Source organism: Streptomyces sennicomposti, from assembly GCF_019890635.1.
Classification (GTDB): Bacteria; Actinomycetota; Actinomycetes; order Streptomycetales; family Streptomycetaceae; genus Streptomyces; species Streptomyces sennicomposti.
In genome coordinates, this window is the sequence record NZ_JAIOAB010000046.1 from 1 (window position 1) to 56003 (window position 56003).

The 56003-nt window shown below is 73.1% G+C and carries 46 protein-coding genes and 1 tRNA gene; 25 read left to right on the plus strand and 22 right to left on the minus strand.

Translation table 11 applies throughout. From position 1 onward, the window contains the following. Nucleotides 1-177: 177 nt before the first annotated feature. Nucleotides 178-1011 carry an HAD family hydrolase gene (locus tag K7787_RS22775; RefSeq protein WP_009189832.1) on the plus strand — a complete coding sequence of 278 codons (834 nt, stop codon included), beginning with the start codon at nt 178-180 and terminating at the stop codon, nt 1009-1011. Between the two features lie 451 nt (nt 1012-1462). On the opposite strand, the gene K7787_RS22780 is transcribed toward K7787_RS22775, so the two are convergent. Next, entirely contained in the window at nt 1463-2287 is an 825-nt protein-coding gene (locus K7787_RS22780) for a Fic family protein (protein WP_223002740.1), read from the minus strand. Nucleotides 2288-2387: 100 nt separating this feature from the next. Between K7787_RS22780 and K7787_RS22785 the strand changes: the two genes are divergently transcribed. After that, entirely contained in the window at nt 2388-3368 is a 981-nt protein-coding gene (locus K7787_RS22785; RefSeq protein WP_164387614.1) for an ATP-binding protein, read from the plus strand. Between the two features lie 6 nt (nt 3369-3374). Here K7787_RS22785 and K7787_RS22790 read toward each other — a convergent pair whose 3' ends face one another. Beyond that, nucleotides 3375-4637, minus strand: a complete 1263-nt coding sequence (locus K7787_RS22790; protein WP_169439732.1) for a polysaccharide deacetylase family protein — start codon at nt 4635-4637, stop codon at nt 3375-3377. Nucleotides 4638-4905: 268 nt separating this feature from the next. Between K7787_RS22790 and K7787_RS22795 the strand changes: the two genes are divergently transcribed. From K7787_RS22795 to K7787_RS31900, 6 genes are all read left to right on the plus strand, one after another. After that, nucleotides 4906-7533 carry a SulP family inorganic anion transporter gene (locus K7787_RS22795; RefSeq protein ID WP_223002741.1) on the plus strand — a complete coding sequence of 876 codons (2628 nt, stop codon included), beginning with the start codon at nt 4906-4908 and terminating at the stop codon, nt 7531-7533. Between the two features lie 297 nt (nt 7534-7830). Next, nucleotides 7831-9786, plus strand: a complete 1956-nt coding sequence (gene acs, locus K7787_RS22800) for an acetate--CoA ligase (protein WP_164387612.1) — start codon at nt 7831-7833, stop codon at nt 9784-9786. A 242-nt stretch (nt 9787-10028) separates the two neighbouring features. Further along, a complete protein-coding gene (gene nhaA / locus K7787_RS22805) occupies nt 10029-11480 on the plus strand; it encodes a Na+/H+ antiporter NhaA (RefSeq protein WP_043261110.1) in 1452 nt (483 codons plus the stop codon). Between the two features lie 134 nt (nt 11481-11614). Then, nucleotides 11615-12109 (plus strand): phage holin family protein, encoded by a 495-nt coding sequence (locus tag K7787_RS22810; protein WP_009189824.1) that lies wholly within the window; start codon nt 11615-11617, stop codon nt 12107-12109. After that, nucleotides 12106-13056, plus strand: coding sequence for an alpha/beta fold hydrolase (locus K7787_RS22815; RefSeq protein ID WP_009189823.1), 951 nt, complete (start codon nt 12106-12108; stop codon nt 13054-13056). Before K7787_RS22810 ends, K7787_RS22815 begins: the two co-directional genes overlap by 4 nt. A gap of 237 nt (nt 13057-13293) precedes the next feature. Next, a complete protein-coding gene (locus tag K7787_RS31900; RefSeq protein WP_078512072.1) occupies nt 13294-13473 on the plus strand; it encodes a hypothetical protein in 180 nt (59 codons plus the stop codon). 80 nt (nt 13474-13553) lie between these two features. Here K7787_RS31900 and K7787_RS22820 read toward each other — a convergent pair whose 3' ends face one another. The 3 genes from K7787_RS22820 to nth all read right to left on the minus strand — a co-directional run bounded on the left by K7787_RS22820 (nt 13554) and on the right by nth (nt 16788). Then, complete coding sequence (locus tag K7787_RS22820) at nt 13554-14753, minus strand: MarP family serine protease (RefSeq protein WP_169439728.1); 1200 nt, start codon at nt 14751-14753, stop codon at nt 13554-13556. A 108-nt stretch (nt 14754-14861) separates the two neighbouring features. Beyond that, complete coding sequence (locus K7787_RS22825; RefSeq protein WP_247721183.1) at nt 14862-15713, minus strand: NUDIX hydrolase; 852 nt, start codon at nt 15711-15713, stop codon at nt 14862-14864. Nucleotides 15714-15894: 181 nt separating this feature from the next. After that, complete coding sequence (nth, locus tag K7787_RS22830) at nt 15895-16788, minus strand: endonuclease III (RefSeq protein ID WP_308036438.1); 894 nt, start codon at nt 16786-16788, stop codon at nt 15895-15897. Here nth and K7787_RS22835 point away from each other — a divergent pair. The 3 genes from K7787_RS22835 to K7787_RS22845 all read left to right on the plus strand — a co-directional run bounded on the left by K7787_RS22835 (nt 16727) and on the right by K7787_RS22845 (nt 18880). Continuing rightward, nucleotides 16727-16909 carry a hypothetical protein gene (locus K7787_RS22835; protein WP_223002743.1) on the plus strand — a complete coding sequence of 61 codons (183 nt, stop codon included), beginning with the start codon at nt 16727-16729 and terminating at the stop codon, nt 16907-16909. The genes nth and K7787_RS22835 overlap by 62 nt on opposite strands. A 262-nt stretch (nt 16910-17171) precedes the next feature. Beyond that, nucleotides 17172-17846, plus strand: a complete 675-nt coding sequence (locus K7787_RS22840) for a Crp/Fnr family transcriptional regulator (protein WP_009189818.1) — start codon at nt 17172-17174, stop codon at nt 17844-17846. 278 nt (nt 17847-18124) lie between these two features. Then, nucleotides 18125-18880, plus strand: coding sequence for a nucleotidyltransferase domain-containing protein (locus tag K7787_RS22845; protein WP_308036439.1), 756 nt, complete (start codon nt 18125-18127; stop codon nt 18878-18880). A 55-nt stretch (nt 18881-18935) separates the two neighbouring features. Here the strand turns inward: K7787_RS22845 and K7787_RS22850 are convergent, their stop codons facing one another. The 4 genes from K7787_RS22850 to sp36 form a co-directional block, all read right to left on the minus strand. Continuing rightward, complete coding sequence (locus K7787_RS22850) at nt 18936-19766, minus strand: MBL fold metallo-hydrolase (protein ID WP_223002744.1); 831 nt, start codon at nt 19764-19766, stop codon at nt 18936-18938. Further along, the gene (locus K7787_RS22855) at nt 19763-20641 is read right to left on the minus strand and encodes an NUDIX hydrolase (protein WP_223002745.1); all 879 of its coding nucleotides are present in this window, start codon (nt 20639-20641) and stop codon (nt 19763-19765) included. The genes K7787_RS22850 and K7787_RS22855 overlap by 4 nt, the downstream gene beginning before the upstream one ends. A 312-nt stretch (nt 20642-20953) precedes the next feature. Next, nucleotides 20954-21418, minus strand: coding sequence for a RidA family protein (locus K7787_RS22860; RefSeq protein ID WP_223002746.1), 465 nt, complete (start codon nt 21416-21418; stop codon nt 20954-20956). Continuing rightward, complete coding sequence (sp36, locus tag K7787_RS22865; protein WP_009189813.1) at nt 21415-21573, minus strand: Sp36 family protein; 159 nt, start codon at nt 21571-21573, stop codon at nt 21415-21417. Before sp36 ends, K7787_RS22860 begins: the two co-directional genes overlap by 4 nt. A gap of 139 nt (nt 21574-21712) precedes the next feature. Between sp36 and bagA the strand changes: the two genes are divergently transcribed. Together bagA and bagB are read left to right on the plus strand one after the other, a co-directional pair. Next, nucleotides 21713-22690: an ATPase BagA gene (bagA, locus tag K7787_RS22870; RefSeq protein WP_009189812.1), complete on the plus strand. Its 978-nt coding sequence runs from the start codon at nt 21713-21715 to the stop codon at nt 22688-22690. Then, entirely contained in the window at nt 22687-24117 is a 1431-nt protein-coding gene (gene bagB / locus K7787_RS22875) for an ATPase BagB (RefSeq protein ID WP_223002747.1), read from the plus strand. Before bagA ends, bagB begins: the two co-directional genes overlap by 4 nt. Nucleotides 24118-24650: 533 nt before the next feature. Here the strand turns inward: bagB and wblA are convergent. Then, entirely contained in the window at nt 24651-24989 is a 339-nt protein-coding gene (gene wblA / locus K7787_RS22880; RefSeq protein WP_019982590.1) for a transcriptional regulator WblA, read from the minus strand. 472 nt (nt 24990-25461) lie between these two features. Between wblA and K7787_RS22885 the strand changes: the two genes are divergently transcribed. Then, nucleotides 25462-27759, plus strand: a complete 2298-nt coding sequence (locus tag K7787_RS22885) for a transglycosylase domain-containing protein (RefSeq protein WP_223002748.1) — start codon at nt 25462-25464, stop codon at nt 27757-27759. 340 nt (nt 27760-28099) lie between these two features. Here K7787_RS22885 and K7787_RS22890 read toward each other — a convergent pair whose 3' ends face one another. Further along, a complete protein-coding gene (locus tag K7787_RS22890) occupies nt 28100-28564 on the minus strand; it encodes a GatB/YqeY domain-containing protein (protein WP_009189808.1) in 465 nt (154 codons plus the stop codon). Between the two features lie 135 nt (nt 28565-28699). Here K7787_RS22890 and K7787_RS22895 point away from each other — a divergent pair, with 135 nt between their 5' ends. The 5 genes from K7787_RS22895 (at nt 28700) to K7787_RS22915 (ending at nt 32102) form a co-directional block, all read left to right on the plus strand. Further along, nucleotides 28700-29626: a metallophosphoesterase gene (locus K7787_RS22895; protein ID WP_009189807.1), complete on the plus strand. Its 927-nt coding sequence runs from the start codon at nt 28700-28702 to the stop codon at nt 29624-29626. 500 nt (nt 29627-30126) lie between these two features. Further along, entirely contained in the window at nt 30127-30906 is a 780-nt protein-coding gene (locus tag K7787_RS22900) for a Pr6Pr family membrane protein (protein ID WP_223002760.1), read from the plus strand. Nucleotides 30907-30939: 33 nt separating this feature from the next. Continuing rightward, nucleotides 30940-31013 (plus strand) — tRNA-Pro (locus tag K7787_RS22905). 103 nt (nt 31014-31116) lie between these two features. Next, entirely contained in the window at nt 31117-31308 is a 192-nt protein-coding gene (locus tag K7787_RS22910; protein ID WP_223002749.1) for a hypothetical protein, read from the plus strand. A gap of 410 nt (nt 31309-31718) precedes the next feature. Continuing rightward, complete coding sequence (locus tag K7787_RS22915; protein WP_009189805.1) at nt 31719-32102, plus strand: GvpU-like protein; 384 nt, start codon at nt 31719-31721, stop codon at nt 32100-32102. A gap of 13 nt (nt 32103-32115) precedes the next feature. On the opposite strand, the gene K7787_RS22920 is transcribed toward K7787_RS22915, so the two are convergent. Then, on the minus strand, nt 32116-32619 hold the full coding sequence (locus K7787_RS22920) for a DUF4234 domain-containing protein (protein WP_009189804.1): 504 nt from the start codon (nt 32617-32619) through the stop codon (nt 32116-32118). Between the two features lie 453 nt (nt 32620-33072). Between K7787_RS22920 and K7787_RS22925 the strand changes: the two genes are divergently transcribed. Beyond that, complete coding sequence (locus tag K7787_RS22925; RefSeq protein ID WP_009189803.1) at nt 33073-33276, plus strand: cold-shock protein; 204 nt, start codon at nt 33073-33075, stop codon at nt 33274-33276. A 120-nt stretch (nt 33277-33396) separates the two neighbouring features. On the opposite strand, the gene K7787_RS22930 is transcribed toward K7787_RS22925, so the two are convergent. Beyond that, nucleotides 33397-34305 (minus strand): TIGR03943 family putative permease subunit, encoded by a 909-nt coding sequence (locus K7787_RS22930; RefSeq protein WP_223002750.1) that lies wholly within the window; start codon nt 34303-34305, stop codon nt 33397-33399. After that, a complete protein-coding gene (locus K7787_RS22935; protein ID WP_164388678.1) occupies nt 34302-35294 on the minus strand; it encodes a permease in 993 nt (330 codons plus the stop codon). Before K7787_RS22935 ends, K7787_RS22930 begins: the two co-directional genes overlap by 4 nt. A 193-nt stretch (nt 35295-35487) precedes the next feature. Here K7787_RS22935 and K7787_RS22940 point away from each other — a divergent pair, with 193 nt between their 5' ends. Beyond that, the gene (locus tag K7787_RS22940) at nt 35488-37545 is read left to right on the plus strand and encodes an NAD-binding protein (protein ID WP_223002761.1); all 2058 of its coding nucleotides are present in this window, start codon (nt 35488-35490) and stop codon (nt 37543-37545) included. A gap of 211 nt (nt 37546-37756) precedes the next feature. Here the strand turns inward: K7787_RS22940 and K7787_RS22945 are convergent, their stop codons facing one another. Beyond that, nucleotides 37757-38797, minus strand: coding sequence for a rod shape-determining protein (locus tag K7787_RS22945; RefSeq protein ID WP_009188440.1), 1041 nt, complete (start codon nt 38795-38797; stop codon nt 37757-37759). A 315-nt stretch (nt 38798-39112) separates the two neighbouring features. Between K7787_RS22945 and K7787_RS22950 the strand changes: the two genes are divergently transcribed. Further along, nucleotides 39113-42826 (plus strand): S8 family serine peptidase, encoded by a 3714-nt coding sequence (locus K7787_RS22950; protein ID WP_223002751.1) that lies wholly within the window; start codon nt 39113-39115, stop codon nt 42824-42826. A 322-nt stretch (nt 42827-43148) separates the two neighbouring features. On the opposite strand, the gene K7787_RS22955 is transcribed toward K7787_RS22950, so the two are convergent. Both K7787_RS22955 and K7787_RS22960 read right to left on the minus strand, forming a co-directional pair. Further along, nucleotides 43149-44594 (minus strand): acyl-CoA synthetase, encoded by a 1446-nt coding sequence (locus K7787_RS22955; protein ID WP_223002752.1) that lies wholly within the window; start codon nt 44592-44594, stop codon nt 43149-43151. A 139-nt stretch (nt 44595-44733) separates the two neighbouring features. Beyond that, nucleotides 44734-45336 (minus strand): hypothetical protein, encoded by a 603-nt coding sequence (locus tag K7787_RS22960; protein WP_223002753.1) that lies wholly within the window; start codon nt 45334-45336, stop codon nt 44734-44736. A gap of 168 nt (nt 45337-45504) precedes the next feature. Here K7787_RS22960 and K7787_RS22965 point away from each other — a divergent pair, with 168 nt between their 5' ends. Beyond that, on the plus strand, nt 45505-46278 hold the full coding sequence (locus K7787_RS22965) for an IclR family transcriptional regulator (protein ID WP_223002754.1): 774 nt from the start codon (nt 45505-45507) through the stop codon (nt 46276-46278). After that, nucleotides 46275-47138 carry an SMP-30/gluconolactonase/LRE family protein gene (locus K7787_RS22970; protein WP_009188435.1) on the plus strand — a complete coding sequence of 288 codons (864 nt, stop codon included), beginning with the start codon at nt 46275-46277 and terminating at the stop codon, nt 47136-47138. The genes K7787_RS22965 and K7787_RS22970 overlap by 4 nt, the downstream gene beginning before the upstream one ends. A gap of 63 nt (nt 47139-47201) precedes the next feature. On the opposite strand, the gene K7787_RS22975 is transcribed toward K7787_RS22970, so the two are convergent. From K7787_RS22975 to K7787_RS22995, 5 genes are all read right to left on the minus strand, one after another. Continuing rightward, nucleotides 47202-48665, minus strand: coding sequence for an NAD(P)/FAD-dependent oxidoreductase (locus K7787_RS22975; RefSeq protein WP_223002755.1), 1464 nt, complete (start codon nt 48663-48665; stop codon nt 47202-47204). Between the two features lie 26 nt (nt 48666-48691). Beyond that, entirely contained in the window at nt 48692-49867 is a 1176-nt protein-coding gene (locus K7787_RS22980) for an MAB_1171c family putative transporter (RefSeq protein WP_223002756.1), read from the minus strand. Between the two features lie 52 nt (nt 49868-49919). Then, nucleotides 49920-51554 carry an MAB_1171c family putative transporter gene (locus tag K7787_RS22985; RefSeq protein ID WP_247721184.1) on the minus strand — a complete coding sequence of 545 codons (1635 nt, stop codon included), beginning with the start codon at nt 51552-51554 and terminating at the stop codon, nt 49920-49922. After that, on the minus strand, nt 51551-52069 hold the full coding sequence (locus K7787_RS22990; RefSeq protein ID WP_043260783.1) for a hypothetical protein: 519 nt from the start codon (nt 52067-52069) through the stop codon (nt 51551-51553). Before K7787_RS22990 ends, K7787_RS22985 begins: the two co-directional genes overlap by 4 nt. A gap of 281 nt (nt 52070-52350) precedes the next feature. Continuing rightward, nucleotides 52351-55320 (minus strand): beta-galactosidase, encoded by a 2970-nt coding sequence (locus K7787_RS22995; RefSeq protein ID WP_223002757.1) that lies wholly within the window; start codon nt 55318-55320, stop codon nt 52351-52353. Nucleotides 55321-55397: 77 nt separating this feature from the next. On the opposite strand from K7787_RS22995, the gene K7787_RS23000 reads away from it, so the two are divergent. Further along, the gene (locus tag K7787_RS23000) at nt 55398-55865 is read left to right on the plus strand and encodes an RrF2 family transcriptional regulator (RefSeq protein ID WP_009188427.1); all 468 of its coding nucleotides are present in this window, start codon (nt 55398-55400) and stop codon (nt 55863-55865) included. Nucleotides 55866-56003: the final 138 nt, after the last annotated feature.

Here is a 56003-nt window from a genome sequence, read left to right on the forward strand (position 1 = left end):
GGGGGGGGGGGGGGGGGGGGGGGGGGGGGGGGGCGCGGGGGGGGGGGGGGGGGGGGGGGGGGGGGAGGAGTCGGGCCGGGTTAGCACGGTCGCGAACGATCCGTGACTTCCATGGTGTACCCGAGAGCCCTCTCAGGCAAACCCACGCGCCCACCTTACGCCGAATGGGCTGCCCCTATGCTCAGGGTTGTGGAAAACCACTCCTTGCCCCGCACAGCGGCCTTCTTTGACCTGGACAAGACGGTCATTGCGAAGTCGAGCACGCTCACCTTCAGCAAGTCGTTCTACCAGGGCGGTCTGATCAACCGCCGGGCCGTCCTGCGCACCGCGTACGCCCAGTTCGTCTTCCTCGCCGGCGGCGCCGACCACGACCAGATGGAGCGCATGCGCGAGTACCTGTCCGCGCTGTGCCGCGGCTGGAACGTACGGCAGGTCAAAGAGATCGTCGCCGAGACGCTGCACGACCTGATCGACCCGATCATCTACGACGAGGCCGCCTCCCTCATCGAGGAGCACCACCGCGCCGGGCGCGATGTCGTCATCGTCTCCACGTCGGGCGCGGAGGTGGTCGAACCCATCGGCGAACTGCTGGGCGCCGACCGGGTGGTGGCCACCCGGATGGTGGTGGGCGAGGACGGCTGCTTCACCGGCGAGGTGGAGTACTACGCCTACGGCCCGACGAAGGCGGAGGCGGTCCGCGAGCTGGCCGAGTCCGAGGGGTACGACCTCGACCGGTGCTACGCCTACAGCGACTCCGTCACCGATGTGCCGATGCTGGAGTCGGTCGGCAATCCGCACGCCGTGAACCCGGACCGCGCGCTGCGCCGGGAGGCCGTCGCGCGCGGGTGGCCGATCCTCGACTTCCACCGTCCCGTGCGGCTCAAGCAGCGGCTGCCCGGATTCTCGGTGCCGCCGCGCCCGGCTCTCGTCGCGGCGGCCGCCGTGGGAGCGGCGGCGGCGACCGCAGGGCTCGTCTGGTACGCCAGCCGGCGCCGGGGCGTGATCGCCTGAGCGCGCCCGGACGGCCGCGTTCAGCCGGATGCGGAATTCCGTGCGGGAACCGGACGCCCGTTTAGTTCGCGTTTGAACCTGAAAGTAAAGAAGTGCGGCGAGGGGTTCCGCTTGTCCCTCGCTTGCAGTACAAAGGACTCAACGGCCCGCGAGACCGAAGGACATCCGAAAGGATCACCTTCAAAACGCATTTGGCCCCACGGACCGAAGCATGAACACCGGGCACCCACGCGACGTCGACCCGTCGATTACGGGCCAGCCGCACCAGGTGACGGGCAAAGATCCCGGCCTGATGGGCGACATATCGAGGACGCTTGGTACCCCGGTGGTCATGCCGGCGGCGGTACGAGTCCTCGTACCGCCGCATCTTCGTGTACGGGCGTTTCTTCGGGCGCGACGCCGGTCGCCTCGCGCCCCGGACGCGCCGCCGCCCACCCCTACCGCACAGCGTCTATGCCGCGCCGCGCTGGAGCGCCTCGCAGACCGCCGTCGACTCGCGCGCGCCCAGCTCGACCGCCTTGGCGCAGTGGTTGATCCAGGCAGCCATGCCGTCCGGGGTGCCGGAGACATAGCCGTCCAGGGCGGCCAGATACGCCGCGCGGCCCAGCTCCGCGTGGCCCACCTCGGCCGGGCAGACCGACTTGGGGTCGAGACCGCTGCCGACCAGGACGATGCGCTCGGCCGCGCGCGCGACCAGGCCGTTGTGGGAGACGAAGGGGCGCAGCGCCAGGAGTTCGCCGTGCACGACGGCGGCCGTCACCAGGGCCGGCGCGGAACTGCCCGCGATGATCAGCTCCGCCAGGCCCTCCAGCCGCCCGGACACCTCGGCCGCGCCCGGCAGCTCCCGCTCGATCAGCGGCTCGTCGACGGGCTCGCCCGCCTGCCGCGGGCGTCCGACGGCGTCCTCATGGCCCGCGGCGGCCACCAGGTGCAGCCGGGCCAGGACCCTGAGCGGCGACTGCCGCCAGATGGACAGCAGCTGACCGGCCTCGGCCGTCAGCCGCAGCGCCGCACCGAGCACCCGCGCCTCGGCGTCCCCGCTGAAGTCGGTCCGCCGGCGCACCTCCTCCAGGGCCCAGTCCGCGCCGGACAGCGCCGCGGAGCCGCGCGCGCCGCGCAGCGCCGCCTCCGAGGTGATCGCGTTGCTCCGGCGCCGCATGATCCGGTGGCCGTAGACCCGGTCCACGGCTTTGCGCACGGACTCCACGGACTCGGCCACACCGGGCAGTGAGCCCAGGGCCGCGAGCGGGTCGGCGGTCGCGCCTGTCGTACTCATGGCTACGACCCTACGCACCCGTACGGGCCGTTCCTCGAAGGAGTGGTCTTCTTCACGCGGGGCACCACGCACCGCACACACGGCACTACTCTTGGTGAACATGAAAATTGCTTTCGTCGGGAAGGGCGGCAGCGGCAAGACCACTCTGTCCTCCCTGTTCATCCGGCATCTCGCGGCGGCCGGCGCGCCGGTCGTCGCCGTGGACGCGGACATCAACCAGCACCTGGGATGCGCGCTGGGCCTGGAGGAGTCCCGGGCGGCGGCGCTGCCCGCGATGGGCGACCGGCTGCCGCTGATCAAGGACTACCTGCGCGGCGACAACCCCCGCATCGCCTCCGCCGAGACGATGATCAAGACCACTCCGCCCGGCGAGGGCTCGCGCCTGCTGCGCGTGACGGAGGACAACCCGGTCTACGACGCCTGCGCCCGCGAGGTGGAACTCGACGGCGGAGCCGTCCGCCTGATGGTCACCGGCCCCTTCACGGACGCCGACCTGGGGGTCGCCTGCTACCACTCCAAGACCGGGGCGGTGGAGCTGTTCCTGAACCACCTGGTGGACGGCCGCGACGAGTACGTCGTGGTGGACATGACGGCCGGTTCGGACTCCTTCGCCTCCGGGATGTTCACCCGCTTCGACATCACCTTCCTCGTCGCCGAGCCGACCCGGAAGGGTGTCTCCGTCTACCGCCAGTACAAGGAGTACGCCCGGGACTACGGCGTCGTCCTGCGAGTCGTCGGCAACAAGGTCCAGGGCCAGGACGACCTCGACTTCCTGCGCGCCGAGGTCGGGGACGACCTGCTCGTGACCGTGGGGCACTCGGACTGGGTGCGCGCCATGGAGAAGGGCCGGCCGCGCCGGTTCGAGTTCTTGGAGGACGCCGACCGCCGGGCCCTGCGGCTGCTCCAGGTGGCCGCCGACGCCACCTACGAGCTGCGCGACTGGGAGCGCTACACCCAGCAGATGGCGCACTTCCACCTGAAGAACGCCGCCTCCTGGGGCAACGAGCGGACGGGGGCCGATCTGGCGGCCCAGATCGACCCCGGATTCGTCCTGGGCGAGGGCGTCACCGCCCCCGCCTGACGGCCGCTACGGCTTGGGCGCCCCGGGGACTCCCTTGGGCGCCGGAGCCGGCCGGGCCGACAGGAAGGACGCCCACCCCTGCTTGGGGGCCTCGCCGACCTCCAGTCCGCGCAGCTTGGCGAGGGTCTGCGGGTCCTGGGCGTCCAGCCAGTCGGCCAGCTGGTGGAAGGAGACGCAGCGCACGTCGGGCTTGTTGCACACCTCCTTCACCACGTCCTCGACGGCGCGCATGTAGGTGCCGCCGTTCCAGGACTCGAAGTGGTTGCCGATGACCAGCGGCGCGCGGTTGCCGTCGTAGGCGCGGTAGAAGCCCTTGAGCAGGCCGTCGCGCATCTGGTCGCCCCAGTAGCCGAACTTGTCGGGGTCGCCCTGGGTCTGGGTGCCCGACTGGTTGACCATGAAGTTGTAGTCCATGGTCAACTGCTCGAACGTGTGCCCGGGGAACGGCACCAGCTGCATGGACAGGTCCCACAGCCCGTCCTTCTTCTTGGGCCACACCTGGTTGTTGACGCCGCTGCTGTCGTAGCGGAAGCCCATCTGGCTCGCCGCCTTCATGAAGTTCTTCTGGCCCTCCAGGCAGGGGGTGCGGCCGCCGATCAGCTCCTTGTCGTAGTCGAAGGGCAGCGGCGCCAGGTTCTTGAGGCCGCTGTTGGTCTTCCAGGTCTTCACGAACTGCTTGGCCTGGTCGATCTCGCTCTTCCACTCGTCGACCGACCACTGGCCGACCCCGCCGTCGGGGCCGCAGAAGTGGCCGTTGAAGTGGGTGCCGATCTCGTTGCCCTCCAGCCAGGCCAGGCGCACCTGCTCGGCCGTGTCGGTGATGCCCTGGGCGTCGTTGAAGCCGATCTCCGAGCTGCCCGGCGCGTGCTGCGGAGGCCGGTACAGGTCGCGCTTGTCCTCGGGCAGCATGTAGACGCCGCTGAGGAAGAACGTCATCTTCGCGTTGTTGTCCTTGGCGACCTTGCGGAAGTGCGAGAACAGCTTCTGGCTGTCCTCGCCCGCGCCGTCCCAGGAGAACACGACGAACTGCGGGGGCTTCTCACCCGCCTTCAGCCGCTGCGGCTTGGGCAGGTGCGGCTGGGCGCCGGTGTACGCGGTGGACCCGTCGCCGATCAGGCGGACGGCGCTGCCGGGCGGCTGAACGGGGGCCTTCTGCGGACCGTGCAAGCCCTGCCGGGGAGCGTCGGCGCCGCTCGCACAAGCGGCGAGCGACGAGGCGCAGGCCGCGGCGATGACGACGCCGACGGCGATCCTCTGGGTGGCGGCCATGTTCCGCCCACCTTCTTCCTTCTCTCGTCCAACGCCGAGACGGCGTGTGCTGGTGCTGTGCCGGACGTCTGGTGCCGTGCCGACAGCGCCGCCAAGGTCGCACGGGGGCGAGAAGGAATTAGTACGACAAGCCGATAAAAAGCCCACTTCACTCATTGAGGTGACATGCGACCTCATTTGCCTCGAAAATCTATGCACGGACTTTACGTGGCATTACTTTTATTTTGCCAACCGTTGAATCGACCGCTCCCGAGGGGAGATCGAAGACATGTCGGCCTGCGCTCCCGCTCACGCCACCGATTCCGCCCGCGCCCAACACCCCCACCCACCGCACAGCCCGCCCCCGGGGCGGCGCTTCCGACTCGCCGGCGCCGACGTCTCGGCCGCCGTCGCGGTCTTCCTGATCGCCCTGCCGCTGTCCCTCGGCATCGCCCTGGCCACCGGCGCCCCGCTCCAGGCCGGTCTGGTGGCCGCCGCCGTGGGCGGACTCGTCGCCGGACGGCTCGGCGGCTCACCGCTGCAGGTCAGCGGCCCCGCCGCCGGACTCACGGTGGTCACCGCCGACCTGATCGCCCGTTACGGCTGGCGCACGACCTGCGCGATCACCGTCCTCGCCGGTCTCGCCCAACTGGGCCTCGGCTGTCTGCGCGTGGCCCGGGCGGCGCTCGCCGTCAGTCCCGCGGTCGTGCACGGCATGCTCGCCGGCATCGGCGTGACCATCGCCGTCGCCCAACTGCACATCGTCCTCGGCGGCAGTCCGCAGAGTTCGGTGCTCGACAACTTCCGGGCGCTGCCCGCCCAGTTGGCCGACCTGGACCCGGTCGCCCTCGCCGTGAGCGCGCTCACCCTCGCCCTGCTCCTGCTCTGGCCCCGGCTTCCCGGCCGGACCGGACGGCTCCTGCGCAGAGCACCGGCCCCCCTGGTCGCCGTGGTCGGAGCCACCGCCGTCGCCTCCCTCACCGGCCTGATGCTGACCCGGGTAGACCTGCCGTCCTGGCGCAGCCACGCCCTGGCCGGACTGCCCGAGGGGCCGGTGCTCGGCCTCGTCGCCGCAGTGTTCAGCACCACCTTGGTGTGCAGTGTGCAGTCCCTGCTCGGCGCGGTGGCCGTGGACAAGCTGGTGGCCGGGCGCGCCGGGCCGCTCGCCCGCCCCGGCCGCTCGGACCTGGACCGGGAACTGCTCGGCCAGGGCGCCGCCAACGTCGTCTCCGGAGCCCTCGGCGGACTGCCGGTCGCGGGCGTGGCGGTGCGCAGCTCGGCGAACGTGCGCGCCGGCGCCGTGAGCCGGAACTCCACGATGCTGCACGGCGTCCTCGTGGTGATCGCCGCGCTGCTGATGGTGCCGCTCCTGGAGCTGATCCCGCTCGCCTCGCTCGCCGCCCTGGTGATGGCCGTCGGCATCCAGATGGTGTCCCTGCACCACATCCGCACGGTGACCCGTCACCGCGAGGTGCCGGTGTACGCGGTCACCACGCTCGGTGTGGTCGTCTTCGGCGTCCTGGAAGGCGTGGCCCTCGGGGTCGGCGTGGCCGTCGCCCTCGCCCTGCACCGCCTCACCCGCACCCGGATCACCCATGACGAGCGGAAGGGGACCCACTACGTCCGTGTACGGGGCCAGCTGACGTTCCTCGCGGTGCCACGGCTGAGCCGCGCGCTGCACCTGGTGCCCCACGGGGCGGATGCGGTGGTGGAATTGGGCGGCTCCTTCATGGACCACGCGGCGTACGAGTCGCTCCAGGACTGGCAGCGCGCGCATCTCGCACAGGGCGGCACCGTCGAGTTCACGGGACGCCGCGCGGGAATCCGCACCGACGCCTCACCCCCTGCCGGCTCAACCCCTGCCGCCGCCACGACCGCTTCGGCGCCCCCGGCCACCGTCCCCACCGTCTCCACCGCCACGGCCGATGCCGGATGCCACTGCCGGCCCTGGACGCCCTGGCGCAACCACCGGTGCGCGAACGTCACGGACGCGGACCCGGCCCGTCCCGGCGACCAGCCCTGCGAGCCCGCTCCTGAAGGAGCGACCGCCGCCGACTCCGCACCCCCGCACAGCCCCGCTCTCCTCGTCGGGCCAGGCCCGAGCAGACGGCAACTCGCGCGCGGCCTGAGCACCTTCCAGCGCGCCACCGCGCCCCATGTGCGCGACGAGCTGGCCCGGCTGGCGCGGGAGGGGCAGCAGCCGTCGCAGCTCTTCCTCGCCTGCGCCGACTCCCGCGTGGTGACATCGATGATCACGGCCAGTGGCCCCGGCGACCTGTTCGTCGTGCGGAACGTCGGCAACCTGGTGCCGCCGCCGGGCGAGGGAAGCGGCGACGACTCGGTGGCGGCCGGGATCGAGTACGCGGTCGAGGTGCTGGGGGTGCGCTCCATCACGGTGTGCGGCCACTCCGGCTGCGGGGCGATGCGGGCACTGCTCGACTCGGGCGCGGTCGCCCGCTCCTCCTCCGGCCCTGACGCCGCCTCCGGCTCCGACGCCGGCTCCGGGTCCGACGCCCCCTTCGGCCCCGACTCCCGCTCCGAGTCCGACTCCCGCTCCGGCTCCGGCTCCGGCTCCGGCTCCGGCTCCGGTGACGGTCCGACACCGCTCGGGCGGTGGCTGAGGAACGGGCTTCCCAGCCTCGACCGGATGGCTGACCCCGCCAGACCCGGCCCCCTGCTGGCCGGCAGACCGCCCGCCGACGAGGTCGAGCGACTGTGCCTCGCGAATGTCGTCCAGCAGTTGGAGCACCTGCGCGCGCACGACTCGGTCGCCCGGGCGCTGCGGGAAGGCGCGCTGGAGCTGCACGGTCTGTACTTCCACGTGGCGGAGGCGCAGGCGTATCTGCTCTCGGAGACGGAAGAGGAGGTGGTCTTCACCCGCGTGGAAGCGGCGGAGGGCCTGCCGAGCCCCTCCTGACCCGCGCCCTGCATCGCCCCGCGCCTGCGGAGCCCCGTCCGGCCCGCCCGGCGGGCGACACGCACCCCGCAGGCGTGGCCCGGTTCGCCCTCCGGGGCATGCTGAACCCTGGCGACCCGCCATCCGTGGGAGGGGGTGAACAGCCCAGGCCACCGCACGGCCGCCGCACACCGTCCCGGCTGTGCACCCACCCCACACAGGTCTAAACCAATTTCCCGTCGACCCTTGTCATCGGACCCCCCGGTCTGATGAGCTGTGGCCTGGGACACAACGGACACCCTGGGAAAGGGAGATGTCGTGAGCAACGAAAGCCTGGCCAACCTGCTTCGCGAAGACCGCAGGTTTCCTCCGCCCGCTGACCTGGCCGCCAACGCCAACGTCACGGCAGAGGCGTACGAACAGGCCAAGGCTGACAGGCTCGGCTTCTGGGCCGAGCAGGCCCGCCGGCTGACCTGGGCCAAGGAGCCGACCGAGACCCTCGACTGGTCGAACCCGCCGTTCGCGAAGTGGTTCAAGGACGGCACGCTCAACGTGGCGTACAACTGCGTGGACCGGCATGTGGAGGCCGGGCACGGCGACCGCGTCGCGATCCACTTCGAGGGCGAGCCCGGCGACAGCCGCGCCATCACCTACGCCGAGCTCAAGGACGAGGTGTCCAGGGCCGCCAACGCCCTGCTCGAACTGGGCGTCCGCAAGGGCGACCGGGTCGCGATCTACATGCCGATGATCCCGGAGACCGCGGTCGCGATGCTGGCCTGCGCCCGGATCGGCGCCGCGCACTCCGTCGTCTTCGGCGGCTTCTCCGCGGACGCGCTGGCCACCCGTATCCAGGACGCCGATGCCAAGGTCGTGATCACGGCCGACGGCGGCTACCGGCGCGGCAAGCCGTCCGCGCTCAAGCCCGCCGTAGACGAGGCGGTCAGCCGCGTGGCCGGTGTGCGCAACGTGCTCGTGGTCCGCCGTACCGGTCAGGACGTGGCCTGGGACGACAGCCGCGACGTGTGGTGGCACGAGGCGGTCGGCCGCCAGTCGGCCGAGCACACCCCGGAGGCGTTCGAGGCGGAGCACCCGCTGTTCATCCTCTACACCTCGGGCACCACGGGTAAGCCCAAGGGCATCCTGCACACCTCCGGCGGCTACCTCACACAGGTCGCGTACACGCACTGGGCGGTGTTCGACCTCAAGCCGGAGACGGACGTGTACTGGTGCACGGCCGACGTCGGCTGGGTCACCGGCCACTCGTACATCGTGTACGGGCCGCTGGCCAACGGCGGGACGCAGGTGATGTACGAGGGCACGCCGGACACCCCGCACCAGGGCCGCTTCTGGGAGATCGTGCAGAAGTACGGGGTGACGATCCTGTACACGGCGCCGACCGCGATCCGCACGTTCATGAAGTGGGGCGACGACATCCCCGCCAAGTTCGACCTGTCCTCCCTGCGCGTGCTCGGCTCGGTGGGCGAGCCGATCAACCCTGAGGCATGGGTCTGGTACCGCAAGAACATCGGCGCGGACCGCACCCCCGTGGTCGACACCTGGTGGCAGACGGAGACCGGCGGCATGATGATCTCCCCGCTGCCGGGCGTGACCGACGCCAAGCCCGGCTCCGCGCAGCGCCCGCTGCCCGGCATCAGCGCGACCGTCGTGGACGACGAGGCGAACGAGGTGCCCAATGGCGGCGGTGGCTACCTCGTGCTCACCGAGCCGTGGCCGTCGATGCTGCGCACCATCTGGGGCGACGACCAGCGGTTCATCGACACCTACTGGTCCCGCTTCGAGGGCCGCTACTTCGCCGGTGACGGGGCCAAGAAGGACGACGACGGCGACATCTGGCTGCTCGGCCGCGTGGACGACGTGATGCTGGTCTCCGGCCACAACATCTCCACCACCGAGGTCGAGTCCGCCCTCGTCTCCCACCCCTCGGTCGCCGAGGCCGCCGTGGTCGGCGCGGCGGACGAGACGACCGGGCAGGCGATCGTCGCCTTCGTGATCCTGCGCGGCGCGGTGACCGAGACCGAGGACCTGGTCGCCGAGCTGCGCAACCACGTGGGCAGCACGCTCGGCCCGATCGCCAAGCCGAAGCGGATCCTGCCGGTGGCCGAGCTGCCGAAGACCCGGTCCGGCAAGATCATGCGCCGCCTGCTGCGCGACGTGGCGGAGAACCGGCAGCTCGGGGACGTCACGACGCTGACGGACTCCACGGTCATGGACCTCATCCAGACCAAGCTGCCGGCGGCGCCCAGCGAGGACTGACGGCACCTGACCGCAGGTTCCGAGCCCCGGGGCCGACGGGACTGAGGACGGTGCGGAAGGGGCACCCGGCGACACAGGCGTCACAGCGCCACAGGCGTCGGGGCCCCTCCCCCCCGCCTGTCCGGCACTCCCGGCGCGCTTTGGGTAGGGTGAGCTGAGCGACACAACGCAAAAAGATCCTCTAGGTGCGCCGGGAAGTCTGGTCGGCATGTGATCCGTCCTGCCCCCGCCCGGAGGTTCCCGTGACCGCGCCCCGCCCCCGTTCCGGCCCCACCGCCGCCCGCAAGGTCCTCGGACGCCTGTCCCTGCCCGAGCGGAACTTCGTCGCGGACGCGCTGCGCACCGAGACCGTCGGCGGCGTCATCCTGCTGGTCGCCGCGGTCGCCGCGCTCGTCTGGTCGAACATTCCCGCACTGCACGCGAGCTACGAGAGCGCCGGCCAGTTCCACTTCGGGCCCGCCGCCCTCGGCCTCCACCTGTCCGTGGAGCACTGGGCGGCCGACGGGCTGCTGGCGGTCTTCTTCTTCGTGGCCGGGATCGAACTCAAACGCGAACTGGTCGCGGGCGATCTCAAGGACCCCCGAGCGGCCGCGCTGCCGGTGATCGCCGCGCTGTGCGGCATGGTGGCGCCCGCGATCGTCTACACCGTCACCAGTCTCGCCGGCGGCGGCTCGCTCGGCGGGTGGGCCGTACCGACCGCCACCGACATCGCCTTCGCCCTCGCGGTGCTCGCGGTCATCGGCACCTCGCTGCCCAGCGCCCTGCGCGCCTTCCTGCTCACCCTCGCCGTCGTCGACGACCTGTTCGCCATCCTGATCATCGCGGTCTTCTTCACCGACCGGCTGAACTTCGCCGCCCTCGGCGGGGCGCTCGCCGGGCTGCTCGTGTTCTGGCTGCTGCTGCGCAAGGGCGTGCGCGGCTGGTACGTGTACGTGCCGCTCGGCCTGGTCATCTGGGGGCTGATGTACAACAGCGGCGTGCACGCCACCATCGCGGGCGTCGCGATGGGCCTGATGCTGCGCTGCACGACCCGCGAGGGCGAGGAGCGCTCCCCCGGCGAGCGCATCGAGCACTTCGTGCGCCCCCTGTCGGCGGGTCTGGCGGTGCCGCTGTTCGCGCTGTTCAGCGCGGGCGTGTCGCTGTCCGGCGGGGCGCTGGCGGACGTGTTCGGCCGGCCCGAGACGCTCGGCGTCGTGCTCGGGCTCGTCCTCGGCAAGACGATCGGCATCTTCGGCGGCACCTGGCTCACCGCCCGCTTCACCAGGGCCTCGCTCAGCGACGACCTGGCGTGGGCCGACGTGTTCGCCATGGCCACGCTCGCCGGGATCGGCTTCACCGTCTCCCTGCTCATCGGCGAGCTGGCCTTCGACGGCGACCCCACGCTCACGGACGAGGTCAAGGCCGCCGTCCTCGTCGGCTCCCTCGTCGCGGCGGCGCTCGCCACGGTCCTGCTGAAGCTGCGCAACGCCCACTACCGCAGGCTCTACGAGGCGGAGGAGCGCGACGAGGACCAGGACGGCATACCTGACGTGTACGAGGAGGACGACCCCGCCTACCACCTCCGCATGGCCGACATCCTCGAACACAAGGCCGCCGAACACCGCAGGATCGCCGGGGAGAAGGCGGCCGAACGGGCACGACGGCTTGCGGAAGTGCCGGGCGGGGCAGGCGAGGAGAACGACAGTCCGGCATGATCTGACGGGACGGTACAAAAATGGGACCGTCACCGGCCCGGCAAAGGCCGGGCGTCGGCACGCGAAGGCGGCCGGCGCCGAGCGGACGCCGGACGGACGTACGACACCCAGTCAGGCAGGAGAGGGAGACCGCGATGAGCGCACCCGACGGCAGCCCGGTCGGCGCCGAACGCAGCATCGGCCAGCTGTTCGCCTCGGCGACGACCGAATTGTCGGCGCTGGTGCACGACGAGATCGCACTGGCCAAGGCCCAGCTGAAACAGGACGTCAAGCGCGGCGCGGTGAGCGGCGGCGCGTTCTCGGTGGCCGGGGCGGTGCTGCTGTTCTCGCTGCCGATGCTCAACTTCGCCCTCGCCTACGGCATTCGGACCTGGAGCGGCTGGAACCTCGCGGTCTGCTTCCTGCTGTCCTTCGCGGCCAACGTCCTCGTCGCCGGCTTCCTCGGCCTGATCGGCGTGGTCTTCGCGAAGAAGGCCAAGAAGGGCAAGGGCCCGCAGAAGGTCGCCGCGTCGATGAAGCAGACCGCCGGTGTGCTGCAGCTGGCCAAGCCGCACCCGCGCCCGGAAACTCCCGCTCTGGAGGACCGCACGCCCGCCGCCATCGAGGCTGTGGCACGCTCGTCCTCATGACGGACCCCGCCACCCCTTCGGCGCAACCGACCTCGGTCGTACGGATGGACCTGCCCGGCGACCGCAAGGTGACGCACCGGGACGTCGCGGCCAACGGCGCCCGTTTCCACATCGCCGAAGTGGGTGACGGGCCGCTGGTGCTGCTGCTGCACGGCTTCCCGCAGTTCTGGTGGACCTGGCGGCACCAGCTCACCGCCCTCGCCGACGCCGGCTTCCGGGCCGTGGCCATGGACCTGCGCGGTGTGGGCGGCAGCGACCGCACGCCCCGGGGCTACGACCCGGCGGGCCTCGCCCTCGACATCACGGGGGTGATCCGCTCCCTCGGCGAGCCGGACGCCGCGCTGGTCGGCCACGACCTGGGCGGCTATCTGGCGTGGACGGCGGCCGCGATGCGCCCCAAGCTGGTCCGGCGGCTGGCGGTGGCGTCCATGCCGCACCCCCGGCGCTGGCGCGCGGCGATGCTCGCCGACGTGCGCCAGTCGGCGGCGAGTTCCTACATCTGGGGGTTCCAGCGGCCCTGGCTCCCCGAGCGCCGGCTCACCGCCGACGACGGCGCGCTGGTGGCCCGGCTCATCCGGGACTGGTCGGGTCCGCGGCTGCCGGACGACGAGGCGGTGGACGTCTACCGCCGCGCCATGTGCATCCCGTCGACCGCGCACTGCTCCATCGAGCCCTACCGCTGGCTGGTGCGCTCCCTGGCGCGCCCCGACGGCATCCAGTTCTACCGCCGGATGAAGCGGCCGGTGCGGGTGCCGACGCTGCATCTGCACGGGTCCCTGGACCCGGTCCTGCGCACCCGCAGCGCGGCCGGCTCCGGCGAGTACGTCGAGGCCCCCTACCGCTGGCGCCTCTTCGACGGGCTCGGCCACTTCCCGCACGAGGAGGACCCGGTGGCGTTCTCCACGGAACTGGTCAACTGGCTGAAGGACCCCGAGCCGGACCGGTGACGTCCCGGGCCGGCCGACGGCCGTTCCACGGCTTCACCGGCGACCGTTCCACATCCCGCCGGTGCCCGTTCCACAGCCCGCCGGTGACCGTCCCACGGCCCTCCCCGTGACCGTTTCGTAGCGGTCGGTATCCGAACGTGAACACCTGTCCTTCGAACGGCCACTTGCCCGGCGCATAAGCCAATTGGGTTGCCCGAAGGCGGTTATCGACCTTGGGGTGGGGGCAGACGTCCCGGTATGGGCTGGACGCACGACTACAGTGACGTAGCACGCACCCGCCGTTCGACGAGCGGTCCGGGCTCCCCTCACCGGGATGCGCCGCAACTGACGGCGACAGACCCGCGGGTGGGCATTCCGCGCATTCTGCGCCGCCGGGCCCGCTGGGTGTCCGTACGGCTGCGTCATCCTCGCGGCTGAACGGCGTTCCGTCCGCCGTACGGACCGCGTCGCACGGCCGAACACCGGCTGCTGACCCTGCCCGCCCTCCCCCGGGCGGGCTACATCGCGCAGCTGTCGCTGTCCACCTGCTGGTTCGCGGTGCGTCCCCGGAGGATGTCCTGCCGGATCTCGTCGGCGGTCAGCGCGTACCCGGTGTCGGCGTCGTCCAGGGACTTGGCGAACACCACGCCGTACACCTTGCCGTCGGTGGTGAGCAGCGGGCCGCCGGAGTTGCCCTGGCGGACGGTCGCGTAGAGCGAGTAGACGTCACGGCGCACGGTGCCGCGGTGGTAGATGTCCGGGCCGCTGGCCGGGATGCGCCCGCGCACGCGCGCGGACCGGACGTCGTACGCCCCGTTCTGCGGGAAGCCGGCGACGATCGCGCTGTCGCCGCTGCGCGCGTCGGTGTCGGTGAACTCCAGGGCGGGCGCCTTCAGGTCGGGCACGTCGAGCACGGCGATGTCGCGCCGCCAGTCGTAGAGGACGACGGTGGCGTCGTACTTCCGGCCCACCCCGCCTATCTGGACGGTGGGTTCGTCGACGCCGCCGACGACGTGCGCGTTGGTCATGACGCGGCGGTCGCCGAAGACGAAGCCGCTGCCCTCCAGCACCTTCCCGCAGCTGCGCGCGGTGCCCACGACCTTGACGACGGACCGTCTGGCGCGGTCGGCGACGGCGCTGTGCCGCAGCGCCGGGTCAGGGGGCCGTACGTCGGTGATGGGCTCGTTGGCGAACGGGCTGAAGACCTGCGGAAAGCCGTTCTGCGCGAGCACCGAGGTGAAGTCGGAGAACCAGGTGTTGGCCTGCGCGGGCATCACCCCGGAGACCCCGATCAGCACCTTGGAGTTGCGCACCTGCTTGCCGACGGTCGGTATCGTCGTGCCGCCCAGGAGCGAGCCGATCACCCAGGCGACGAGCAGCAGCGCGGCGACGTTGACGACGGCGCCGCCGGTGGCGTCCAGGGCGCGGGCCGGGGACCAGGTGATGTAGACGCGCAGCTTGTTGCCGAGGTGGGTGGTCAGGGCCTGGCCGACCGAGGCGCAGACGATGACGACGACGACCGCGACGACGGCGGCGGTGGTGCTGACCGGTGTGTTGTCCGTCAGCGCGTCCCAGATCAGCGGCAGCGCGTACAGGGCGACGACTCCGCCGCCCAGGAAGCCGATCACCGACAGGATGCCGACGACGAAGCCCTGGCGGTACCCGACGACCGCGAACCACACGGCGGCGACCAGCAGCAGGATGTCCAGCACGTTCACCGTGTCGAGCCTCGCCTCATCGTCTTTCGGTCACCGGTCACCGCGGGCCGGCCGGGACCGGCGGAGCGTTGTTGCGGCCGTCCGGTCCGGACGGCACGGAACACCCTGTCATGACCGCCAGTCGAGTGGGACCTGCTTGTCCCGGTCCCAGGGCAGTTCCCAGCCCGCGTAGTGCATCAGCCGGTCGATGATTCCGGCGGTGAAGCCCCAGACCAGGGCCGATTCGACCAGGAATGCCGGGCCTCGGTGGCCGCTGGGGTGGACGGCCGTGGCGCGGTTGGCCGGGTCGGTGAGATCGGCCACGGGGACGGTGAAGACGCGGGCGGTCTCGGCCGGGTCGACGACGTCCACCGGGGTGGGCGTGTGCCACCAGCCGAGCACGGGCGTGACGACGAAGCCGCTGACCGGGATGTAGAGCCGGGGCAGCACGCCGAACAGCTGGACGCCCTTCGGATCGAGCCCGGTCTCCTCCTCGGCCTCGCGCAGCGCGGCCCGCAGCGGTCCGTCGCCCTGCGGATCGCCGTCCTCGGGGTCGAGCGCGCCGCCGGGGAAGGACGGCTGCCCGGCGTGCGAGCGCAGTGAGCCGGCCCGCTCCATGAGCAGCAGCTCGGGCCCGCGCTCGCCCTCGCCGAAGAGGACGAGGACGGCGGACTGGCGTCCCGTGCCGTTCTCCGGCGGCAGGAAGCGGCTCAGCTGGACGGGGCGCACCGTCTCGACGACGCGCACCACCGGCTCCAGCCATCCCGGCAGCCCTTCCGTACTGAGGACGACCGGATCGCCCGGCCCCGCGGGACCGCCCGCGCCCGCCGAGCCGTCCGACTCCGTCGAGCCGCCCGGTCCCGTTGGGCCGCCCGCTTCCGCCGATGCGCCCCGCGCCGCCGATCCGTCCCGTCCCACCGCGCCGCCGCGCGCCGACGGCCCGCTCTGCCTGCCGCTCGCCGTCTCGCTCGTCCGCGTCATCGACACCCCCGTCCCTGTCCTCGTCCTCGTTCTCGTATCCGTCCGCACCGGAAGTCCTGTACGCGGAGAAGATCCCCTCCGCACCGGAAGTCCCGTCCGCGGCGAAGATCCCGTCCACGCCGCGGTCCCCGTCGCCCCGCCGTGTCCAACGCCCGGCGGCCCCGGGTTCGTTCCTGCGCGATCACCCGTTCGCCCTCAGCGGCGGGGCCGGTTTGCCGCCCGCGTCCAGATAGGCCTGCGGGGGCTTGAGGCGCTGGCCCGGGAAGCCGCCCTTCTCGTACTTCAGCAGCTTCTTCGCCTTCTCCGGGTCGGTCTCGCCCTCGCCGTACGCCGGGCACAGCGGGGCGATCGGGCAGGCTCCGCAGGCGGGCTTGCGGGCGTGGCAGATCCGGCGGCCGTGGAAGATCACGTGGTGCGACAGCATGGTCCAGTCGCTCTTGGGGAAGAGCGCGCCGACGGCCGCCTCGATCTTCTCGGGGTCGGTCTCCTCGGTCCACTGCCAGCGCCGCACCAGCCGCTGGAAGTGCGTGTCCACGGTGATTCCCGGGCGGCCGAAGGCGTTGCCGAGGACCACGAAGGCGGTCTTGCGGCCGACGCCGGGCAGCTTGACCAGATCTTCGAGCCGCCCCGGCACCTCGCCGCCGAACTCCTCCGTCAGCGCCTTGGACAGGCCCATGACCGACTTGGTCTTGGCCCGGAAGAAGCCGCAGGGCCGCAGGATCTCCTCGACGTGCTCCGGGTCGGCGGCGGCGAGGTCCTCGGGGGTGGGGTAGCGGGCGAACAGCGCGGGCGTCGTCTGGTTCACCCTCAGGTCGGTGGTCTGGGCGGACAGGACCGTGGCGACCAGCAGCTGGAAGGGGTTCTCGAAGTCCAGTTCGGGGTGGGCGTACGGGTAGACCTCGGCCAGCTCGCGGTTGATCCGGCGGGCGCGGCGGACCAGGGCGGTGCGCGACTCGCCCTTGGGCGGCTCGGGGGCGACGGTCTTCGCGGGCGAGGCCTTCGGCACGGCGGCGGTGGCCTTCTCGGTCACGACCGTCGCCTTCTTCCTCGGCCGCGCGGCTTTCGTCACCTTCACGTCTTTCGCTGCCTTCGCTGCCTTCGCCGGTTTCGCCGACGGCGCCGACTTCCTCGGCTTCCGCGTTTTCGCCGCTTCTCCGCCGCCCTCGGGCTCCTGTTCGCCCACGGCGGAATCCTGACGTACGACCACTCGCCCAGCCCCCTCGGCCTGTGCTCTCACCGGCGATTTGGACACCCGGCCAGCCTACGGCCCGGTACCGACATCCGCCGTGGACCCCGAAGATCGGCGCCCGATTGGACCCCTGCCGCGTACCCCGGGACACCTGTACGGCATCCTTGTGACAGATCACACTGTTTGGACCGTCCGGCAAAATGGGGAACACGGACCCCTGGCACCAGGGGTCTCAAGATCCTCTGAGCAGGTCGACAAGGAGAGAACTCGTGGACGACGTTCTGCGGCGCAATCCGCTCTTCGCGGCGCTCGACGACGAGCAGGCCGCGGAGCTTCGCGCCTCCATGACGGAGGTGACCCTCGCACGCGGCGACTCGCTGTTCCACGAGGGCGACCCGGGCGACCGGCTCTACGTGGTCACCGAGGGCAAGGTCAAGCTGCACCGCACGTCCCCCGACGGCCGCGAGAACATGCTGGCCGTCGTAGGCCCCGGCGAGCTGATCGGCGAGCTGTCGCTGTTCGACCCGGGCCCGCGCACCGCCACGGCCACCGCGCTGACCGAGGTCAAGCTGCTGGCCCTCGGCCACGGCGACCTCCAGCCCTGGCTGAACGTGCGGCCCGAGGTGGCCGGCGCCCTGCTGCGCGCCGTGGCCCGCCGGCTGCGCAAGACCAACGACCAGATGTCCGACCTGGTCTTCTCCGACGTGCCGGGCCGTGTGGCCCGCGCCCTGCTGGACCTGTCCCGCCGCTTCGGCGTGCAGTCCGAGGAAGGCATCCACGTCGTGCACGACCTCACGCAGGAGGAGCTGGCCCAGCTGGTCGGCGCGTCCCGCGAGACGGTCAACAAGGCCCTCGCCGACTTCGCCCAGCGCGGCTGGCTGCGCTTGGAGGCCCGCGCGGTCATCCTGCTGGACGTCGAGCGGCTGGCCAAGAGGTCCCGCTGACCTCCACCCCGGACGGGGGCCAGGCCTTCGAGGGACCCGTCCCGTACGGGGGCTCGGACCCCGACGGACTCGTCCCACCGGGGCCCGTCCCACCTGGGCGCTCACGCCCCGGGGGCTCCGCTCCGGCCGACGGCCTGCCCTACAGGGGCTCCGCCCCGGCCGGCGGCCCGTCCTCCGAGGCGGGCGCCGCACACCGGGCTCCGCCCTCCCGAGACGCCGCCCCGCGCCCGGGCCTCACCCCTGAGGGATACATCGCCCGCGAAGGATCCCTCGCGCGCGTGCCCGACGCGTTCCGCCCCGTCGTCGCGGCCGCGCGCACGCGGCTGCCGGAGATCTACGGGACGCGGCTGCACAGCGCGTACCTCTACGGGTCGATCCCGCGCGGCACCGCGCGCGTGGGCCGCAGCGACCTCGATCTGCTGATCGCACTGCGCGAGGAGCCCACGGACGCCGACCGGCGGGCGGCCGGCGCGCTCGGCGCGGCGCTCGACGCGCGGTTCCCGCAGATCGACGGCGTCGGCACACTGCTCCACGGCCGGGACCGGCTGCTCAGCGACCGGGAACGGCACGACCTAGGCTGGTTCGTCGCCTGTCTGTGCACGCCCCTGCTCGGCGACGACCTCGCCGCGCACCTCCCCCGCTACCGCCCCGACGACCCGCTGCTCGCCCGCGAGACCAACGGGGACCTCGCGCTGTTCCTGCCCCGCTGGCGGGAGCGGATCGCCGCCGCCGAGGACACCGACGAGGCGCGCAGGCCGCTGGTGCGGTTCATGTCCCGGCATCTCGTCCGCACCGGGTTCACCCTGGTCATGGGCCGCTGGCGGGGCTGGACCAGCGACCTGCGCGAGATGGCCGACGCGTTCGGCGCGTACTACCCCGCGCGGGCGGCGCAGCTGCGTACGGCGGCCTCGTACGGGTACGACCCGGTCGGCGACCCCGCCGTGCTGCGCCGCTACGTCGACGACCTCGGTCCCTGGCTCGCCGGGGAGTACGCGCGCGTGCACGGCGTCAAGGCGCCGAGGGACACGCCGTAGGGCGCCCGGCCGCCTGGAAGGCCGGGTGCGCTCCGCCGGGCGGCCCCCGGGCGCCTCAGATGATCCCGTGCTCCTCCAGGTACTCCAGCTGCGCCCGGACCGACAGTTCGGCGGCCGGCCACAGGGAGCGGTCCACGTCGGCGTACACGTGGGCGACGACGTCGGCCGGGCTGCGGTGGCCGTCCTCGACGGCCGTCTCGACCTGCGCCAGCCGGTGGGCGCGGTGGGCCAGGTAGAACTCGACGGCGCCCTGCGCGTCCTCCAGGACGGGGCCGTGGCCCGGCAGGACCGTGTGCACGCCGTCGTCCACGGTGAGGGACCGCAGCCGCCGCAGCGAGTCCAGGTAGTCGCCGAGGCGGCCGTCGGGGTGCGCCACGACCGTCGTACCGCGGCCCAGGATCGTGTCGCCGGTGACGACCGCCCGGTCGGCCGGGAGGTGGAAGCAGAGCGAGTCCGCGGTGTGGCCCGGGGTCGGTACGACCCTCAGCTCCAGACCGCCCACCTCGATCACGTCTCCCGCGCCGAGGCCCTCGTCGCCCAGCCGCAGGGCCGGATCGAGGGCACGCACGCGCGTGCGGGTCAGTTCGGCGAAGCGGGCGGCGCCCTCGGCGTGGTCCGGGTGGCCGTGGGTGAGCAGGGTCAGCGCGATCCGCTTGCCGGCCTGCTCGGCGGTGGCGACGACGTTGCCGAGGTGGCCCTCGTCCAGCGGCCCGGGGTCGATCACGACCGCCAGCTCGGAGCCGGGCTCGGAGACGATCCAGGTGTTGGTGCCGTCCAGGGTCATCGCGGAGGCGTTGGGCGCGAGCACGTTGACGGCCCGCGCGGTGGCGGGACCGGAGAGGACGCCGCCCCGGGGCTGGCCGGGGAGCGCTGCTGCGTCCGTCATGCGAGGGGACCTTCCTGGACGTCGGCGGGAACGTGCTTGGTGAACTCCGCGTGCCCCGGCCAGGACAGGACGACCTCGCCGTCCTCCAGGCGGGCCCGCGCCAGGACGGGGGTCAGATCGCGGTCCGGCGCGGCCGCCAGGGCCTCGGCAGGGCTCGTGTAGGGGATCAGCTGACGCAGGGTGGCGATGGTGGGCGGCATCATCACCAGCTCGCCCCGGTCGTAGCCGGCGGCCGCGTCCTCGGGGCGGATCCACACGGTGCGGTCGGCCTCCGTGGAGGCGTTCCGGGTGCGCTGGCCCTCGGGGAGGGCGGCCACGAAGAACCAGGTGTCGTAGCGGCGCGGTTCGAACTCGGGGGTGATCCACCGCGTCCAGGCCCCCAGCAGGTCCGAGCGCAGGGTCAGGCCCCGGCGGTCGAGGAACTCGGCGAAGGACAGCTCACGGGCGACCAGGGCGGCGCGGTCGGCCTCCCAGTCCTCGCCCGTGGTGTCGCCGACGACCGAGTCCGGGCCGGGACCGGCGAGCAGGACGCCCGCCTCCTCGTACGTCTCCCGGACGGCCGCGCAGACGATCGCCTGGGCCGTCGTCTCGTCCACCCCGAGCCGGTCCGCCCACCACGCGCGCGTGGGGCCCGCCCAGCGGATCGTGCGGTCGTCGTCGCGGGGGTCCACGCCGCCGCCCGGGTACGCGTACGCGCCCGCGGCGAACGCCATCGAGGCGCGGCGGCGCAGCATGTGCACGGCGGGGCCGTCGCCGGTGTCCCGCAGGAGCATGACGGTGGCCGCGCGCCTGGGCGGGACGGGGGTGAGGGTGCCGTCCGCGAGCGCGCGGACGCGGTCCGGCCAGTCCGGGGGGAACCACTGCCCATTCGCCATGGCCGGAGGCTATCCGGTGGCGCGCGAATGTTCGAGAGGCGCCTGGGGCGAGCGGGCCGACAGGGACATGGGAGTGTCGACGGGGACCTGGGAGTACTGGGCGAGCGGGACCGCGAGACGCCCGCGCGGGACATGCCTCGGGCCCGCGGTACACCCTCAGGGGCACCGGTCCGGCCGCCGGAGCACCGGCACGCAGCCCTGGAACAGCCTCACGGCACCGGTACGCCCAGCACGCCACCGGCACGCGTCTCGCACGCCACCGGCACGCGTCCCGCACAGCGCCCGTACGCCCCGCACGGCATCGGCTCGGCGCTACGGCGCCAGCTCGACCTGGATCTCGACCTCCACCGGGGCGTCCAGCGGCAGCACCGCCACGCCGACCGCGCTGCGCGCGTGCACGCCCTTGTCGCCCAGGACCTCGCCCAGCAGCTCGCTGGCGCCGTTGACGACGCCCGGCTGGCCGGTGAAGTCGGCGGCCGAGGCGACGAAGCCCACGACCTTCACCACGCGCGCGATGCGGTCCAGGTCGCCCGCGACGGACTTGACGGCCGCGAGCGCGTTCAGCGCGCAGGTGCGGGCCAGGGCCTTGGCCTCCTCCGGGGTGACCTCCAGGCCCACCTTGCCGGTGACCGGGAGCTTGCCGTCCACCATCGGCAGCTGGCCGGCGGTGTAGACGTACGGCCCGGACTGCACGGCCGGCTGGTAGGCGGCCAGCGGCGGCACGACCTCGGGCAGGGTCAGACCGAGTTCGGCGAGCTTCGCCTCGACCGCGCTCACGCCTGCTTCTCCCGCTTCAGGTAGGCCACCAGCTGCTCGGGGTTCGGGCCGGGCACGACCTGGACGAGCTCCCAGCCGTCCTCGCCCCAGGTGTCCAGGATCTGCTTCGTGGCGTGGACGAGCAGCGGCACGGTTGCGTATTCCCACTTGGTCATGGGGCGACTGTAGCCGCTGATCGGCGGCCTGCGGACGGCGACCACGACCGTGGTCGTCCACAGCCTCCCGCATGACCCGGGCGGCGGTTGTCCACAGCCTCCCGCGTGACCCGAGCGCCGACTGGTTAGGCTCGAAGACGTGAGCAGGCTCCAGGTCGTCAGCGGCAAGGGCGGGACCGGAAAGACCACGGTCGCCGCCGCCCTCGCGCTGGCCCTGGCCACGGAGGGGAAGCGGACGCTCCTCATCGAGGTCGAGGGTCGGCAGGGCATCGCACAGCTCTTCGAAACAGAGGCGCTGCCGTACGAGGAACGGAAGATCGCCGTCGCACCCGGGGGCGGGGAGGTGTACGCACTCGCCATAGACCCCGAACTGGCGCTGCTGGACTACCTCCAGATGTTCTACAAGCTCGGCAGCGCCGGCCGCGCCCTGAAGAAGCTCGGCGCCATCGACTTCGCCACCACGATCGCGCCGGGCGTCAGAGACGTCCTGCTGACCGGCAAGGCGTGCGAGGCCGTGCGCCGCAAGGACAAGGCCGGGCGGTTCGTCTACGACCACGTCGTCATGGACGCGCCCCCGACCGGCCGCATCACCCGCTTCCTCAACGTCAACGACGAGGTGGCCGGGCTCGCCAAGATCGGCCCGATACACAATCAGGCGCAGGCGGTCATGCGGGTGCTCAAGTCGGCCGAGACGGCCGTGCACCTGGTGACGCTGCTGGAGGAGATGCCCGTCCAGGAGACCGTGGACGGCATCGCCGAACTGCGCGCCGCGCGTCTGCCGGTGGGCCGCGTCGTGGTGAACATGGTGCGGCCGCAGGTGTTGGACGCGGCCGAACTGGAACTCGTACGGACGGTTCCGCGCACCGCCCTGGCCCGGTCGCTGTCCTCGGCCGGTCTCGGCGGCGCGCGGCGCGGCGGGAACGCGGAGCGGCTGGTGGACCCGCTGCTGGCGCAGGCCGAGGAGTACGCCGAGCGGTACGCGCTGGAGCAGGAGCAGCGCTCGGTCCTCGGCGAGCTGGACCTGCCGCTGCACGAACTGCCGTTGTTCGCCGAGGGCATGGACCTGGCGGGACTGTACGAACTGGCGACCGAGCTGCGGAAGCAGGGGATGTCATGAGCCCGGACGCGACCCCCGCGCGGGAGACCGACCGCTCCTCCGGCCAGCCGCAGGAGGCCGGCCGGCGGCTGGCGCCCGCGCGCGTGCTCGACGTCGATCCGCTGCTGGACGACCCGAAGACGCGGATCGTGGTGTGCTGCGGCTCGGGCGGGGTCGGCAAGACGACGACGGCGGCGGCGCTCGGGCTGCGCGCCGCCGAGCGCGGGCGCAAGGTGGTCGTCCTGACCATCGACCCGGCCCGCCGCCTGGCCCAGTCGATGGGCATCGACTCCCTCGACAACGTCCCCCGCCGGGTGAAGGGCACCGAGGAGGACGGCGAGCTGTACGCCATGATGCTCGACATGAAGCGCACCTTCGACGAGGTCGTGGAGGCGCACGCGGACCCGGAGCGGGCCGCCGCGATCTTGTCGAACCCCTTCTACCAGTCGCTCTCGGCGGGCTTCGCGGGCACGCAGGAGTACATGGCGATGGAGAAGCTGGGGCAGCTGCGCGCCCGGGACGAGTGGGACCTCATCGTGGTCGACACGCCGCCCTCGCGTTCGGCCCTGGACTTCCTGGACGCGCCCAAGCGGCTCGGCTCCTTCCTCGACGGCCGGCTGATCCGGCTGCTGACCGCGCCGGCGAAGCTCGGCGGGCGGGCGGGGATGAAGTTCCTGAACGTCGGGATGTCGATGATGACCGGCACGCTCGGCAAGCTGCTGGGCGGCCAGCTCCTGAAGGACGTCCAGACGTTCGTGGCCGCGATGGACACCACCTTCGGCGGTTTCCGCACCCGCGCGGACGCCACGTACAAGCTGCTCCAGGCTCCCGGGACGGCGTTCCTGGTGGTGGCGGCGCCGGAGCGGGACGCGCTGCGCGAGGCGGCGTACTTCGTGGAGCGGCTGGCAGCGGAGCGGATGCCGCTGGCCGGTCTGGTGCTCAACCGCGTCCACGGCAGCGGCGCCGGCCAGCTGTCGGCCGAACGGGCGATCGCGGCCGCGGAAAATCTTGAGGACGCCCGCATTGTGGATCAGGGGGAAGGGAAAGCTGAGTCTCGTAACTCTCCCGAAACACATGGCAGTTCGGACCCGGCCGAACCGACCGGCGTCTCCCCCGGCGCCTCGGACGGCACGTCGGCCGCCCCCTCGGACGACACGTCCGCCGACTCCTCGGACGACTCTCCCGCCGGCTCCCCCTCCGGTTCCGTCGCCGAGTCGGCCGACGCCGTCGACCGGGTGACCGCGGGTCTGCTGCGGCTGCACGCCGAGCGCATGCAGCTGCTCGCCCGTGAGCAGCGCACGCGGGACCGCTTCACCGCCCGCCACCCCGAGGTGGCGGTGGCCGAAGTGCCCGCGCTGCCCGGCGATGTGCACGACCTCGCGGGACTGCGGGACATCGGCGACCGGCTCGCGGACAACCGGCGCGAGCTGCCGGAACCGGGCGCGTGAGGCACGCGCGCGCGGGGCGCGTGGTGCGTCACGGGCGCGTGGTGCGTCTCGGGCGTGGGCGCGGGCGCGCAAGGCGTGCGGGGTAGCCGCGGCGTTGGCGGCGGCCCGCCCGGAATGGGCGCGCGGTCGGCATGGTCGTACGCCGGCGTGCGTGACGTGCGAGCCCGCGTGCACGGCGCGGGCGTGACGCGCACAGCGCACAGCGCACAGCGCACCGAAGGGCGACCGGTGCACGCGGCGCGTGGCAAGCGTGCCCGCCCGGCGCGCAGCGCATGGCCGGGGTGACTGTGCCCGGCGCACGCGGCGCGTGAAGGCGTGACCGGAGGTGCGCAGGGCGCGTATCGGCCGGGCGTCGGCCGGCCCCGCAGGGCAGGCGCGCCCGCGTCCCGGAGCACCCGATCGAGGCCCGACGGCCCGACGGCCCGACCGCAGTCGGCCAAGGCCCGGGGGCGGTCGGCCGCGGCCCGTGGGCGCTCGGCCCACAGCGCAGGGCGTCCGCAGAGCGCCGCCCTCAGCTCACCGCCGCGTAGACCTCAGCCCACCGCCGCGTAGTCCTCGTACACCTGGTCGTCGTCGAGGGACACCAGGCCCGTCCCGCGCTCGTACTCCATGCGCGCCGTCTCCAGCAGCCGGCGCCACGAGGTGACGGTCGGCCGTCGGCGCAGCAGCGCCCGGCGCTCCCGCTCCGTCATGCCTCCCCACACGCCGAACTCGACGCGGTTGTCGAGCGCGTCAGCGAGGCACTCGGTGCGCACCGGGCAGCCGGTGCACACCGCCTTGGCCCTGTTCTGCGCTGCTCCCTGAACGAACAGTTCATCCGGATCGGTAGTGCGGCAGGCCGCCTGCGCACTCCAGTCGGTTACCCAGCCCATACCGGCGCCGTCCTCTCCCGAATCGAGGCTCCCCCACGGCGGCAGCGGCATATTCACCGCCGCCAGTTGAGGACGTTACGGAAGGTGGGCACAGCGCAACACCCCCAGCGGGCCCAATCTTGAATGGTCCGAACGGACTATGGGGCGCGCGCAGATCACCCGGGGGAGTGAGGTGACGACATCTGCGACATCCCCGGCACACTGGGGCAGTTCCGTCGCGCCACAACGGACGCCGGACGACACACAAGGCGATTTCGGGCGCGCGTCTCCCGCGCCGCACCGCTCTCGCCCGCACCGCGCGACACGCACCGACCCGTCTGGAGCACCGGTCCGATGAAAAAACCGGGCGCGCTCCGGAACGTTTCGAGGTCGCCGCACGTATAGATTCGTGGCCGCACCGCTGTGACAGTCGAGAGCAGCTTAGGCCAAGGCATATACGCGTGTCCGGCGAATGAGAACGTAGGCTGCCCTCATGCCAAAGAAGCGCTCGGGCGGTGGTCTGTCGCCAACGCAGCAGGCCGCCAAGTTCCTCGGTGTCAGTGTGCTCGCGGGAGTGGTCCTGGCCGGCATCGCGCTGCCCGCCGCCGGCGCGCTGGGGCTGGCCGCCAAGGGGTCGGTCCAGGGGTTCGACGACATCCCGGCCAACCTCAAGCGCCCGCCGCTCTCCCAGCGCACCACCATCCTGGACGCCCAGGGCAAGCAGCTCGCCCAGGTGTACTCGCGCGACCGCACGGTGGTGGAGCTGAAGGACATCTCGCCGTACATGCAGAAGGCGATCGTCGCGATCGAGGACTCGCGCTTCTACCAGCACGGCGCGATCGACCTGAAGGGCGTGCTGCGCGCCCTCAACAAGAACGCGCAGAGCGGCGGCGTCGCCCAGGGCGCGTCCACGCTCACCCAGCAGTACGTGAAGAACGTCTTCGTGGAGGAGGCCGGCGACGACCCGACGAAGGTCGCCGAGGCCACCCAGCAGACGCTCGGCCGCAAGATCAAGGAACTGAAGTACGCCATCCAGGTCGAGCAGGACCTCGGGAAGAAGAAGATCCTCGAGAACTATCTGAACATCACCTTCTTCGGCGAGCAGGCCTACGGCGTCGAGGCCGCCTCCCAGCGCTACTTCTCCCAGCACGCCAAGGACCTGACCCTGCCGCAGGCCGCGCTGCTGGCCGGCATCGTCCAGTCGCCGAGCCGCTACGACCCGGTCAACGACGAGGCGGAGGCCACCAAGCGGCGCAACACCGTGCTGCAGCGCATGGCCGAGGTCGGCGACATCTCGCAGGCGGAGGCCGACAAGGCCAAGCAGGCGCCGCTGGAGCTGAAGGTCACCCAGCCCCGCAACGGCTGCATCACCGCGGTCAAGGACTCCAGCTTCTTCTGCAAGTACGTCGAGCAGGTGTTCCTCACCGATCCGGTCTTCGGCAAGACGCGCGCGGAGCGGGCCAAGGTCTGGAACCAGGGCGGCCTCACCATCCGCACCACCCTGGACCCGCAGGCCCAGGCCTCGGTGCAGGCCTCGCTCAAGCAGCACATCAACCAGTCGGACTCCGTCGCGGCGGCGTCCGTCCTGGTCCAGCCCGGCACCGGCAAGGTCCTGGCGATGGGCCAGTCCAAGCCGTACGGCTACGGCAAGAACGAGACCGAGATCAACTACTCGGTCGGCAGCGACCTCGGCGGCTCCAACTTCGGCTTCCCGACCGGTTCGACGTTCAAGCCGTTCGTGGCGGCGGCGGCGCTGGAGCAGGGCAAGCCGCCCACGCAGGAGTACCCGTCGCCGTACAAGATGCCGTACCCGAGCCCGGTGCAGGCGTGCGACGGCAAGCGGTGGACGAACGACGAGCACCGGGACGTCGAGAACGAGAGCACCTCGGAACACGGTCCGTACGCCCTGAAGGAGGCCATGGCGAAGTCGGTCAACACCTACTTCGTGCAGATGATCTCCGACATCGGCCTGTGCCCGGTGGTCACCATGGCCGACAAGCTGCACGTGGTGCAGGGCAACGGCGAGAAGCTGCCGCAGCTGCCCGCGATCGCGCTCGGCTCCAAGGGCATCACCCCGCTGACGATGGCCAGCGCGTACGCCGCCTTCGCCTCCCGCGGCACGTACTGCACGCCGGTCGCCATCGAGTCGATCACCCAGAAGGTGGGCGACCAGGAGAAGCCGCTCGCGGTGCCGAGGACGACCTGCACGCGGGCCATGTCCGAGAAGACCGCGGACACGGTCAACTCCCTGCTCAAGGGCGTGATCGACTCCGGTACGGGCCAGCAGGCCGGTCTCTCCGACCGCGACAACGCCGGCAAGACGGGTACGACGGACGAGCGCAAGAACGCCTGGTTCGTCGGCTACACCCCGAACCTGTCGGGCGCGGTGTGGGTGGGCAGCGCCACCCAGCAGGTCAAGATGACCGACATCCGCATCGGCGGCGTCTACCACGACCTCGTCTACGGCGCCGACGTCCCCGGCCCGATCTGGCGCGACGCGATGACCGGCGCGCTGGCGGGCAAGCCGGCCCCGTCCTTCAACCTCGTCGACATCCCGGACGCCGACAAGGGCAAGGACAAGGGAAAGGGGAACGGCCGGGGCAGGGGCGACAACGGCGGCGGCCAGGGGGACGACGGCGGCCTGATCGGCGGCCTCTTCGGCGCGCTGACCGGCGGCGGCACCGGCACGGGCGGCGCCGGACCCAACCCGACGTTCTCCGCCCCCGGCGGCTTCATCCAGGGCCAGACCGGCGGAACGCGGGGGAACGCGAACGGGGGGCGGCACGGCTGAGGCGGTCGCGCCTCCGGCGGCGTAGGGCCGGAGCTGCGAGGCGGTACGCGGAAGGGGCGCCCGACGGATGGTCGGGCGCCCCTTCGCGTGTACCGGGCGGCTTCGCCGGGCGGCGCTTTGCCGGGCGGCGCTTCGCGTGTGCCGGGTGGCGCTTCACGGAGGCGGCCGGCCCGCGTTCGTGTGCCCGAAGGCGCTGAACGGAGGCGGGGGCCGCTGCACGGCGGGCCGCACGCGGACAGGCGCCTTGCGGTGAGCGGGAGGCGGCAGCCGCGCTGCGGGGCACCGGAGGCGACAGCCGCGCCCTCCGATGAGCCGGAGGCACAGGCGCCGTACCCTCGCGTCAGCCGGCCAGCAGCTTCTTGACCACGGCGGCCACGCGACCGCCCTCGGCCTGCCCGGCCACCTTCGGGTTCACGATCTTCATGACCGCGCCCATGGCCCGCGGCCCCTCCGCGCCGGCCGCCCTGGCCTCCTCGACGGCCTGGGCGACGATGGCGTTCAGCTCCTCGTCGGACAGCTGCTTGGGCAGGTACGCGGCGAGCACCTCGCCCTCCGCCTTCTCCCGCTCGGCCGACTCCGCGCGACCACCCTGCGCGAAGGCCTCGGCCGCCTCACGGCGCTTCTTGGCCTCCTTGGTGATCACCTTGAGGACCTCGTCGTCGGACAGCTCGCGCTTCTCCTTGCCCGCGACCTCTTCCTTGGTGATCGCGGCGAGCGTCAGCCGGAGGGTCGCGGAGCGCAGCTCGTCGCGCTCCTTGATCGCGGCGTTGAGGTCATCCTGCAGCTTCGACTTGAGCGTGGTCATGGGTCCGATTGTCGCAGGTGCGACGGCGCCGCCGCGCGCCCATTAACGCGCCCCCGCCGAATCATCCCCCGCTCCCATGTCCCCGCCCCCGCAGGCGGTTTCCGCCCCGCGACACGCTCCTGAGACGATGGACACATGCGCGCGCGATACGGAGTTCCCCTGGGCATCACGGCGGCCGCCACCGCCGGTCTTCTCTACTCGGCGGGCTTCGAGGTCCGCTCCTTCCGCCTGCGGCGGGTGACGGTCCCGGTGCTGCCCTCCGGTATGCGCCCCCTGCGCGTCCTGCAGGTCTCCGACATCCACATGGTCGGCGGCCAGCGCAAGAAGCAGCGCTGGCTGCGCTCGCTGGCCGGGCTGCGCCCCGACTTCGTGATCAACACGGGCGACAACCTCTCGGACCCGGAGGGCGTGCCGGAGACGCTGGACGCGCTCGGCCCGCTGATGGAGTTCCCGGGCGCGTACGTCTTCGGGTCCAACGACTACTACGGCCCCAAGCTGCGCAACCCGGCCCGCTACCTGCTGGAGAAGGCGAGCGGCCGGCACGGCCTGAACGGCAACAAGCCCGCGGTCGGCGCGATCCACAACCCGTGGGAGGACCTGCGCGACGGTTTCGACGACGCGGGCTGGCTCAACCTGACGAACACCCGCGGCACCCTGAAGATCGAGGGCGTCTCGGTGGAGCTGACCGGCCTGGACGACCCGCACATCAAGCGGGACCGGTACGCGAAGGTGGCCGGCGGCCCGTCCGGCTCGGCGGACCTCTCGCTGGGCGTGGTCCACGCCCCGTACCTGCGCGTCCTGGACTCCTTCGCCGCCGACGGCTACCCCCTGATCCTGGCCGGCCACACCCACGGCGGCCAGCTCTGCATCCCGTTCTACGGCGCGCTGGTCACCAACTGCGACCTCGACACCGACCGGGTGAAGGGCCTGTCCACCCACACGTCGGAGGGCCGCACCTCCTACCTGCACGTCTCCGCCGGCTGCGGCACCAACCGCTACACCCCGGTCCGCTTCGCCTGCCCGCCGGAGGCGACGCTACTGACGCTGGTGGGGCGGGAGTAACCCACCGGAGCCCACCGGGGGCGGGAACAACCGACCGGAGGGGCGGGAGCAACCCGGCTGGAGCCCCGCCCCTTGATGGGCGCCGTGAGGCGTGCTCAGGCACCGCACGTCGCTCGCCCATGTCACCCGCGTCACCCACACAGCCCACCCGAATCGCCCGTTATGCCCCCTCTTCCTACCGTGAGGGCATGACCGCCGCGCCGCATCCTCCCTCGTCCCCACCTGGGCCGATATCCCCGGCAGCAGCCCCCTCCCCCGCACGGGCCACCCGGTCCTCCGCGTTCCCGACGGACCCGACGGACCCGGCGCCCACGAACTCGGAGCACCCGGCACCGGAGTACCTGGCCTCGGAGCACCCGGCACCGGAGAACCTGGTGCCGGACTACCCAGCGTCGGAGAACCTGGCTCCGGAGAATCTGGCGCCCGAGATCCCGGCACCGGAGACCGAGGAAGCCCCCGCCCGGGCAGCCGCCACCACCCCCACCGCGCCCCCGACACCGCTGCCGTTCCTGCGGGACATACCGGGCCTGCCCGCGATCCCGGGGATCAGCGCCCTGACGCCCTCCATCGTCCCGGCGGCGGCCGTAGTCACACCGTTTCGGCGCCCCTGGGCGGCGGCGTACCGCCTCCTGATCGCCACGGCGGCCACGGCGGCGGTGGCCGCGGAACTGCTGACCGGCCCCGCGCTCCACGTACTCAGCCACTTCGCGATCCAGGCGAACATCCTCCTCGCCCTGGTCCTCACCGCCTCGGCCCGCCGGGCATGGACCGCCCGCCGCCCGCTACCGGCCTCCCTGACGGGGGCGACCGTGCTGTACGTCACCCTCGCCGCCCTGGTCGATCACCTGATGCTCTCGGGGAACACCCCGCCGTTCTCGATCACGGGCAACCCGGGCGCGCACCCTCTGTGGCAGTCGACGGCCGGCCACCTCATCCACACGGCGATCCCCCTGGCCGCCCTCCTGGACTGGCTCCTGCTGACCACCCCGGCCCGCCTGCACCTGCGCCAGGCCGCCCCGTGGCTGCTCTACCCGCTGGCCTACCTGGCCTTCTCCCTCGCCCGAGGGGCACTCCTGCCCCCGACGGCGAGCGACCGCTACCTCTACCCCTTCCTGGACGTCGCCCGCCACGGCTACAAACACGTCCTGGGCAACGCCCTCCTCGTAGGCCTCTCCTGCTACGCCCTCGCCCTCCTCCTGATCGCCGCCGACCAGGCCCGCCCGAACCCGGTCCGCCACCGCTCCAAAACCGGATTTCGTCTCCGGCCCCCGGTGGGCTAAAGTAAACGTCGTCGCCGCAACAAGCAGCGACATCGGGGTGTAGCGCAGCTTGGCAGCGCGCTTCGTTCGGGACGAAGAGGTCGTGGGTTCAAATCCCGCCACCCCGACAGCCGTAAGATCAGGTGAGGCACCTAGGAGCATTCCTAGGTGCCTCACCTGTTTCCGGGTACGGCAGCGGCTGATGTCCTCTGTTCTCGGTAGGGTCCCGCCATGAGCGAGACCGATCCGTCGGCGGAGGCCGCCAAGGGGCGGGCGCCTCTCTGGTTGGACCCGGAGGACCTGCGCTGGTTGTCCAGGCACTGCTGCTGCCCCGTGGACGCGTCCGAGGAGGAGAAGGACCGCTGCGGACGTGTGCGGTTCCGTGCCGGTGCGGCACTGCACAAGCACGGGCAGTCCCACTGACCCCGCGATCGGGAGCTGAGGCAGGCGCCGAGGGCAGCGCCGGGACGCAGATGTTTCGCCCGGCTCCTGACACGACGACACAGTCGGCATGGGTCGTCGTGGCGGGCGGGCCCAGAGGGGCGGTCGGGGCGTCGTCTGCGGTGGCTGTGCGGCCAAGCTCCAGGCTGTGCGTGGCTGTATGCCTGAGTCGTCGTCACTCGATCGTGACCAAGCGTCAGTCATCGCCGGGCTGCACCTGACGCCCTGTGCGCGGGGCCCCGGATCTCCGGCCATGGGCTGGGCCTGTGAGTGTGAGAGGCCGAGGGCCGGGGGTGCCGAGCGTACTCGGGTGGTTACGGTGGCGAGTTCAGAACGTCTTTCGCGCCACACCTCCCTGCGCGGCGCGCCGCGCCCGACTACTCTCATCAGGCATGTCGTACCCTGACGAACTCCTCGTCGACATCGCCGCGATGGTGGAGTCGCAGCACAGCAGTCGAATGTCCCTGACCGTGGTGATCCCCGGCGCCGTGATCACCGGGCGGCTGGCCCCCGAGGCCATGTGGAAGCAGCGCGTGGCGGAGGTCCTGCGGGACTCCGAGGACCTGCGCCCCTTCTCGGCCGCGTTCGCCGGATCCGATCCCGGTGGCGACGAGGAGCCCTCGCCTCCCAAGGACCGGCCCACCCATCTGCACTTCCACGTCGCCCGCATCCTTCAGGGCAGCTTCGGCATCCCTGACACGGGCGGCATGTACCGCGTGGCGCTGAAGGACGTCAGCGCCTGGACGATCGGGGACATCGGCTACTCGGATCAGTGAGCGGAGCGGCGGCTCAGGCCGCCAGGAGGACCTCGGTGCCCGGGGCGGCACCGGGGTAGGCGTCGGCCACCAGGTTCAGCTGACGCTGCATGTACCAGATGTTGAGACCGAAGACGAAGGCCAGCCAAGTGCTCGCGGCGGGGCTGCACGTCACCGGCAGCCCGGCCGCGCGCTGCGCGTTCGCGATGGCCTTTCCGGTGTTGTGGTACGAGATCAGCGGAGCGATCAGCGTCCAGCTCAGGAAGATCATCACCAGCACACTGCCCGCCGGGCTGAGCACCCGGCGCCGGTCGAACTCCTGCAGCTCCTTATGGATCTTGTAGTACCAGACGAGCTGGTAGATACCCAGGGTGATCAGCGGCAGGCCCAGCCACACCGCGACGGGGCCGCGACGCTTCATGGCCAGGCCGGTGGGGCGGCTCGCTATCGGGGCGGCGGCGCCGGGCGCGAGGGCTCCAGCGTGCGCGGCAGACCCGTACGCCTGGCCGGCGTCGGTGGTGGGCTGGATGTCGTCCATACGTTTTCCTCGTCTGCTGTCTGGTGGCCACCGTGCGCATTACGGACCGCGGGTTGCGGTTGCGCGGTGTGGAGCACTGGATGTTCGAGCGGAGGCAGCCTGACAGGAAGTGAAGAAGCTGTGAAGGAGATCACCTTATTCTGTGATCGTTCGTCATGACATCGTGATCAAGCGGGAGTCGCGGGCGCGGGAGCCGTGGGAGTCGCGGGCGCGGGAGCCGTGGGGAGCCTCCGGCACGTGGGAGGTTTCGAGGGGTTTCGGCTGATACGGCGCTTCGCTCGGATCCGTGCTAGCTTTGAAGTAGTTGCAGTTTGGTACCCACAAAGCTTCAGTGTGCGCCTGGTGTATGTGACCGGCGCATCTTTTTGTTTCCGGCCTGTTCCGGATGGGTCGTCTCAGCAACCGGCGCTCCACACGGAGTGGCGCGCCAAGTGACCCGTAGAGGAGAAAAACATGGCCACCGGTACCGTGAAGTGGTTCAACGCGGAAAAGGGCTTCGGCTTCATCCAGCAGGACGGCGGCGGCCCCGACGTCTTCGCCCACTACTCCAACATCGCCGCGCAGGGCTTCCGTGAGCTTCAGGAAGGCCAGCGGGTGAACTTCGACGTCACGCAGGGCCAGAAGGGCCCGCAGGCGGAGAACATCACCCCCGCGTGATCTGATCCTCCGGACGCCTGCGACGACGGCGTCCCCATCGGCCCGGGTCGGCCTCCTCGTGAGGCCCGACCTGGGCTTTTGTGTTTTCCGGGTGCTCTGCGGGGGGCGTTCGCCGGGTTCTCACTGGTTCCAGCTCTCGTCGTACGGGTCCGCCGGTGTCGGCACCGGTTGCGCCGCCATGACCTCCAGGTACGGGATCGGGCCGTCGTTCACCGGGTCCCTGGTGCGGCGGGCCGTGTAGACGCCGGTCACCCGCAGCCAGGTGTCCGGCTCCAGCACCGGGGGGACCCGGCCGGTCAGGGCGATCTTGACGGGCTGGGCGTCGGCCGCGCAGCAGTTCAGCGCCATGCGGACGAGGTACGGCGTGCCGTCGCCGGCCAGCGCGACGAAGCCCGTGACCTGGACGCGCCGCCCGGCGACGGTGCGGCCGTGGTCGTAGATCGCCCGCGTCGCGTAGTCGACCACGCTCAGGCGCAGCGGGTCGCCGGGCGGGAGGGACGCGTAGCCGTACGGCGGCTGGAGCGCGGTGCCGGAACGTACCGCGCTGTACGAGCCGAGGGCGGGCGGGGCGACCAGGATCAGGGCGAAGAGGGGGAGGAGCAGGAGCCAGGCGACGCGGGGTTCACGGTGGGTGGGGGGCTCCTTCGGGGGTGGCGGCGCGGCTCGGGGGTCTGCCTGCTCCGCTTCCGTGAGGGACGGCGCGTTTCGGGGCTCGGCCCGCGTCGCTTCCGGGGGTGACGGCCGGTCTCCGGGGGCAGCCGGGGCCTGGTTCGGGGGCGGTGGCGCGTTGTCGGGAGCTGCGGGAGTCTGGTTCGGGGGTGCGGCTTCGTCGAGAGTCGCGTTTCCGCCGGCTCGCCTTCGGTCCAGCCACACCGTCATCAGCGCCGTCACGACGAGTACCGCGCCCGACACCAGCAGCATCGGGCGCAGGCCCGCCTTGACGTAGCGCAGGTACAGGTCGGTGGCGCCCGCGTGCAGCAGGGCGCCGCCGACCAGGAACAGCACGGCCGCCTGCGCCTGCCGGTTCACAGCAGCACCGCCCCGGTCAGCACCGATCCCAGGACGGCCAGGGCGAGCGTGGCCGGTGCGAAGCGCAGGGCGAAGCCCCGGCCGAAGGCGCCCGCCTGCAGGGCGAACAGCTTCAGGTCGATCATCGGGCCGACCACCAGGAACACCAGCCGGGCCGTGAGCGAGAACTGCGACAGCGACGCCGCGACGAAGGCGTCCGCCTCCGAGCAGATCGACAGCAGCACCGCCAGCGCGGCGAGCGCGACCACCGCGACCAGCGGGTTCCCGGCCGCCGTGCGCAGCCAGCTCGCCGGGGCGAGCGCCTTCAGCGTCGCGGCGGCCATCGCGCCCACCACCAGGAAGCCGCCGGCGTGCATGACGTCGTGCCGTACCGAACCCCAGAACGCCGCTCCCCTGCTCAGACCCTCGTCGTGGGCGCGAGCGGACGGGCGGAGCCAGTCGGCGCGGCCCAGGCGCTGCCACAGCCAGCCCATCGCGCACGCCACCAGCAGGCTCGCGGCGAACCGGGCGAGGACCATCTTGGGGTCGTGGGGGAAGGCGACGGCGGTGGCCGTCAGCACGATCGGGTTGATCGCGGGCGCGGAGAGCAGGAAGGCCAGCGCCGCGGACGGGGTGACGCCGCGCCGCACCAGCGCGCCGGCCACCGGTACGGAGGCGCACTCGCAGCCCGGGAGCACCGCGCCCGCCAGCCCCGCGACCGGGACGGCCAGGGCCGGGCGAGACGGGAGCGCGCGGGCGAAGAACGACGGCGGGACGAACACCGCGAGCGCCGCCGACAGCAGCACGCCGAGCACCAGGAACGGCAGCGCCTGCACCACCACCGCCACGAACACCGTCGTCCAGCTCTGCATCACCGGCGCGGACAGCGCCCCGCGCAGCGGGCCCTGCGCCACCACCATGACGAGCAGCAGCAGGGTCAGGGCGACGGGCGAGGTGAGGTGCCAGCCGTCGTTCCGGGGCGGGGCGGCGGCTGGTCGGCTGTCGGCCACGGGTGCGGTCCCTCCGGGGGTGTGGGCGGGGGTGGTCCTCCCCTCGGATACGGCGGGGCGGGGGCCGGCGTTCAGCGGCGCCGGCGGGAGGCGGGGCGGTGGATCTGGAACCACCCGTCACGGTGGGGCAGTCTTCTTTCTCGTGGGGAGCGTTCCGAATCAGGGTGGTGCGCCGGGCGGGCCGGGCGCGCACATGGTCGTGTGCGGGGACGACGGGCTCGCGCACCGGCTGGCCGCCGAGCTGCGCGGTGTGTACGGCGAGCAGGTCACGCTGGTCGTCCCGCCCGCCGAGCGCGGGGTACGGCCGCCGGTCGTCGGCCGGGCCCGTACGGCGTCGGCGCTGCTGGACCGGATGGTCAGCGCGGCCGTGAGCCGGGCCGGCGGCAACGGCGGCGGCAGCGGGAACGGGGGCAGCGGCGGGGGAAGTGGCGGTGGTAACGGGAGCGGGGGCAGCGGCGGTGGTCAATTACGCGCTGGTGACCGGGTGTTGGAGGCCGGTGAGCTGACCGAGGCCGTGCTCGCCGAGGCGGGGGTGGAGCGGGCCACCGCGCTGGCGCTCGTGTACGAGGACGACGAGACCAACATCCGTGCCGCGCTCACCGCCCGCCGGCTCAACCCGCGGCTGCGGCTCGTCCTGCGGTTGTACAACCGGCGGTTGGGGCTTCATATCGAGGAACTCCTCGACCAGGCCGCCGCCTTGGCCACCGGGGACGGGGGCGTGTCGCCGGGCGGTGGCGCGTCGCCGGCCGGTGACGCGTCCACGACGGTGCTGTCCGACGCCGACACGGCCGCGCCCGCGCTGGCCGCGAGCGCGGTCGCCGGCACCAGCAAGGTCGTGCAGACCGACGGGCTGCTGCTGCGCGCCGTCGAACGGCCGCCGCCCGCGCCGGGGCAGGTCGCCGACCCCGGGCTGTGCACGCTGGCGCTGCTGTCGGCCACGAGCAGCGATCCCGCCGGGGCGGACGGCTCCGAGGACAGCGGCGAGCAGCGGCCGCGGCTACTGCCGGACGAGGCGGCGGTGCGGGCGGCCACCGGGCGCGGAACGGTGGTGCTGGAGCAGGTGTCCTACGCCGGGCCGCCGCTGGCGTCCGGGCGGGGGGCGGGGGTCGTGTCCTCGCTCAACTCCTTGTTCTCGCGGCGGTTGCGGTGGTCGCTGGCGGGGCTGGTGGGGTGTGTGTTCGCGCTCGCGGTGGCCTTGTGGGTGGTGACGGGGGTGCGGCCGCTGGGGGCGCTGTATCTGACGCTGCTGGATCTGTTCGCGATCGACGATCCTGCGCTCGGTGAGTCGTTGGGGCGGCAGATTCTCCAGTTGTTGTCGGGGCTGGTGGGGTTGTTGCTGCTGCCGGTGCTGTTGGCGGCGGTGCTGGAGGCGCTGGGTACGTTCCGGTCGGCGTCCGCGTTGCGGCGGCCGCCGCGGGGGCTCGGCGGGCATGTGGTGCTGCTGGGGCTGGGGAAGATCGGGACGCGGGTGCTGACGCGGTTGCGGGAGCTGGGGATTCCGGTGGTGTGCGTGGAGTCCGGGCCCGAGGCACGGGGGCTGGCCACGGCGCGGCGGTTGCGGGTGCCGGTGGTGCTGGGGGATGTGACGCAGGAGGGGGTGCTGGAGGCGGCGAAGATTCATCGGGCCGATGCGTTGCTCGCGGTGACGAGTTCGGACACGACGAATCTGGAGGCCGTGCTGTACGCGCGGTCCGTGCGGCCGGATCTTCGGGTGGTGCTGCGGTTGTACGACGACGACTTCGCCACGGCGGTGTACCGGACGTTGCGGGCGGCGCATCCTCGGGCGTTGACGCGGAGTCGGAGTGTGTCGCATCTGGCTGCGCCGGCGTTCGCGGGGGCGATGTTCGGGCGGCAGATCCTGGGGGCGATTCCGGTGGAGCGGCGGGTGTTGTTGTTCGCTTCGGTGGAGGTGGAGGGGCATCCGCAGTTGGAGGGGCGGACGGTGGCGGAGGCGTTTCGGGCGGGGTACTGGAGGGTGTTGGCGTTGGATACGGGGGTTGTGGGGCGGGGTGGCGGGGACGGTGGGGTGGGGGTGGACTCGGGTGCGGGGGGTGGGTCTGGGGGTGGGTCTGGGTCTGGGCCGGTGTGGAATCCGCCTGAGGCGTATGTGCTGCGCAAGGAGGATCGGGTGGTGTTGGCTGCGACTCGGCGGGGGTTGGCGGAGTTGCTGGGGCGGCGGGGGCGGGGGGGGGGGGGGGGGGCCCCGAACCAGCCCGCGACCAGGAGGAGGGCGATGGCCGGGATGAGGTAGAGGGGCTTGCGGCCGACGTCCGGGTCGTTCCACATCAGGCCGAGGCACCCGGCGCCTGGACCGGCGGGGCCTCCCGGGCCGGTCCCGGCGGGCCTGCCGGGCCTGCGCGCCCGGACCGGCGGGGGCCTCACCGCCCGGTCCCGTCGGGTCCGCGCGCCCGGTCCCGTCGGGCTCGCGCCGCCCGGTCCCGTGAGGGCCCGCCGCGGCGGACCTAGTACGCCCCCAGCGGGTCCAGTACCAGTGGCTCGATGCGGCCCTCCAGCATCTCGCCGAGGCCCTGGACCGCGCAGACGTCGGGGCGTTCGGCGATGTGCACCGGCATGCCCGTGGCCTTGCGGACCATCTGGTCCAGGCCCGGCAGCAGGGCGGAGCCGCCGACCATCGTGAGGCCGCTTTCGACGAGGTCGGCGACCAGGTCGGGCGGGCACTCGCGCAGCACCTTGCCGATCCCGTCCAGCACCGCGGTCAGCGGCGTCTGGATGGCCTCCCGTACGGCGGCCGTGTCCACCAGGACCGACCGGGCCAGTCCGGTGGCCACGTCACGGCCGTGGATCTCGGTGGTCGCCGGGCCCTGCGGGGTGAGCCCGGTGCCGTGCAGGGCCAGCTGGAGGGGGCGTACGGACTGGCTCGGCAGCATCAACGCGTGTTCGTGGCGCAGGTACTGGACGATCGCGTTGTCCACCGCCTCGCCGCCCACCGGGACGCGTTCGGCGGTGACGATCGAGCCGAGGGAGAGCACGGCGACCTGGGTCGCGGCGGCCCCGCACACCATGATCATGGTGGCCTCGGCGCGCTCCACGGGCAGCCCGCAGCCGACGGCGGCGGCGATCAGCGTGTCCACCAGCTCCACCCGCCGGGCGCCCAGCCCGACCAGCGTCTCTATGGTGGCCCGCTGCGCCAGCGGGTCGGCGTCGTGCGGGGTGCAGGCCGCCGCCCGCAGCCGGGCCTTGCGGCGCAGCGAGCGCCGCATCCGGTCGCCGAGCAGATGCCGCAGCATGCGCTGCGCCATCTCGATGTCGATGACCGTGCCGCCGGAGACCGGGCGGACCACGCGGATGTAGTCGGGGGTGCGGCCGGTCATCCGCTCGGCGAACTCGCCGACGGCGATCAGCGCGCCGGTGCGGGTGTTCACGGCGGCGACCGAGGGCTGGTCGACGACCAGGCCCACGCCCTTGACGTACACGCGGGTGCGGGCCGCGCCCAGATCGACGGCGAAGTGACAGCGGCGCAACTGCTCCAGGCTGGCGGTCATGGCAGTTCCTCCCGAGAGCGCGGACCGAGACGGCCGCCGGTCGGCGGCCTCCTTGAAATCGTGCGGGGGCCGGGGAGCGGGCGCCCGTTCAAGGGGGCCGGGCGGGGGGCCGCGAGATGGGTGCATTTTACGGTTATGGGCTTGGTAAGCACCGGATAAGCGGCTATCGCACGCTCTGCTCCTGGCGGGAACACGCCACGGCAGGCATCCGCCACCTCTCGTCAACTCCCTTGCAACACAAGTCTCCTGACACTCTTCGCAGCGCTCGACCCAGCACTCGACGGCACAGGCAGCACTCGACGAAGAGAGGCACGGATGAGCAGAGGACCAGGCGGCCGGAGAGCGACCCTCCTCCTGTCGGCCGGGCTCGTGATCGCCCTGCTGCCGGCGGGGCAGGCAGCCGCCCGGCAGACCGCCGGCGCCGCCCCCACGGCGAAGCCCCCCACGACCGTCCCCGAGACCGGCTCCGCGGCCGCTCTCGGGACCACCTCCACAGCCGCCTCCGCCGCCACCCCCCGCACCGTCACCCTCGTCACCGGCGACAAGGTCACCGTCACCGACCTCGCCGGCGGGAAGAAGACCGTCACCGTCCAGCGCCCCGCCGGGGCCACCGGAGCCGTCCGCACCCAGGTCGCGGACGGCGCGATCAGCGTCGTACCGGACGAGGCGCTGCCGTATCTGCGGGCCGGCCGGCTGGACCGGCGGCTGTTCGACGTCAGCGCGCTGCTGCGCCAGGGCCTCGCCGACTCCCGCACCGGCGAGATGCCGCTGATCGTCACCTACGGCAAGGGCGCCCGCACCGCCACGCCCCCCGGCACCGAGCGGACCCGCGCCCTCGCCAGCGTGCACGGGGCCGCCGTGGCCGCGGCCAAGGGGCGGGTGTTCTGGCGGGACTTCACCCGCCGCGGCACGGCGCGGGGCCTCGCGGCGGACGGCGTCGACAAGGTGTGGCTGGACGGCCGCGTCACCGCCGACCTCGCCGAGTCCAACGCGCAGATCGGCACGGCGAAGGCCTGGCAGGCCGGGCTCACCGGCAAGGGCGTCACCGTCGCCGTCCTCGACACCGGCGTCGACGCCACCCACCCCGACCTGGCCGGCCGGATCAAGCAGTCCAAGAGCTTCGTCGAGGGCGAGGAGGTCGCCGACCGCAACGGCCACGGCACCCACACCGCCTCCACCGTGGGCGGCAGCGGAGCCGCCTCCGACGGCACGGAGAAGGGCGTCGCCCCGGACGCCGACCTCGTCGTCGGCAAGGTGCTCGACGACCAGGGCACCGGCAGCGAGTCGCAGATCATCGCGGGCATGGAGTGGGCCGCGCGGGACGCGCACGCGCGGATCGTCTCCATGAGCCTCGGCTCCGAGGAGCCCAGCGACGGCACCGACCCGATGGCGCAGGCCGTCGACACCCTCTCCGCGGAGACCGGCGCCCTGTTCGTGGTGGCCGCCGGCAACACCGGCGCGCCGTCCTCCATCGGCTCGCCGGGCGCCGCCGACGCCGCCCTGACCGTCGGCGCGGTGGACTTTGCCGACCAGGCCGCCTACTTCACCAGCGCCGGGCCCCGCTCGGGCGACAACGCCCTCAAGCCGGACCTCGCCGCCCCCGGCGTGGACATCCTCGCCGCCCGCTCCCAGCTCACCGAGGGCAGCGGCTACTACACCACGATGAGCGGCACCTCCATGGCGACGCCGCACGTCGCCGGGGCCGCCGCCCTGCTCGCCCAGGAGCACCCGGACTGGAGCGGCGCCCGCCTCAAGGACGCGCTGATGTCCACCTCCAAGCAACTGGACGCCTCCGCCTACACGTTGGGCGCGGGCCGGGTGAGCGTCCCGGACGCCGTGACCGCCACGGTCACCGCCACCGGCAGCGCCGACCTCGGCTTCCACGCCTGGCCGTACTCCTCGGACCGGCCCGTCACCCGCACCCTCACCTACACCAACACCTCCGACCAGCCGGTCGAGTTGACCCTTGCCGTCCAGGGCGCCCCACAGGGCGTGGCCACCCTCGCCGACACCGCGCTCGCCGTCCCCGCGCACGGCACCGCGACCACCACGGTCACCGGCGACGCCGCCGAGGCCCCGGTGGGCGAGACCAGCGGGCAGATCGTGGCCTCGGCGGCCGGCACACCCGTCGCGCACACCGTGTTCGCCCTGGTCAAGGAGGAGGAGCGCTACACGCTCACCGTGCACGTCAAGGACCGCTCCGGGGCCGGCACCGCCGCCGACCTCGCGGTGCAGCGGCTCGCCGAGGGCGTCGATCCGGTCCCCGCGCGCGTCGGCGACTCCGGCACGCTGCGACTCCGGCTCCAGCCGGGCACGTACAGCCTGACCTCCTTCCTCGACGTGCACGGCGGCCACGGCCGCGACTCGCTCGGCCTCGGCTTCCTCGCCGCGCCCGAGATCACCCTCGACCGCGACCGCGAGGTCACCCTCGACGGGCGGAAGCTGCGCGAGATACGCGCCGACGTCGGCCGCCGCACCGAGACCCGGCAACTGCTGATGGAGTACGACCGCAGCGGCGGCGGCTCCGACCTGTTCGGCGCGGTGCAGGTGCCGTCGACGTACGACAGCGTCTTCGCCGCGCCCACCGGACGCGTCACGCGGGGCGGTTTCGAGTACCGGACCGTGTGGCGGCTCGGCCAGCCGCTGCTGGACGTGAAGGGGATCGGCGAGGCGGTGGCCCAGTCCGGCGGCACCCTCACCGACGGCCGCAGCAGGCTCCCGCTGGTGGACGTGGGCGACGGCGACTTCACCGGGAAGAACGTGCGCGGCAAGGCGGTCCTCGCCCGTCTCGCCGACGGCGCCGAGCCGACCGCCCTCGCCCAGGCCGCCCAGGACGCGGGCGTCAAGGCGCTGTTCGTCACCGACGACACACCCGGCCGGCTCAGTGCCTGGTGGGGCGCGGACGACGACAGCGACCGCCCCTTCCCGATCGCCTCGGTGAACGCCGCCGACGCCGCCCGGCTGCGCGCGGCGGGACGCGTGGACATGACGACCACCCGCAACACCCCCTACGTCTACGACCTGTCGGAGGGGCACGCGGGCCAGATCCCGGACCGTGACCTCACGTTCCGGCCGGGGCAGCGCCAACTCGCGCGGATCGGCGTCGAGTTCCATGCCGCGCGGCCCGCGTCCGGCGGTGAGTTCCGCTACTCGATCACCGACGCGTTCCCCGTCGGCATCGGCTTCCAGGAGCGAATCGACTACCCGGCCCGGCGCACCGACTACGTCTCCACCGGCCCCGGCCAGCGCTGGCACGAGTCGGTGTCGGTCGGCGACGGCACCCTGGAGGAGCGCAGCGGCCTGGTCCGCTACACCGGCGGATCACACCCGGCGCTCGACTGGTTCAAGCCGGTCTGGCATCCGTGGCTCGGCACCGGCCTCGGCTGGGGACAGCAACGGGCGGGCAACACCCTCCGGTTCAACGCGCCCGGCTGGGGCGACTCCGGGCCCGACCACACGGGCTTCGGGGACGTGTACAGCGCGGACAGCGGGATGAGCCAGACCACGGAGGTGTTCGTGGACGGCGAGTCGGCCGACCGGAACCCCGATTCGACCGCGTACGTGTGGGACGCGCCCGCCGACGCGCACACCTACAAGCTGGTCACGGACACCGCGCTCGACGCCGCCCGCTGGCCGCTCGCCACCCGCGGGCACGCCGAGTGGACGTTCCGGTCGGCGGCCACGCCCGACGACCACTGGACCGCGCTGCCCCTGATCAACCTCGCCCTCGACCTCGACACCGACCTCGCGGGCGCCCTCAGGGCCGGAAGCCGGGTGCCGATCGGGCTGCGCGCCGCGTATGCGGCGGGCGCGCCGGACACCGGGACGATCCGGGACGGGCGCCTGGAGGTGTCCTACGACGCCGGGGCGACCTGGCGGACGGTACGGCTCACCGGCGGACACGCCGACTGGCGCGGCACGCTCACCGTGCCCCGCGGCGCCGCCTCCGTCTCGCTGCGGGCGAGCGCGGGCGACGACAAGGGCGGCTCGGTACGGCAGGAGATCGTCCGGGCCGCGGGCGTGAAGTAGCCCGGGGGAGCGGGAACACGCGGACGGCGCCGCCTCCCTGGGACGGGGAGGCGGCGCCGCCGTGGGTGCGGGTGGACGTCAGACCAGCCAGCCGATGAAGTGGACGAGGCCGGCGAGGACGTCGGTGATGAGGTTCATGATCGTGCTTCTCCTTGCGGTGAACATGTGGGACATACGCGCAACTACCGTCTGCAGCCGGTCTCTTGCACACCGTAAGTATGTGTCGGCACCAACTGTTCAGGTGGTCGTATGAGCGACGATCACCTGTTCCAGCGAACACCTGATCCCGTGTTCGGATCACCGCGATGGAAGCCCGGCCCCCTCACCCCTGCGGCAGCGCCCGCTTCATGATCTTCCCCATGTCGTTCCGGGGCAGCGCGTCGAGGAACCGGACGACGCGGGGGCGCTTGTGCGGGGCCAGCCGCCGGGCCACATGGTCGGCCAACTCCCGTTCTCCGGGCGGCGAGTGCGGGTCGGCCGGGACGATCCAGGCGACGATCCGCTCCCCGAGGTCGGCGTCCGGCTCCCCGGTGACGGCGGCCTCCCGCACCCCCGGATGTTCGAGCAGCGCGTTCTCGATCTCGCCGGCGCCGATCTTGTAACCGCCGCTCTTGATCAGATCGGTGGCCTTGCGGCCGACGATGCGCACATACCCGTCGGCCTCGCGCACCGCCATGTCCCCGGTGCGGAAGAAACCGTCGGCGGTGAAGGCGGCGGCCGTCGCGTCGGGGCGGTTGAGGTACTCGGTGAACAGATTCGGCCCGCGCACCTGGATCTCGCCGACCGTCTCCCCGTCGTAGGCCGTGATCGGCGTGCCGTCCTCCTCCACCAACCGCAGCTCCACACCCGGCAGCGGCACCCCGACCGTCCCCGCCCGCGCCTCGCCGTCGGCGCGCACGCTTGTGTTCATCAGTGTCTCCGTCATGCCGTACCGCTCGATCACACGCCGGCCGGTGGCGGCCGCGATCCGCTCGTGGTCGTGCACGGGCAGCGCCGCCGACCCGGAGACCAGCAGCCGGGCCCCCGCCAGCGCCTTGGCCAGCTCCGGATCGCCGGGCAGCGCCTCCGCGATCCGGTGGTACATGGTCGGCACGCCGAACAGCATCGTCGCGCCGCCGCTCAGCTCCGCCGCCACGCCCCCGGTGCTGAACCGGCCCAGGTGCCGCACCGAACCGCCGCGCCGCAGCGGCCCGAGGACGCCGAGGACCAGCCCGTGCACATGGAACAGCGGCAGCCCGTGCGTCAGCACGTCCTCGCCGGTCCACCGCCAGGCGTCGGCGAGCGCGTCCAGGGTGGTGGCCAGGGCGAGGCGCGGCAGCACGGCGCCCTTGGGCGGGCCGGTGGTGCCGGAGGTGTACACGATCAGGGCCGGGTCGCCGTCCCCGGCGTCGGCGAAGGGTCCCTCCTCGCGCGCCTCGACGTCCACGTCGATCCGCGTCAAGCCGGCCAGCGCGGGCGGCAGTTCGTCACCGGGCGCGGCGAGCACCACGGAGGGCGCGCTGTCGCCGAGGATGTGCGCCAGCTCCTTCTCCCCGGACTTCGGGTTCAGCGGCACGGCGGCTGCCCCGGCCAGCAGCACGCCCACCACCGCGACCGCCGTCTCCAGCTCCGGCGTCGCCCACACGGCGACCCGGCCTTCCCCGCGCACCCGCGCGCCCACGGCCCCGGCCGCCCCGGCGAGCTGTCCGTACGTCAACGAGCGGGGGCCGAAACGCAGCGCGGGACGCGCGCTCGGCGCGTCCGTGAGGGCCGGAAAGAGGGAGGACACGCGGCGACTCCTGGTGGCTCGGGGTGACTCGGGGACGACACCCCCGTTCCTACCCCACGAGCGACGCCCTCCGCCGCCGCGGGGAGCGTCGCGCCGGTCACTTTCCACCCGGCTCGCGCGTACGGGCCCTCCCCGCCCGCTACTCGTCCGCCGTCCGCGTCCGCTGGAGCAGCCCCCAGGTGAACTCCGCGACGACCTCGCGCCGTACGCCCCCGCCGTCGGGGGCCGTGAAGGCCAGCCCCCAGCGGGTGGGCGCGGTGCCCTCCAGGGGGCGGGCCGGGGCGAAGGCGCGCGCCGCCTCGTCCACCGTGCAGGACCAGGGGGTCAGGTCGTCCAGGGTGCGCAGGACGGGCGGTTCGGCGCCGGGCGCGCGGACCAGCCACTCGTTCCAGACCTGCCCGTTCGGCCCCACCAGCACCTCGAAGCGCAGCTCCGGCCAGAGCGGCAGCGGCCACTGCCGGGCCTCGCAGTCCAGATCGCCGATACGGCGCGCCGCGGCCGACTCGGGCGGGCCGAGGACCGAGCCGTAGCGGGACGCGGCCGAGCGCGACCTCGGGGAGCGGACCATCGCCTGCCAGCGCTTGTTCGCCTCCCGCATGTCCGTGAGCGAGACGCCCAGTTCCCGGCGGGCGTCCGCCACCAGCTCCGGATTGTGGTCGGCCATCCGGCGCAGCAGCACCAGCTGGAAGTCGAGCGGCGTGAACGGGGTGAAGGACGCGGGCATGAGCCCATCGTCGCCCATGCCCGGCCGGACCGGCGGCCCGTAGCCGAAGGCGGCGTGCACCCCCGCACCGCGTGACCCGTACGACCCATTGCCGCCCGCCCCCGCCCATGACTAGCCTGTGTTCGTCATGCCGATCGCCTGTTGAAATCTCGAACACAGGCCTGGAACAGCGGAGGGGGGCCGGTCGTGGGACGCCTCGTACCCGCCGTGACCCGGGCTCTCGACATACTGGAGCTCTTCCTCGACGGGGACGGCACGCTGTCCGCCCCCGACATCGTGCGCCGGCTGCAACTGCCGCGCACCACGGTCCACGAGCTGGTCACCACGCTCGCCGCCCGCAAGTACATCGTCCAGGTGACCGGCCAGCCCGGACGCTACCGGCTCGGCGTCCGCCCCTACCAGCTCGGCAGCCGCTACGCCGAACACCTCGACCTCGCCGCCGAGGGCCAGCAGGTCGCCCGCACCGTCGCCGAGACCTGCGACGAGACCGTGCACGTCGCGATCCTGGAGGACACCGACGTCATCTACATCGCCAAGGTGGACTCCACCCACGCGGTGCGCATGGTCTCCGCGGCCGGCCGCCGGCTGCCCGCGCACTGCACCTCGGTGGGCAAGATGCTGCTGGCCTCCCTGCCCGAGCGGGAACTCGCCGCGCGCATCCCCGACGACGCCGAACTGCCCGCGATGACCCCCGACAGCATCACCGACCCCGCCGCCCTGCGCACCGCGCTCGCCGAGATCCGGCAGCGCGGCCTGGCCGTGGAGAACCGCGAGTCCAACCCGGACGTGAGCTGCGTGGCCGCCCCGGTGCGCGACCGCACCGGACAGGTGGTCGCCGCCCTGTCCATCTCCGTGCCCATGATCCGCTGGAGCGAGGAGCGCCGCGCCGAGCTGGAGCAGCTCGCCGTCAAGGGCGCCGCCGACCTGTCCGAACGCCTCGGCCACCGGAGTGCCGTATGACACCGCAGACCCCCGCGCCCGAGTACGAGGTCGCGCTGGACGCCCGCGCCGAGCTGGGCGAGGGACCCACCTGGGACCCGGCGGCCGGCCGGCTGATCTGGCTCGACATCCTCGCCTGCCGGGTGCACACCTACGACCCGGTCACCGGCCGCCGCACGGTGCGCACCACCGAACAGCACGTGGGCGCGGCCAAACCGCGCGCGGGCGGCGGACTGGTGCTGAACCTGCGCGACGGCGTCGGCCTGCTCGACCCCGACGGCGCTTTCCGCTGGCTGCACCGCGAGCCGGTGCCCGGCCGCCGGGGCAACGACGCCGCCGTGGCCCCCGACGGCTCCCTGTGGGCCGGGACCATGCGCTACGACGAGGCCGAGGGCGGCGGCACGCTCTCCCGCCTCACCGGCGACGGCTCGGCGCAGACGGTGCTGTCCGACGTGACGGTGAGCAACGGCACGGGCTGGAGCCCGGACGGCCGCCTCATGTACTACGTCGACACCCCGACCCGGCGTATCGACGTCTTCGACCACGACGGCGGACGGGTCGCGAACCGGCGGCAGTTGGCGCTGGTGGAGGAGGGCGCCGGGTTCCCCGACGGACTCGCCGTGGACGCCGAGGGCTGCGTGTGGGTCGCCCTGTGGGACGGCGGGGCGGTCCGCCGCTACACCCCGACGGGCGAGCTGGACCGGATCGTCCGGCTCCCCGTGCCGCGCCCCACCGCCTGCGCCTTCGGCGGCCCCGCCCTCACCGACCTCTACATCACCACGGCCCGCGTCGGCCTGACCGCCCCGCACCCGCTGGCCGGGGCGCTCCTGGTCGTCCCGGACGCGGGCAAGGGCCTGCCCCAGCCGCCGTTCGCGGGCTGAGGCGACCGGCGGGGCGGGACGCGTCGGACGGGGCCTTCGCGCCCCGCCCGGTCCGGGGCCCGCTCACCTCCCCGTCCGGTCCAGCTCCTCCAGGATCTTCCGCTCGGCCGCCGTCAGCGGCGGCCCGGACAGCGGGGGCAGCAGCGGGCCGCAGGCCACGTCCAGGAGGGTGGCCGGGCGGAAGAGGTGCTCGGGGCCGGCGAGCAGGCTCGTCACGTCCCACAGGACCGCCGCCGCGCGGTAGGAACCGGTGGCGGCCCGGGTCAGGCGGCGGCTGTAGGCGGTGACCAGCCGGTCCGCCGCGGTCGGCCGCGCCCCGCGCGAGTCCGGGTACCACACGTCCTGCCCGACGGCCGCCGCCCACGCCGCGTCCACCGACCGGGCGGCCCCGCGCTGCACCCGCCGCGCGAACCCCGGCGCGTCCACCCCGGCCCGCCCCGCCTCCTCGCCGAGCAGCCGCGCGCCCAGCGCCGCCACCGACATGCCCTGCCCGTAGGCCGGGTTGAAGGTGGCCACCGCGTCGCCGAGCGCGACGAAGCCCTCCGGCCAGCGCCCGGCCTTCTCCAGATGGCGCCGCACATTGCTGGTGCTGCGGCTGATGTGCACCTCGGTGAGGGGTTCGGCGCCCGAGACGAGCCGGCCGACGATCGGGTCCGGCAGGGCCAGCGCGTACGCGAGGAAGCCGTCCGGGTCGGCCGGCGGCTCGCCGCCCCGGGTGCCGGCCAGGCTCACCATCCACCGGTCGCCCTCGACGGGCATCACCATCCCGCTGCGGCCGGGCGCGGACGCGTACGGGTCGGCCTGTACCACGGTGAGCGGGAACTGCTCGGCGCCGGCCGGGGTGCGGTAGACGCGGGTGGCGTTGACCAGGCCCGAGTCGACGGTCCGCGTCCGGATCCCGGTGATCCCCAGCTCCGCCAGCCACACGTCGATCCGCGACCCGCGCCCGCTCGCGTCGACCACGAGGGCGGCGGCCAGCTCCGTCTCCGTACCGTCCGGCTCCGCCACCCGCACGCCCCGCACCCGGTCCGCGTCGCCCACCGGCCCCACGGCCCGCGCCTTGCGGATCCGCACGCCGGTGTGCGCGACGACGGCCTCCCGCACCGTCCAGTCCAGCAGCGCGCGGGTGCAGCTGAGCATGCTCGGGCCGTCGTGCCGCCAGCGCCGGAACCAGCCCTCGGGCGACAGGCCCAGCATGCCCGAGCCGAGGGATATCTCCCGCGCCCCGGCCGCCAGCAGCCGCCCGCGCAGACCCGCGCCGGGCAGCACCTCCTCCATGGCGGCCAGCCCGCCGGCCATCAGCAGATGCGCGTGCCGGCCCTGCGGCAGGCCCTTGCGGTGCTCGGGTCCGTCGGGCAGGTCGTCGCGGTCGAGTACGACCACCTCGTCCACGGCGCGGGACAGCGCCGCCGCGGCCAGCAGACCGGCCAGACCGGCGCCGACGACGACGGCCCGGCGGCCGCCGTCGGTCCGGGGGACGCCGTCGCCACGGGAGACGGCACGGGTGCGGGTGGCTCTAGCGGACATGGAACTCCTCGAAGTCGGCCATGGTCTCAACCATGGGAGGTCCGCACGGACTTGTCGGGCACGGCGGCGCCGGCGGGCGGCCGGGCCAGCGCCTCGGCCAGCTCCACCAGGCCGCAGGTGCCGGACACCTCCGTGGCGTGCAGACGGTAACCGCTCGCCGCCCGCGGCGGCTCCTCGCGGGCCGCCGCCCGGCGCGCGGCGTCGGCGAGCATCGCCGCCTCCGCCGCGATCCGCGCCTCGTGCGCGCCGCACCCCGCGTCCAGGGCGGCGGCCAGGGCCTGTTCCCGCACCCGGTCGTCGAAGTAGGGGGCGAGACCCAGCAGCGCGTCGTGGATGGACACCTCCCGCCAGTGCAGCCGCTCCCGCGGCAACTGCCACCAGGCGCTCGGGGGTTTGGGCGCGGTGGACGCGAACCCCACCCGCGACCACAGCGGCCCGAGCCTGCGGTGGTCGCGCAGACTGTTCAGTTGCGCGACCACCGCCGGCAGCAGCCTCGGCAGCACGAAGCCCGCCGAGCACAGCAGAGCGCCCAGCGAGGCCAGCGGCGGGGCGACCTGCGTCGACAGCGCGTCCAGATCGTGGCCCGTCCAACGCGCCGCGACAGCCGTGTACTTGGTGAGCTGGAACCCGAACACGTCCAGCAGCGACCCGGCCAGGATCAGCCGCAGCCCGGCCCGCAGCAGCCCGGTGACCTCCCGGCTCCACTTCACGCACAGCGTGCACATCGTCACCGTGGCCGCGCTGTGCCCGAGCAGATAGAGCAGGATCATCTCGCGCAGATACGGCGTGTTGGCGTAGTACGTGTCGAGGTCGGTCAGCCGCTCGGTGCGGGCGTCGCCGAGCGCGAACAGCACCACGATCGCGGCGATCAGCGGCACATACGCGGCGATGCTGCGCAGCACCATCCGCCGCACCCGCTCACGGGGGCCGCCGCGCCAGTGGATCAGCAGGATCAGCAGCGAGCAGCTGTACGCGCAGAGCATGCCGTACGTCAGCGGGGCGCCGAAGTTGGGAATGCCGGTGAGCCGGTTGACGGCGGACAGGGTCAGCGGCGCCGAGCAGACGAACACCAGCGAGCCGAGGAAGATGGCCACGCAGGTGGAGACGGTCAGCGGGTCGCGTACGGCGGTGCGCGGGCGGCGCAGCAGCACCACGGCCGACAGCCCGAACAGCCCGGCCGCCAGATAGACGACGAGACTCACGCCCGCCACCCCCGCCGGGCCCCGGCGCGCACCCGGCCGACCGATGCGCTCCTCACAGCGCCCCCGTCGGCGACGTCCCGCCCCGGACGTCACCCGCGGGCATCTCGCCGACGGGGATCTCGGCCGCCGTGATCCGGGCCGCCCGGATCTCGGCCGCCGTGACCTCGGCGGCGGGTATCCAGGCCGCCGTGACCTCACCGACCGCGATCTCGGGCGCCGGGATCTCGGCCGCCCGGACCCCGCCCGCCGCGGCCTCGGGCGCCGGAATCTCGCCTGCCATGGCTTCGGGCGTCGGGGTCTCGGCCGCCATGGTCTCGGGCGTCGGGATCTCACTCCTCGCGGCCCCGGCCGTCGGCACCCGGCCCGCCGTGACCTCGCCCGCCGCCGGAAGCCCGGCGGCCACCGCGTCGCCCGACAGGACCTCACCTGCCAGGACCTCACCTGCCAGGACCTCATCCGTCAGGACCTCATCCGTCAGGACCGCGCCCGCCGTCGTACCGCCCCGGTGGGCGGCCCCCGGGGCCGTCCCCAGGGCGTCGGCGACGCGTACCAGCACCGCGGCCCCCGGGACCGGCACCGTCAGCCGCCCGGTCCCGGCGCCCCCGGGCGGCGCGAGGCCGTCCGGGGCCCGGAGGGGCGGCCGGGCGCGGTCGTCCCGGCCCTCGGCCGCCGCCCGGGCGACCGCCGCCCGGATCACCGCCGCCCACGCGGCGGCCTCCGCCTGCTCCTTGTCGCCGCCGGCATCCAGCGCGGCGGCGTGCACGCGCTCGTACAGGGCGTGGTCGAAGGTCGCGTCGAGATAGCCGAGGGCGTTGTGGATGCTGGTCTGCCGCCACATCAGCCGGGTGGTGGGGGAGGCCCAGCGCGGGCGGGGCAGCCGCAGCGCGTGCCGGGTGAGGACGCCGTCCAGCTCCCGCTCCAGCGGCTCCAGCCGGGCGTAGGCGCGCCGGGAGCGCCGCCACTGGGTCAGCCGGGGCCCGGCCAGCGGGACCAGGATGCCCACCGAGGTCAGCAGGGCGCCCAGCCCGGCGGCGGCCGGCGAGACCGTCGTGCCGAGCCGCGACCAGTCCCGGCCGCACCAGCGGGCCACGACGGCGACCAGCTTGGTCACGCTGTACCCGGCGTTGCACAGCGACCCCGTCCCCAGCAGCACCAGCCCGGCCCGCAGCCGCCCGGACACCTCGCGGGCCCAGCACAGCGAGGACACCGTGGTGACGGTCACGGCGGTGAGGTGCCCGAGCAGGTACAGCACGATCATCTCGGCGATGAACGGCGTCGTCGCGTAGTAGGTGTCCAGATCCGTGCGCCGCTCCACCGGCGCGCTGCCCAGCGCGAACATGACCGCGATCCCCACGAGCACCACCGCGTACGCCCCCACCCACCGGCGCACCACCCGGCGCACCCGCGGCCCGCCGCGCCAGTGCACGATGAGGACCTGGGAGGCCGCGCTGTAGGCGGTGATCGACGCGTAGGTCAGCGGCGCGGCGAGGTTCGGCACGCCGCTGAGCCGGTTGACCGCGCCGACCGTGGGCGCGGCCCCGAGCAGGAAACACACGCCGGCCAGGCCCAGCACCGCGCAGATCGCCCGCAGATAGGGGTCGTGCCGGTGGCGTATCAGGTCCGGTGTCTTCACCGCCAGGCCCAGCCACAGCGCGCCGCAGCTGACGTAGTTGATCAGGCCGGTCATCTTCTCCGTGTCCCGCGGTAGTTGAGCGCCGCGCCGATGCGTCCGGCCACGCCCTCGTCGGCGGCGGGAGCGGCGGCGGGCGGCACGTCCGCCGGGGCCTCCTCCAGCCAGGTGCGCAGCCGGCCGCCCATGAGCATGCCGAACCGGTCGGCCTCCTGCTCGTCGGCCAGGCTGAAATCGGTGCGGGCGGCGACGGGGCGGGGAGCGCCGGCGGGCACGGCGGCGCCGGCCGTTCCCGCGTCCTCGTCGCGCCGGTTCATGTGCCACACCTCGTGGCAGAAGATGACGATCTGGTGCCAGACGGCGGCCCGTTGGTCCACGACAACCACGTCCTGCGTCTCCGCCTCCAGCCACAGCCCGCTGGCGGTGTGCGGCGGGAACACCTCGCGGCGCACCACGACCCGGCGCCCGCGCCAGGCGCTGACGGCGTCGACCAGCGCGGCGAACAGCGCCTCGGGGTCCGCGGGGTCCGGCACCCGGATGGTGTCGATGAGAGCGTCGGCGAGCCGCCGCATCTCCCGTTTCCTACGCACCCGCACCCCTTCCGGCCGCCCGTGCCACGGCGGACCGTTCGAGCCTACGCGGCTCTGCGTGTCCGCGTCAGGCGATAACGCGACCGTTCGTTCAACGCCCAACGAAACGGCCGCCAGCCGCTGCCGCCCCGGGCGGTACGCCGCCGCAACACCCCTCGGCGCCCCTTCCCGGAGCCCGGAGCCCGGAGCCCGGAGCCCGGAGCCCCGGACCACCCCCAGGCGCCCGGAGTCCCGGACCCCAGGCGCCCGGAGTCCCGGCGGCCTCAGCGGCCGGGCGAGTGCACCGCGGCCACCGGCACCCCGCCGGCCGTGCCGCCCAGCAGCGTCAGCTCCACCCGGCCCGGCCCGGACGCCGTCCTCGCCTCCGACAGGACGGCCAGGGCCAGGGTGTTCGTGCCCCGGGTGCGCAGGATGCCGTTCGGCAGCACGAAGGTGTGCTGCGGGCCCACGTCGTTGACGTACTGGCCGAGATTCCAGCCGTTGAGGAAGATCTGCGCGCGGTACGCCCGCCCCGGATCGTCCTGGAGCGTCAGCCCGACCGAGGCGTCCACCCCCGTCGGCACGGCCAGCCGGAACGTCGTCCGGTACCAGGTCACGCCCTGCCGCCACTCGGCGCGCGGGAAGGCGACGGGCTCCCAGTCCCCGTCCGGGAAGCCGGGCAGATGCCAGCCCGCCCGCTCGCCGTACAGCCCGCCGTTGTTCAGCGGCCCGCGCACCGGGTCCGGCGCGGCCTCGCCCTGGATGCGCCACACCGCCTTCGGCGCGGCCCCGGTGAAGGAGACCGCCGTCAGACCGCGGGCCGCCTTGTGCGTGTCCCGGGACGCGCCGTCCTGGTCGTGCGCCATCCGCCGCACCAGCACGGACAGCACATGCCGGCCGCCCGCGCGCAGTTGCCCGGGCACCTCGAAGACGGCCGTGTCCGTCCATGTGCCCTTGCGGATCGTGGAGTTGTCCGGGACCGGCATCCGGTGCGTGCCCAGCGGCTCGCCGTCCAGCCACGCCATCAGCAGGCCCAGGGTGCCGGTGCTGTAGGAGAGCTTCACCGACTCCAGACCGGCCGCGTCCGTGAGCGTGCCGCGGTACCAGACGTCGCCGTAGTGGAAGCCGTAGTCGTCCGCGAAGAGCACCGGCCGGCCCTCGGGCACGGGAGTGGTGCTGTGCGAGGCCTTCTTGTCGGCGATCCGCCACGCCGAGTCGTCGAAGCCGGGCGCCGACTCCGGGTTCTCCGTCCGGGCCCGCCAGCCGCCGAGCGCCGGCAGCCGGAGCTTCGGCACGCCGGGCAGTGGGGCGGCGGCGCGCAGACTGTCCGCGCCGGTCGCGACCGTCTCCACCGCGCGGCCGTTCCACGTCACGGCGTCGGCGCCGCGCGGCCCCCACACCTCGAGACCGGCCGGTGCCGCCGTGTCGCCGGTCAGATGCACGGTGGAGTCGCGCAGCGCGGCGGTGCGCAGCAGCCCGGGCCCGTACACCAGCACGGAGCCCGACGGCGTGTCGTACGGCCACAGCCTGAGCGAGGCCGCGTCGTCGGCGAACAGCACCAGCAGCGGCCGGTCGTTCCCGTCGCCCTCGACCCGCGCGCCGACCAGCCCGCCCGCGCCGAGCGGCGCGGTCAGCCGCAGCAGCCCGTCGGCCCACACGTCCGCCGCCTGCTGGCTCAGCCGGGTGACCAGCGGCTCCTCGGGGCACTCCAGGACCACCCGCGCCATGTCGCCGCGCCGCCCGCAGAACACCACGATGTCCTGCCGGCCCGCCGACATGAACAGCATCGGCTGCGCGGTCGCCGACCGCAGCCGCCGCGCCCCCAGCCGCAGCCCGGTGACCAGCAGCCGCGCGTCCCGCCCCGGCACGTCCACGGGCAGTTCGTCCCCGCCGGAGATCCGCAGGGTGCTGGACGCCTTCTGCTCGCCGTCGTTGCGCAGGACGTAGACGTGGGCGCCGGTGTCCGGATTGCGCAGGTGGTACGTGGTCAGCCCGGGCGCGCGCACGTCCGCCGCCCGGTCCAGCTTGGCGAAGTCCGGGATGGTGCGCAGCATGTGCCCCGTCTGGTGCATCGGGGCCAGCTTTGCGGTGAGCTGCCGGCCCTCGGCGATGGCCGCCCCGTAGTCGTACGACGTGTAGACGACCGGTGCGGGCAGCCAGCCCCAGGAGGTGCCGCCGAAGGTCATGTAGACGTTGTGCGCGGTGATGCCGTTGGCGAGGTTGGTCAGATGGAAGCGGCGCTCGTAGGCGGCGTCGCGGGTGCGGCGCGCCTCGGCGTACCCCTTGCCCTGGAAGAACGCCCCGCCCCACGGGTCGAACCAGCCGCCCCCGAACTCGGGGATGAACCCGGGCGTACGGGGGCTCGCGGTGGCCCCGCCGGTCTTGCCGCCGCTGCCGAAGGCGCCCCAGTCCGGCGGGGTCTGGGACGGCGAGGGGTAGCCGTCGAAGCCGTACAGCCAGCCGCCCTGCTCGCCGCCGGTGTCGAAGCTGCCGGGCGTCCAGTGGCCGTTGCGGCCCTTGTCGTTGTGGAAGAGCGGGACGTCGATGCCGTCGGCGCGGACCTTCTTGTACAGGTGCGACATGTAGGCGCGGCCGGTGGGCTCGTCCACGTGCGCGTCGTACTCGTTCTCGATCTGGTACAGCAGCACGGTGCCGTCGCCGCGGGTGAGCAGATGCCGGGCGGCGATGGCGTTGACCTGGCCGAGCCACTCGTCCACGTGCTTCAGATACGCCGGGTCGTCGGTCCGCGCGACGCCCTCGGCGGCGGTGAGCCAGCCGGGGAAGCCGCCGCCGTCGACCTCGGCGTTGATGTACGGGCCGGGGCGCAGGACGACGTAGAGCCCGGTCTCGGCGGCCGTGCGCAGGAACAGGTCCAGGTCGCGGACGCCGGTGAAGTCGTACTGCCCGGGCGCGGGCGAGTGGTAGTTCCAGGCCACGTAGACGCTGACCGCGTTGTAGCCGTGGGCGCGCATCTTCTGCAGGACGTCCCGCCACAGGGACGGGCTCGGCAGCCGGAACGGGTGCATCTCGCCCGACCACAGCACGAGGCGCCGGCCGTCGACCAGCAGCGAGTAGCGGTCGAAGGCGACGGTGTGCCGCCGGCCGTCGGGGCCGGGGGCGGGCGGCGGGGGACCGGTGGGCAGCTCGCGCGCCGCGTACGCCGACGACGCCCCCGTTCCCGCACTGCCGCCCAGTGCCAGTCCGAGCGCGGCGGTGCCCGCGAGGGCGCTGAATGAACGTCTGCTGAGCGCCAAAGCTTGTGCCTCCCGGGCGGATCTTACGGGGCGCGGGTCCCGCCATTCTCCATGGTGCCGGGCGTCACAATGGCCGCATGAGGATCTCGGCACGGGCGGATTACGCGGTACGGGCGGTTCTGGAACTGGCCGTACGGCACGGCGACGCCCCGGAGGCCCCGGTGAAGGCGGAGACGATCGCGGCCGAACAGGGCATTTCCCACAAGTTTCTGGAGGGCATCCTCGGCGACCTGCGCCGCGCGGGCGTGGTGACCAGCCGGCGCGGCGGGGGCGGCGGGTACGCCCTGGCCCGGCCGGCGTCGGCGATCACGGTCGCGGACGTCATCCGCGCGGTGGACGGCCCGATCGTCTCGGTACGCGGCGAACGCCCCACGGGCCTGACGTACACGGGCTCGGCGGAACCCCTGCTCCCCCTCTGGATCGCCCTCCGGGCGAACGTCCGCCGCATCCTGGAGGGCGTGACCCTGGCGGACATCGCAACGGGCACCCTCCCGGAGGAGGTACGCAGCCTGGCAGCGGAACCGGGGGCTTGGGAGAACCCTTGAGGGGGTGAGTCCTTGGGGGGTGTGTGAGGTGATCGCGGGTGGGGCGGGGGAGTGGCCCTTGGGGGGGTGTGAAGTGACCGTGGGGTGGGGGAGTGGCCCTGGGGTGGAGTGAAGGGTGACCGTGGGTTGGGGGAGTGA

Excerpts from the sequence above, each read along its gene's own strand:
- K7787_RS22775 (WP_009189832.1), top strand. The coding sequence starts at position 178 with ATGCTCAGGGTTGTGGAAAACCACTCCTTGCCCCGCACAGCGGCCTTC.
- K7787_RS22780 (WP_223002740.1), bottom strand. The coding sequence starts at position 2,287 with ATGAGTACGACAGGCGCGACCGCCGACCCGCTCGCGGCCCTGGGCTCA.
- K7787_RS22785 (WP_164387614.1), top strand. The coding sequence starts at position 2,388 with ATGAAAATTGCTTTCGTCGGGAAGGGCGGCAGCGGCAAGACCACTCTG.
- K7787_RS22790 (WP_169439732.1), bottom strand. The coding sequence starts at position 4,637 with ATGGCCGCCACCCAGAGGATCGCCGTCGGCGTCGTCATCGCCGCGGCC.
- K7787_RS22795 (WP_223002741.1), top strand. The coding sequence starts at position 4,906 with ATGTCGGCCTGCGCTCCCGCTCACGCCACCGATTCCGCCCGCGCCCAA.
- K7787_RS22810 (WP_009189824.1), top strand. The coding sequence starts at position 11,615 with ATGAGCGCACCCGACGGCAGCCCGGTCGGCGCCGAACGCAGCATCGGC.
- K7787_RS22815 (WP_009189823.1), top strand. The coding sequence starts at position 12,106 with ATGACGGACCCCGCCACCCCTTCGGCGCAACCGACCTCGGTCGTACGG.
- K7787_RS31900 (WP_078512072.1), top strand. The coding sequence starts at position 13,294 with ATGGGCTGGACGCACGACTACAGTGACGTAGCACGCACCCGCCGTTCG.
- K7787_RS22825 (WP_247721183.1), bottom strand. The coding sequence starts at position 15,713 with ATGACGCGGACGAGCGAGACGGCGAGCGGCAGGCAGAGCGGGCCGTCG.
- K7787_RS22850 (WP_223002744.1), bottom strand. The coding sequence starts at position 19,766 with ATGACGGACGCAGCAGCGCTCCCCGGCCAGCCCCGGGGCGGCGTCCTC.
- K7787_RS22855 (WP_223002745.1), bottom strand. The coding sequence starts at position 20,641 with ATGGCGAATGGGCAGTGGTTCCCCCCGGACTGGCCGGACCGCGTCCGC.
- sp36 (WP_009189813.1), bottom strand. The coding sequence starts at position 21,573 with ATGACCAAGTGGGAATACGCAACCGTGCCGCTGCTCGTCCACGCCACG.
- bagB (WP_223002747.1), top strand. The coding sequence starts at position 22,687 with ATGAGCCCGGACGCGACCCCCGCGCGGGAGACCGACCGCTCCTCCGGC.
- wblA (WP_019982590.1), bottom strand. The coding sequence starts at position 24,989 with ATGGGCTGGGTAACCGACTGGAGTGCGCAGGCGGCCTGCCGCACTACC.
- K7787_RS22885 (WP_223002748.1), top strand. The coding sequence starts at position 25,462 with ATGCCAAAGAAGCGCTCGGGCGGTGGTCTGTCGCCAACGCAGCAGGCC.
- K7787_RS22890 (WP_009189808.1), bottom strand. The coding sequence starts at position 28,564 with ATGACCACGCTCAAGTCGAAGCTGCAGGATGACCTCAACGCCGCGATC.
- K7787_RS22895 (WP_009189807.1), top strand. The coding sequence starts at position 28,700 with ATGCGCGCGCGATACGGAGTTCCCCTGGGCATCACGGCGGCCGCCACC.
- K7787_RS22910 (WP_223002749.1), top strand. The coding sequence starts at position 31,117 with ATGAGCGAGACCGATCCGTCGGCGGAGGCCGCCAAGGGGCGGGCGCCT.
- K7787_RS22915 (WP_009189805.1), top strand. The coding sequence starts at position 31,719 with ATGTCGTACCCTGACGAACTCCTCGTCGACATCGCCGCGATGGTGGAG.
- K7787_RS22920 (WP_009189804.1), bottom strand. The coding sequence starts at position 32,619 with ATGGACGACATCCAGCCCACCACCGACGCCGGCCAGGCGTACGGGTCT.
- K7787_RS22925 (WP_009189803.1), top strand. The coding sequence starts at position 33,073 with ATGGCCACCGGTACCGTGAAGTGGTTCAACGCGGAAAAGGGCTTCGGC.
- K7787_RS22940 (WP_223002761.1), top strand. The coding sequence starts at position 35,488 with ATGGTCGTGTGCGGGGACGACGGGCTCGCGCACCGGCTGGCCGCCGAG.
- K7787_RS22945 (WP_009188440.1), bottom strand. The coding sequence starts at position 38,797 with ATGACCGCCAGCCTGGAGCAGTTGCGCCGCTGTCACTTCGCCGTCGAT.
- K7787_RS22950 (WP_223002751.1), top strand. The coding sequence starts at position 39,113 with ATGAGCAGAGGACCAGGCGGCCGGAGAGCGACCCTCCTCCTGTCGGCC.
- K7787_RS22960 (WP_223002753.1), bottom strand. The coding sequence starts at position 45,336 with ATGGGCGACGATGGGCTCATGCCCGCGTCCTTCACCCCGTTCACGCCG.
- K7787_RS22970 (WP_009188435.1), top strand. The coding sequence starts at position 46,275 with ATGACACCGCAGACCCCCGCGCCCGAGTACGAGGTCGCGCTGGACGCC.
- K7787_RS22975 (WP_223002755.1), bottom strand. The coding sequence starts at position 48,665 with ATGTCCGCTAGAGCCACCCGCACCCGTGCCGTCTCCCGTGGCGACGGC.
- K7787_RS22985 (WP_247721184.1), bottom strand. The coding sequence starts at position 51,554 with ATGACCGGCCTGATCAACTACGTCAGCTGCGGCGCGCTGTGGCTGGGC.
- K7787_RS22990 (WP_043260783.1), bottom strand. The coding sequence starts at position 52,069 with ATGCGGCGGCTCGCCGACGCTCTCATCGACACCATCCGGGTGCCGGAC.
- K7787_RS23000 (WP_009188427.1), top strand. The coding sequence starts at position 55,398 with ATGAGGATCTCGGCACGGGCGGATTACGCGGTACGGGCGGTTCTGGAA.